General features: G+C 70.4%; 40 protein-coding genes and 1 pseudogene (1 of these 41 running past the window's edge). 17 read left to right on the forward strand and 24 right to left on the reverse strand.

Annotated features, from left to right (window positions below; all coding sequences use genetic code 11):
• The 3 genes from treS to AOK01_RS23685 form a co-directional block, all read right to left on the reverse strand.
• Positions 1-1139: maltose alpha-D-glucosyltransferase (gene treS / locus AOK01_RS23675; RefSeq protein WP_055514956.1), on the reverse strand; the 1139-nt coding region annotated here is incomplete at its 3' end.
• Complete coding sequence (locus AOK01_RS23680; protein ID WP_055515056.1) at positions 1136-3139, reverse strand: alpha-1,4-glucan--maltose-1-phosphate maltosyltransferase; 2004 nt, start codon at positions 3137-3139, stop codon at positions 1136-1138. The genes AOK01_RS23680 and treS, both read right to left, overlap by 4 nt.
• A gap of 205 nt (positions 3140-3344) precedes the next feature.
• On the reverse strand, positions 3345-3635 hold the full coding sequence (locus AOK01_RS23685; RefSeq protein ID WP_055514958.1) for a DUF5133 domain-containing protein: 291 nt from the start codon (positions 3633-3635) through the stop codon (positions 3345-3347).
• 301 nt (positions 3636-3936) lie between these two features.
• Here AOK01_RS23685 and AOK01_RS23690 point away from each other — a divergent pair.
• Positions 3937-4407: pseudogene (locus tag AOK01_RS23690) on the forward strand (pep a2); the annotation flags it as partial.
• Positions 4408-4740: 333 nt separating this feature from the next.
• Here the strand turns inward: AOK01_RS23690 and AOK01_RS23695 are convergent.
• Positions 4741-7752, reverse strand: a complete 3012-nt coding sequence (locus AOK01_RS23695; RefSeq protein ID WP_055514960.1) for a glycosyl hydrolase — start codon at positions 7750-7752, stop codon at positions 4741-4743.
• A 290-nt stretch (positions 7753-8042) separates the two neighbouring features.
• Positions 8043-9947, reverse strand: a complete 1905-nt coding sequence (locus tag AOK01_RS23700) for an AMP-dependent synthetase/ligase (protein ID WP_055514962.1) — start codon at positions 9945-9947, stop codon at positions 8043-8045.
• 425 nt (positions 9948-10372) lie between these two features.
• Here AOK01_RS23700 and AOK01_RS23705 point away from each other — a divergent pair, with 425 nt between their 5' ends.
• The gene (locus AOK01_RS23705; RefSeq protein ID WP_157871464.1) at positions 10373-11257 is read left to right on the forward strand and encodes an alpha/beta fold hydrolase; all 885 of its coding nucleotides are present in this window, start codon (positions 10373-10375) and stop codon (positions 11255-11257) included.
• Between the two features lie 31 nt (positions 11258-11288).
• On the opposite strand, the gene AOK01_RS23710 is transcribed toward AOK01_RS23705, so the two are convergent.
• Positions 11289-12083, reverse strand: coding sequence for an NPP1 family protein (locus tag AOK01_RS23710; RefSeq protein ID WP_382033400.1), 795 nt, complete (start codon positions 12081-12083; stop codon positions 11289-11291).
• A gap of 400 nt (positions 12084-12483) precedes the next feature.
• Here AOK01_RS23710 and AOK01_RS23715 point away from each other — a divergent pair, with 400 nt between their 5' ends.
• From AOK01_RS23715 to AOK01_RS23725, 3 genes are all read left to right on the forward strand, one after another.
• Positions 12484-14061: a phospholipid carrier-dependent glycosyltransferase gene (locus tag AOK01_RS23715; RefSeq protein WP_245702388.1), complete on the forward strand. Its 1578-nt coding sequence runs from the start codon at positions 12484-12486 to the stop codon at positions 14059-14061.
• A 94-nt stretch (positions 14062-14155) separates the two neighbouring features.
• On the forward strand, positions 14156-15112 hold the full coding sequence (locus AOK01_RS23720) for an endonuclease/exonuclease/phosphatase family protein (protein ID WP_107099899.1): 957 nt from the start codon (positions 14156-14158) through the stop codon (positions 15110-15112).
• A gap of 139 nt (positions 15113-15251) precedes the next feature.
• Entirely contained in the window at positions 15252-15896 is a 645-nt protein-coding gene (locus AOK01_RS23725; protein ID WP_055514969.1) for a DUF6629 family protein, read from the forward strand.
• Positions 15897-16030: 134 nt separating this feature from the next.
• On the opposite strand, the gene AOK01_RS23730 is transcribed toward AOK01_RS23725, so the two are convergent.
• The 6 genes from AOK01_RS23730 to AOK01_RS23755 all read right to left on the reverse strand — a co-directional run bounded on the left by AOK01_RS23730 (position 16031) and on the right by AOK01_RS23755 (position 23827).
• Complete coding sequence (locus AOK01_RS23730) at positions 16031-17035, reverse strand: helix-turn-helix transcriptional regulator (protein ID WP_055514971.1); 1005 nt, start codon at positions 17033-17035, stop codon at positions 16031-16033.
• Positions 17036-17183: 148 nt separating this feature from the next.
• Positions 17184-20999 (reverse strand): S8 family serine peptidase, encoded by a 3816-nt coding sequence (locus AOK01_RS23735; protein ID WP_055515060.1) that lies wholly within the window; start codon positions 20997-20999, stop codon positions 17184-17186.
• Positions 21000-21139: 140 nt separating this feature from the next.
• Entirely contained in the window at positions 21140-22090 is a 951-nt protein-coding gene (locus AOK01_RS23740; protein WP_055514973.1) for a TauD/TfdA dioxygenase family protein, read from the reverse strand.
• A 102-nt stretch (positions 22091-22192) separates the two neighbouring features.
• A complete protein-coding gene (locus tag AOK01_RS23745; protein WP_055514974.1) occupies positions 22193-22666 on the reverse strand; it encodes a carboxymuconolactone decarboxylase family protein in 474 nt (157 codons plus the stop codon).
• 91 nt (positions 22667-22757) lie between these two features.
• Entirely contained in the window at positions 22758-23303 is a 546-nt protein-coding gene (locus AOK01_RS23750; protein WP_055514977.1) for a GNAT family N-acetyltransferase, read from the reverse strand.
• A 62-nt stretch (positions 23304-23365) separates the two neighbouring features.
• Positions 23366-23827 (reverse strand): transcriptional regulator, SarA/Rot family, encoded by a 462-nt coding sequence (locus AOK01_RS23755; protein WP_055515062.1) that lies wholly within the window; start codon positions 23825-23827, stop codon positions 23366-23368.
• Positions 23828-24098: 271 nt separating this feature from the next.
• On the opposite strand from AOK01_RS23755, the gene AOK01_RS23760 reads away from it, so the two are divergent.
• Entirely contained in the window at positions 24099-25067 is a 969-nt protein-coding gene (locus tag AOK01_RS23760; protein WP_055514979.1) for an alpha/beta hydrolase, read from the forward strand.
• 81 nt (positions 25068-25148) lie between these two features.
• Here AOK01_RS23760 and AOK01_RS23765 read toward each other — a convergent pair whose 3' ends face one another.
• The 3 genes from AOK01_RS23765 to AOK01_RS23775 all read right to left on the reverse strand — a co-directional run bounded on the left by AOK01_RS23765 (position 25149) and on the right by AOK01_RS23775 (position 33342).
• On the reverse strand, positions 25149-27656 hold the full coding sequence (locus AOK01_RS23765) for a SpoIIE family protein phosphatase (protein ID WP_055514981.1): 2508 nt from the start codon (positions 27654-27656) through the stop codon (positions 25149-25151).
• A gap of 91 nt (positions 27657-27747) precedes the next feature.
• Positions 27748-32025 (reverse strand): HAMP domain-containing protein, encoded by a 4278-nt coding sequence (locus tag AOK01_RS23770; protein ID WP_055514983.1) that lies wholly within the window; start codon positions 32023-32025, stop codon positions 27748-27750.
• Between the two features lie 438 nt (positions 32026-32463).
• Positions 32464-33342: a SigB/SigF/SigG family RNA polymerase sigma factor gene (locus AOK01_RS23775; protein ID WP_190854469.1), complete on the reverse strand. Its 879-nt coding sequence runs from the start codon at positions 33340-33342 to the stop codon at positions 32464-32466.
• Positions 33343-33693: 351 nt separating this feature from the next.
• Between AOK01_RS23775 and AOK01_RS23780 the strand changes: the two genes are divergently transcribed.
• Complete coding sequence (locus tag AOK01_RS23780; RefSeq protein WP_055514988.1) at positions 33694-34635, forward strand: SigB/SigF/SigG family RNA polymerase sigma factor; 942 nt, start codon at positions 33694-33696, stop codon at positions 34633-34635.
• Positions 34636-34937: 302 nt separating this feature from the next.
• Here the strand turns inward: AOK01_RS23780 and AOK01_RS23785 are convergent, their stop codons facing one another.
• Positions 34938-35510 carry a Dps family protein gene (locus AOK01_RS23785; protein ID WP_055514991.1) on the reverse strand — a complete coding sequence of 191 codons (573 nt, stop codon included), beginning with the start codon at positions 35508-35510 and terminating at the stop codon, positions 34938-34940.
• A gap of 47 nt (positions 35511-35557) precedes the next feature.
• Positions 35558-35728 (reverse strand): hypothetical protein, encoded by a 171-nt coding sequence (locus AOK01_RS23790; RefSeq protein WP_055514993.1) that lies wholly within the window; start codon positions 35726-35728, stop codon positions 35558-35560.
• A gap of 218 nt (positions 35729-35946) precedes the next feature.
• On the opposite strand from AOK01_RS23790, the gene AOK01_RS23795 reads away from it, so the two are divergent.
• Positions 35947-36318, forward strand: a complete 372-nt coding sequence (locus AOK01_RS23795; RefSeq protein ID WP_055514995.1) for a PRC-barrel domain-containing protein — start codon at positions 35947-35949, stop codon at positions 36316-36318.
• Positions 36319-36370: 52 nt separating this feature from the next.
• Here AOK01_RS23795 and AOK01_RS23800 read toward each other — a convergent pair whose 3' ends face one another.
• From AOK01_RS23800 to AOK01_RS23825, 6 genes are all read right to left on the reverse strand, one after another.
• Positions 36371-36805 (reverse strand): ATP-binding protein, encoded by a 435-nt coding sequence (locus tag AOK01_RS23800; protein WP_055514998.1) that lies wholly within the window; start codon positions 36803-36805, stop codon positions 36371-36373.
• Positions 36806-37157: 352 nt separating this feature from the next.
• The gene (locus AOK01_RS23805; RefSeq protein ID WP_055515000.1) at positions 37158-39212 is read right to left on the reverse strand and encodes an RICIN domain-containing protein; all 2055 of its coding nucleotides are present in this window, start codon (positions 39210-39212) and stop codon (positions 37158-37160) included.
• A gap of 136 nt (positions 39213-39348) precedes the next feature.
• Positions 39349-41391 carry a beta-galactosidase gene (locus tag AOK01_RS23810; RefSeq protein ID WP_055515002.1) on the reverse strand — a complete coding sequence of 681 codons (2043 nt, stop codon included), beginning with the start codon at positions 41389-41391 and terminating at the stop codon, positions 39349-39351.
• 53 nt (positions 41392-41444) lie between these two features.
• Entirely contained in the window at positions 41445-42782 is a 1338-nt protein-coding gene (locus AOK01_RS23815; protein ID WP_055515004.1) for an ABC transporter substrate-binding protein, read from the reverse strand.
• 82 nt (positions 42783-42864) lie between these two features.
• Complete coding sequence (locus AOK01_RS23820; RefSeq protein WP_055515007.1) at positions 42865-43821, reverse strand: carbohydrate ABC transporter permease; 957 nt, start codon at positions 43819-43821, stop codon at positions 42865-42867.
• Between the two features lie 3 nt (positions 43822-43824).
• Positions 43825-44751 carry a carbohydrate ABC transporter permease gene (locus AOK01_RS23825; protein ID WP_055515010.1) on the reverse strand — a complete coding sequence of 309 codons (927 nt, stop codon included), beginning with the start codon at positions 44749-44751 and terminating at the stop codon, positions 43825-43827.
• A gap of 283 nt (positions 44752-45034) precedes the next feature.
• Here AOK01_RS23825 and AOK01_RS23830 point away from each other — a divergent pair, with 283 nt between their 5' ends.
• From AOK01_RS23830 to AOK01_RS23865, 8 genes are all read left to right on the forward strand, one after another.
• Positions 45035-46024: a LacI family DNA-binding transcriptional regulator gene (locus tag AOK01_RS23830; RefSeq protein ID WP_055515013.1), complete on the forward strand. Its 990-nt coding sequence runs from the start codon at positions 45035-45037 to the stop codon at positions 46022-46024.
• A gap of 119 nt (positions 46025-46143) precedes the next feature.
• On the forward strand, positions 46144-46938 hold the full coding sequence (locus AOK01_RS23835; protein WP_055515015.1) for an aminotransferase class IV: 795 nt from the start codon (positions 46144-46146) through the stop codon (positions 46936-46938).
• A 216-nt stretch (positions 46939-47154) separates the two neighbouring features.
• Positions 47155-47622, forward strand: a complete 468-nt coding sequence (locus AOK01_RS23840; RefSeq protein WP_079103693.1) for a peptidoglycan-binding domain-containing protein — start codon at positions 47155-47157, stop codon at positions 47620-47622.
• Positions 47623-47944: 322 nt separating this feature from the next.
• Positions 47945-50167 (forward strand): hypothetical protein, encoded by a 2223-nt coding sequence (locus AOK01_RS23845; RefSeq protein ID WP_055515019.1) that lies wholly within the window; start codon positions 47945-47947, stop codon positions 50165-50167.
• Between the two features lie 479 nt (positions 50168-50646).
• Positions 50647-51837, forward strand: coding sequence for an aminotransferase class I/II-fold pyridoxal phosphate-dependent enzyme (locus AOK01_RS23850; RefSeq protein ID WP_245702385.1), 1191 nt, complete (start codon positions 50647-50649; stop codon positions 51835-51837).
• Positions 51834-52967, forward strand: a complete 1134-nt coding sequence (locus AOK01_RS23855) for a GNAT family N-acetyltransferase (protein WP_055515021.1) — start codon at positions 51834-51836, stop codon at positions 52965-52967. Before AOK01_RS23850 ends, AOK01_RS23855 begins: the two co-directional genes overlap by 4 nt.
• Positions 52964-53884 (forward strand): NAD-dependent epimerase/dehydratase family protein, encoded by a 921-nt coding sequence (locus AOK01_RS23860; protein WP_055515024.1) that lies wholly within the window; start codon positions 52964-52966, stop codon positions 53882-53884. The genes AOK01_RS23855 and AOK01_RS23860 overlap by 4 nt, the downstream gene beginning before the upstream one ends.
• Positions 53881-55095, forward strand: a complete 1215-nt coding sequence (locus AOK01_RS23865; protein WP_157871466.1) for a condensation domain-containing protein — start codon at positions 53881-53883, stop codon at positions 55093-55095. The genes AOK01_RS23860 and AOK01_RS23865 overlap by 4 nt, the downstream gene beginning before the upstream one ends.
• Positions 55096-55217: 122 nt before the next feature.
• Here the strand turns inward: AOK01_RS23865 and AOK01_RS23870 are convergent, their stop codons facing one another.
• A complete protein-coding gene (locus tag AOK01_RS23870) occupies positions 55218-56714 on the reverse strand; it encodes a hypothetical protein (protein ID WP_055515028.1) in 1497 nt (498 codons plus the stop codon).
• Between the two features lie 195 nt (positions 56715-56909).
• Between AOK01_RS23870 and AOK01_RS23875 the strand changes: the two genes are divergently transcribed.
• Positions 56910-57671: the 5' portion of an SAM-dependent methyltransferase gene (locus AOK01_RS23875; protein ID WP_055515029.1), read on the forward strand. Its footprint extends 54 nt past the window's final position; 762 of the gene's 816 nt are visible here — the first part of the coding sequence; the start codon lies at positions 56910-56912; its stop codon lies off the right edge, out of view.

The following is a 57671-nucleotide window of genomic DNA, read 5'->3' on the forward strand; positions in this document are numbered from 1 at the left end:
GTGAAGAGTTCGATCTGGTTGCGGTCGTTGTCCAGGAGGGTGGCCAGGCGGCGGCGGATGCCGATGTTGGCGCGCATGCGGGGGTCTTTGGCGTATTCGGCGTACATGTAGTCGCGTTCTTCGTCGGTGACCATTTCGAGGGTGAGCTCGTCGTGGTTGCGCAGGAAGATGCCCCATTGGCAGCCGGAGGGGATGGCGGGGGTTTTCGCGAGGATTTCGGAGACGGGGTAGCGGGATTCGCGGCGGACGGCCATGAAGATGCGGGGCATGACGGGGAAGTGGAAGGCCATGTGGCATTCGTCGCCGCCTGCGGTGTAGTCGCCGAAGTAGTCGACGACGTCTTCGGGCCATTGGTTGGCTTCGGCGAGGAGGACGGTGTCGGGGTAGTGGGCGTCGATTTCGGCGCGGACGCGTTTGAGGATGTGGTGGGTGGCGGGGAGGTTTTCGCAGTCGGTGCCTTCTTCGGCGAAGAGGTAGGGGACGGCGTCGAGGCGGAAGCCGTCGATGCCGAGGTCGAGCCAGAAGCGGAGGGCGGAGATGATTTCTTCGACGACGGCGGGGTTTTCGTAGTTGAGGTCGGGTTGGTGGGAGAAGAAGCGGTGGAAGTAGTACTGCTTGCGCTGGGGGTCGAAGGTCCAGTTGGAGGCTTCGGTGTCGACGAAGATGATGCGGGCGTCGGGGTATTGGTGGTCGTTGTCGGCCCACATGTAGTAGTTGCCGTAGGGGCCTTCGGGGTCGGTGCGGGAGGCTTGGAACCAGGGGTGTTGGTCGCTGGTGTGGTTCATGACGAAGTCGATGATGACGCGCATGCCGCGTTGGTGGGTGGCGTCGACGAATTCGACGAAGTCGGCGAGGTCGCCGAATTCGGGGAGGACGGCGGTGTAGTCGGAGACGTCGTAGCCGCCGTCGCGGAGGGGGGAGGTGAAGAAGGGAGGCAGCCAGAGGCAGTCGACGCCGAGCCATTGGAGGTAGTCGAGTTTGGCGGTGAGGCCTTTGAGGTCGCCGATGCCGTCGCCGTTGCTGTCCTGGAAGGAGCGGACGAGGACTTCGTAGAAGACGGCGCGTTTGAACCATTCGGGGTCGCGGTCCTTGGCGGGGGTGTCTTCGAAGGTGTCCGGGACGGGTTCGTTGACGATCATGTGGGTGACCCTCCGGTGGGCGGTGGGGACGGTCGCAGGACGGTCGTGACGTGCGCGGGCCGGTGTCCGGGGGTGAGGCGTACGTAGTTGGTCCTGCCCCAGTGGTAGACCTCGCCGGTGAGTTCGTCGCGTACCGGCACGGACGCGTGCTCGTCGAGGCCGAGGTGTGGCATGTCCAACGAGACCGTGGCCTCCTGGGTGTGATGGGGATCGAGATTCACCACCACCACAACCGTGTCCGAGCCGTCCCGTTTGCTGTACGCGAGCACGGCGTCGTTGTCGGTCTCGTGGAAATGGACGTTCCGCAGCAGGCGCAGCGCGCCGTGTTCCCGCCGGATTCTGTTCAGCGAACCGATGAGCGGCGCGATGGACGTTCCCGAACGCTCGGCGGATTCCCAGTCCCGGGGCCGCAGCTGGTATTTCTCCGAGTCGAGATAGTCCTCGGTACCGGCGCCGGCCGCGGCGTTCTCGCACAGCTCGTATCCCGCGTACATCCCCCAGGAGGGAGAGAGCGTCGCCGCCAGAACGGCCCGGATCTCGAAAGCGGGCCGGCCGCCGTGCTGGAGGAAGCCCGGAAGAATGTCGGGGGTGTTGACGAAGAAGTTGGGCCGCATATGGGCCGCCGCGTCACCGGAGAGTTCGGTGAGGTATTCGGTCAGCTCCTCCTTGGTATTGCGCCAGGTGAAATACGTGTACGACTGCTGGAAACCGGCACGTGCCAGAGCGTGCATGATCTGCGGGCGCGTGAACGCCTCGGCCAGGAAGATCACATCCGGGTCGGTGCGGTTGATCTCCGCGATGACCTGTTCCCAGAAAATGACCGGTTTCGTATGGGGGTTGTCGACGCGGAAGATCCGTACGCCGTGCCCCATCCAGAACCGCAGCACCCGGAGCGTCTCCCGCACCAGGCCCGGCATGTCCCGGTCGAAGGCGATCGGGTAGATGTCCTGGTACTTCTTCGGCGGGTTCTCGGCGTATGCGATCGTGCCGTCGGGGCGGTGATGGAACCACTCCGGGTGTTTCTCCACCCACGGGTGGTCGGGTGAGCACTGGAGCGCGAAGTCGACAGCGATCTCCAGGTCCAGCTCGGCGGCCCGGCGCACGAACGCGTCGAAGTCGTCGATCGTGCCGAGGTCGGGGTGGACGGCGTCGTGCCCGCCCTCCGGCGACCCGATCGCCCAGGGCACCCCGACATCCTCGCGACTGGCCGACAGGTTGTTGTTCGGGCCCTTGCGGAAGGTCGTGCCGATGGGGTGGACCGGAGGCAGGTACACCACGTCGAAGCCCATCTCGGCGATCGCCGGCAGCCGCCTCGCCGCGGTGCGGAACGTGCCGCTGACCGGTGGCCTGCCGGGTTCGACCACCGCGCCCTCCGAGCGCGGGAAGAACTCGTACCAGGAGCCGTACAGCGCCCGCTCCCGCTCCACCGACAGGGGGAGCGGGGCCGAGCGGGAGATCCGTTCCCGCAGCGGGTGCTCGGCGAACGCCGCGTCCACGTCAGGAGTCAGGGCGGCGGCGAGCCGGGCGGCCGGCGGCCGGGAATCGTCGCGCAGGGCGTCCGCGGCCGTCAGGACCGCCGCCCGCCCCGCCTCGTGCGGCACTCCGGCGGCGGCCCGCTCGTACAACTCGGCGCCCTCCTCCAGGACCAGGCCCACGTCGATGCCGGCCGGGACCTTGATGCGGGCGGACCGGCGCCAGGCGGACACGGGGTCCGACCACGCCTCCACCCAGTAGGTCCACTCGCCCACCGTCGTGGGTGTGACGTCGGCGCCCCAGCGGTCGGTGCCGGGAGCGAGTTCGTGCAGGGGGGTCCAGGGGCCGGCGCGGCCCTCGGGGTCGCGCAGGACGACGTTCGCGGCGACCGCGTCGTGGCCCTCGCGGAAGACCGTCGCGGAGATCTCGAAGGACTCTCCCGGAACCGCCTTCGCCGGGCGGTCGCCACGGTCGACGGCCGGACGGACATCGACGACGGGGACTCGGCCGAACGGGGCGACGGGCATACGGCCAACAGGGGGGACGCAGCCGTCGGCCGGGTTCTCGGTCATGCAATTCACCTCCGTCGTCGCTGTCGTTGCCGCTGTGGTTGTCCTTGTCCTGAACCAGAGCCGGAGCCTGCGCCCGAGCCCGGCTCCGGTCCTCGTCCTGCTCGTGGTCCGCGGTTCGCGGTTCGTCATCGTGTCGGGAGGCTTTCTTCTCTAGGTCGCGCTAGGTCGCGGGGCTCGTGGCGAGCCCGTCGGGACGCGCCGGAAGCGCGCCCTTCGGGGAGCGGCCGTTCGCCCGTTCGCGGCGACGGGCCGAACCGGCCGCCAGATAGCGCTCGGCGGCGTGCACGGCCTCGCGCGCACACCGTTTGCCCATGAGGACGCAGAGCGTGTAGCCCGTGTCCTCGAAATTGCCCCGCGCGGCACGGTCGGCGGGCGCCGCGAGCATCATGCGTTCCCAGGTCCGGTACAGCTTCAGATACCTGGCGACCTCATCTTTGGCGGGCAGCAGCATCGCACTGGTCACCTCCACTCCCTTGGGTGCGCACGGTTCGCCCGGATGTGCGTGAGGGCCGTGCACGCAGAGGCATCGACCGACTGCGGCGGCCGACACCTTCACTCATGGTGCATGCGAGTCCACTCAACGTCCTGTTGTCGCTTCAACGACATTCGGTCGTCTCTCGGGTTGCACGAATGGAGTACCACTCGCACCCTGGGAATGACTCAGAAGCGATCACTGCTCACGCTCTGCATTCAGAGCTCGGCCCACCGGGGCGAGGAGGAGCGAGAGCTTCGCCGGTGAGGAGCCAACGACGATGAAGACCGTAGTGCCCTGCTACTACCACCTCGACGTGGAAGTCAGTCCGGAGCGGGTCGATCAGGTCAGGCGCATTCTGGCCGCCCATCTCCGGTACTGGGACCTGGAGAACCTCGTCGAGCCCGTCTGCCACTGCGCCGAGAAGCTGCTGCGAACGATCGCGGCGCACGCGACGGACAAGAACACCACGCTTGAGATGTGGTGGAACGGCCAGCACCTCATCACCGCGATCGCGGACATCGACGGGGAGTCCCACCCGCAGTCCGCGACATGGGGCTGCCTGGCCCACATCGCCGCGCTGAGCGACGGCTGGGGGTGGTGTGCCACGGGCAGCGGCGGAAGGATCGTCTGGTTCTCCCGCCGGGTCCGCGCCATGGAACGCGCCCCGCTGGTCCCGCCCGTACCCGAGCCCAGCCTGCGGGAAGCCTTGCGGACGCCCCGCGAGCTGCCCGTACCGGTCCTGGCGGGCCCGGTGCCCGAGGACCCCCTCGTGGGTGCGGCGCTCGGCGGCGCCCCCTCCGGCGATCCCGGAGAGGGCGCGCTCAGAACCGTGGTGCGCCGGCCGGTCGTGGCCGGGACCGGGGCCAGGTGAGTCACGCGAACGCGTACGACGGAACCTCGCGCATTACGGCATCCGGGTAGGACCGCCCGTCGGCCCGCGACCACTTCGGTGGCCGCGGGCCGACGGCCGTCCTGCCCGTTGCCCGTGCCGGACGGGAAGGAACGGTCGTCCGGCACGGCGGTGGACCAGGTGGACCCGTGCGGTGGCCAGGGTCCACCGCGGACCCGGGCGCGGACCGGATCAGCCGATCCGGGCCTCCCCGTAGGGGACCAGCCGGACCGGCCCCAGCAGCCCGTACGCTCCCCGGGCCACGCCGCCGTACACCGCGGGGTCGCTGACCCGCAGCCGGTTGGCGAGCGGGGTGGCCACCTCGACCTCGATGACGTTCGCGCCGCGCCGGAGCAGACCGCCCAGATCCACCACAGGATGGATCTGGTCGACCGGGTCGAGCCGGTGGCCGTTGACCGTGACCCGGCAGGTGTCGGTGACCGCGCCCAGCTCCAGACGCGCGCCGTACCCGCCGGTCCAGCCGCGGCCGAGGGTGACCGTGGTGCGGTAGCGGCCGATGCCCGAGACGTCGGCGAGTTCGGGAATCTGCGACCAGGGCACCAGCGCGTCCAGCGTCAGGTCGTGCTCGACGACGGTGGTGCGGGTGGCCGAGGCGCCGGGCCGCCAGTCCTGGACGCTCAGACGCCACGAGGCCGGTGCGATCGGCTCCGGGATGTCCTTGAGCGAGGTGCTGACGGCGCGCCCCTTGGAGAGCACGGTCCGGTACGTGCCCGCGGCCGTGGCCCGCACGGTGAGGCCCGCGTCCGTGAAGCGCGCCTCGTCGGCCTCGCTGTCGACGACGTGCGGGCGGGCGCCGTTGCGGTCGCCGAAGAGGCCCGGCCGGCCGATCGCCACGATGAGGGTCTCCGCGGGCTCAAGGGTGACCCGCACGGTGACCGAGTCGCCGTCCTCGGTGTAGCGGGCGACGCGCTCGGCCTTCCCCGTCCAGGGGTCCAGTACGTACGGCACCCCCTTGGCCGTGGTGCGGTGGAGGGTGACCTCGTGGTCGACGGCGGCGACCGGCGGCTTGACGGTCTCGGCGTGCTTGCCGTTGCACAGGTAGTAGTAGTCGACGCCGTCGGCCGTCCGGTGGGCGTTGAGGAGGGTCGAGGCGCTCGCGTACCCGACGTCGGGCCGCACCCCGAGCGCGGTGAGCGCGTCGCCGACCGCGGCCTTGTCGGTGACCTTCCGGACCAGTGGCTGGGCCAGCAACTCCTTGACCACGGACAGCAGTTCGTCGCTCTCGCCGCTGTCGGGGACGCCGGACGGCACCACCGTGTCCCAGGCGCCGAGGAGGACGACCGGCAGTCCGGCGCGGGTGAGCCGCAGCAGGGCGCGCGCGTCCCGCAGGGCGAGGGTCACCGTGGAGCCGTAGAAGAAGTCGCCCTCGACGAACAGGGCCTTGTAGGCGGGCCCGTCGGGGGCGAGCCGTCCCTCGCGCACGGTGGCGGAGGGCAGGTCCAGGAGCGGGCCGCTGAGGAACTGGTGGGTCCAGCCGAGCGTGATGCCCGTGGCGGTGAACCAGGAGGCGCCGATGCCGGTGGCCGAGTAGCCGGTCTGCCGGAACACCGCCACGTCCGCCTTGGCCCGGCCGGTCTGCAGGACCTGGTGGACACGGCCGAGGTAGCCGGAGACGTCCGAGACGTGGGTCCAGGTGGGATGCCTGGGACCCCAGGACTCGCCGTAGCCGGCCACGCCCTTGTACGGGGTGAAGGCCGCGTATCCGGGCCAGTTGACGCCCGGGAACTCGGCGTAGGAGAAGCCGTGGACGACGGTCTGGTTGACTCCGGCGGCGTAGGCGCCGCCCATGGTGCGCAGGAACCTCTGCCATGTGGTGCTGTAGGCACTGCCCGTGTACGCGCCGGCCTCGCACGAGAGCACCGTGTGCCCGGCCATGTCACGGCCGCCGGCCAGGCACCGGTAGTCGTCGAGGTTTTTGAAGCCCAGCGACTCGCCCTCGGCGATGTCGAGGATCGCGGCCGTGGCGATGGCGTCGGTCTGCAGACCGTAGGGCTGGGAGCGCAGTTGCAGTCCCAGCGAGTGGGCCCAGGTGCGCAGCGCCGTGAAGTGGTGCTTGTTGACGAGGGTGGAGACCGTCTCCCAGAAGTCGTGGCGGATCTGGCGGGTGACGGCGGCCTCGAACGCGTACACCTGGTTGCTGTTGTCGAGGATCAGGGCGGGCAGGAGCGGCAGCAGGGAGCGGCCGGTGTGTTCGAGGAACGCGTCGGGCAGGCCCGGCGTCCACTGGAGTCCGTCGGTCTCCAGCTCGATGGAGTCCTCGAAGAGCGCCCCGCCGGAGACCTTCAGCAGCCGGCGGACGGCCGGCGTGAGGATGTGCGCCTCCCAGAAGTCGGTCACCGCGCGCGTGCCGGCGGCGCTGAAGTGGTCGACGACGTAGGCGGGCGGGTCGGTGTGCGGTCCGGCTTCCGGAGTCTGGCCGGAGCCGCGCACCCAGTACGCGATCACCACCCAGGTGCCGTCGTCGGGCGCGGTCCAGTTCAGGGCGCCGTCGGTGACGTCGGAGGTGAGATCGCGGACCGAGGCCAGGTCGAGGCCGGTCTCCTTGCGGGTGGAGTTCGCGGTGTTCACCCGGGCCGCCTGGACCAGCAGCAGCCGCTGCTCGCGCACGCCGGAAGCCGCCTCGTGGACGGGCTTCGGAGCGGGGCCGGTGAACGTGGCGCCGGGGGCGACGGTCGCCGCTCCGTGGGCGAGTTCCTTGACGGCGGCTTCGCTGTCGGGGGTGATGCCCGGAACGGCGGCGGGCCAACTGGGTCCGACGGTCAGGTCGATGGTGAGACCGCGACGCGCGGCCTGGCTCAGCGCGGCCTCGACTCCCGTGACCCAGGCGGCGGTTCCCCAGCCGTGGCGGGCCGTGTCCAGTGCGGCGGTGTCGGTGACGCTGTGGTGGACGGCGGCTATCTCGGCGCCGCCGAACCCCGCGTCGGCGATCTGGTCGATCTCCCGTCTGATCTCGTCGGGCCGTACGAGGCCGTCGGGCCACCACCAGCGGAACTTGGGGCGCACCGCCCGGCCGGGATCGGCGAAGGGCAGAGCGGGAGAGGCGCCGGTGGCACCCGCGGTGGCGGCCGAGGCGCGACCGGGCGCCGCCCAGTCGACGGCGCCGGCGGCGGCTGCGACGGCCGCGGCGGCGAGGAGGGTTCGGCGCGGGACACCCGTCCGGTGAACTGAGGTGAGGTCGTTCATGGTTCCTGTTCCACTGTCGGCGGGCAGCACAAAGAGGACCCCCTTGCGGGGCCCAGGGCGTTGAATCGTTTTAATCGCTGTGAAAGTAAGACGCTGGATCAAGGGGCGTCAAGAAGCGTGCACGACACAAATAAGCCGGCGGGCCGCGGTGGCGGTCGGCTGATACCGTCCTATGCCGGCTGCCTGGCCGGTGGAGGGCTGGTCGCGCAGTTCCCCGCGCCCCTGGGAGAGTGGGGCTGCGCCCCTACTCTCCGGCCCGCCCGGCGACCCTCACAACGGCACGGCGGTCTTCACCCGAAGACGTTGTCCGCCTCGTCCCAGTTGTAGGGATCGGCGGGTGCCAGGCTCCGGGGGGCTCGCGAGGACGACTGGTACATCGCCTCGATCTCGGCGGCGTACCGCTGCCCGATGGCGTCCCTGCGCAGCTTCATCGACGGGGTGAGCAACCCGTTGGCCAGGTCGAACGGCTCGGGCAGTACCCGGTACACACGAATGGACTCCACGTGCGGCACGGTGGAGTTGGCCGCGCCCACCACGCGGTTGATCTCCTCCCGCAGGGCGTTCTCCTCGCGCAGTACGCGGTCGTACGCCTCGCCCGGCACGGTGTGGACCGAGCGCCAGTACGCGAGGTACTCGGCGTCGAGGGTGATCAGGGCCCCCACGCAGGGCCGGTTGTCGCCCACGACCACCGCCTGGTGGATGAGCGGATGGACCCGCAGACGCTCTTCGAGCGCCGCGGGAGCGACACTCTTGCCGCCGCTCGTGACGACGATGTCCTTCTTGCGGCCGATGACGCTCAGATAGCCCTCGTCGTCGAGCCGGCCGAGGTCGCCCGTGGCGAGCCAGCCGTTGTGGAACGCGGCCTGGTTGCCCTCCTCGTCGTTGATGTAGCCCTGGAAGACCGAGGGCCCCCGCACGAGGATCTCCCCGTCCTCTGCCACCTGGATCTCCGTGTCGGGCAGGGCCTGCCCCACGGTGCCGAGTTTCTCCCGGCCGACGGGCTGGGCCGTGATGCCGCCGCTCGTCTCGGTGAGCCCGTAGCCGTCGTGGACCGGGATACCGATTCCCGAGTAGAAGAGGGCCAGTTCCCGGTTGAGGGGGGAGCCGCCGGACACGGCGCCGCACACCTTTCCGCCCAGTGCCGCGCGGAGCTTCCGGTACACCGTCTTGTCGTACAGAGCGTGTTGCAGGCGAAGATCGAGGCCGGGCCCCGGCCCTGCTCCCAGCCGTTGCCGCTCGGTGGCCGCGGCGAACTCCTGCGCGGTGCGCACGGCGCGCTCGAACACGGCTCCGCGGCCGGCCTCTTCGGCCTTGCGCAGGAAATTCTTGTAGAGCTTCTCGAAGACGAACGGTACGGCGTAGAGATAGGTCGGCCGGAAGGACAGCAGGGCGTCGGCCAGTGTCTCCGCGCGCAGGTCGGGTTCGTGGCCCATGAGCATGCCGCCGCGCATGCACAGCCCCTGGACCATCAGGCCGTAGACGTGCGAGAAGGGCAGGAGGGCCAGCACGGTCGGCTGCTGCCCCGACGGCGCCGTGGTGTGTCCCCACCCGGCCAGCAGCGTGTCGCAGGGGCTGCCCAGGCTGCTGTGGCTCAGTGCGCAGCCCCTGGGGTGCCCCGTCGTGCCGGAGGTGTAGGCGATGACGGCGGTCGAGTCGGGCAGCACGATCCGGCGCATGGACTCGACGGTGGTGACCGGTACCGACAGGCCCGACTCGGCCAGGTCCGCCAGGGCCCCGGCGTCGAGCTGCCAGACGTGCCGCAGGGCGGGCAGTGCGGCGCACACCGAGCCGACCGTCATGATGCCCTGCTCGTCCTCCACCACCACGGCGACGCAGCTCGCGTCCTGGAGGATCCACCCCACCTGTTCGTGCGAGGACGTCGGGTGGATCGGAACGATCTCGGCGCCCACCGTCCACAGCGCGTAGCTGAGCACGGTCCACTCGTAGCGGGTGCGGGCCATGACGGCCACGCGGTGGCCCGGGAAGATCCCGGCCGCGATGAAGCCGCGTGCGACGCCCACCACTTCGTCCCGCAACTCGATCGCGGTGACCGGCGACCAGACCGGGGGAGAGGTGTCGGAGCGGCGTGCCAACTGCTGGAGGAGCGGGTCGCGTTCCGCAGTCTCGAAGAGACTGTCGGCGAGCCCTCCCTGCATCAGTAAGGGGGCCTGTCTGGATATTTCCAAGGGGTGCATGTGCCGCTCCAGAATCTCAGAGCGCCCCTCCGATGGAGTCCGGAATCGAGGGCGTTCGAAATCTAGCCCACGACGGCGGGGGTTGGGTCACGAACGGTCGATCATCCTGACCTGATTGTCACCGAGCCACTGCGGTCCGTCGAGCAGGAAGTGGTTCTTCTGCCGGAGTGCCCCTTATCTGTACGCGGGCACCGGCATGGGCGGGCCGGAAGGGGCATGGGCGGGCGGTGCAGGGGGCATGGACGGGTATGGAGGGACCGGATGGGAGCGGAGAGGCCGGACGGGCTGGACGGGCGGTCCGCTCCGCCCCTCATTACGATGAAATTGCAGTAGTTGCAGTAGTTGCAGAAATTGCGATGAAGGAGACCGTCGGGCCGGCCGGCGGTCCGCGTGCGAGGGGGCCGACCGACGTCAGGAGGGCCGCCGTGAGCACGATCGCGGTGAAGGCCGCCCGGCTGAGGAGCGGGCTCGTCCTCCCGTACGCGGAGGCCGGCTACCCGGAAGGCGTTCCCGTCGTCTTCGTGCACGGCCTCGCGGACTCCTGGTGGACGTTCGAGCCCCTGCTCAGACAGCTGCCCGCCGCGCTGCACGGGTACGCCCCCACCCAGCGCGGCCACGGCGACGCCGAACGGCCCCCGGACGGCTACGCTCCGGAAGACTTCGCCGGCGACCTCGTGGAATTCCTCGACGCCGTGGGCGTCCGCCGTGCCGTCCTGGTCGGTGCGTCGAGCGGCGGGGTGGCCGCGCGGCTGGTCGCGGGCAGCCACCCGGACCGGGTGGCGGGCCTCGTCCTGGCGGGCGTTCCGGCCACCCTCGCCGACAAGCCAGGGGCGGCGGCCCTGGGGGAGAAGGCCAAGAAGCTCGCCGACCCCGTGCCGCGCGCCTTCGTCGAGGAACTGCTCGGCGGCCTCACGGACCGGCCGCTGGGCCGCGGACTCCTCGCGACGATCACCGAGGAGAAGCTGAAAGTGCCCGCACGGGTCTGGCGGGACACCGTGCGCGGCCTGCTGGAGACGGACCTCGCGGCCACACTGAGGGGCATCCTCGTCCCCACGCTCGTGCTCTGGGGCGACGCCGACAGCGTCCTGCCGCGCGCCGATCAGCAGCGGATCGTCGACACGGTCTTCGACGCGCGGCTCGTCGTGTACGAGGGTGCCGGTCACGCCCTGTACTGGGAGGAGCCCGAACGGCTCGTCCAGGACATCGCCGCCTTCGCCGCCGCGGTCCTGCCGGACCGTCCCGACGGCGACGCTCCCGGCAGAGCCGGGACGCCGCCGCCCCCGGACGGTCGGGCAGGCTCACCGAAGTGACGGTGGCCAGGACCGCGGGTGTGACGCCCGATCAGGCGTTGGGGTCGAACGCGATCCCCGACGGCTTGGCCGACGCCAGGTGCGAGTTGAACGTGCTGTCCTTGATGCCGAGCGTCGCACTGCCGAAGTTGTACGACGTCAGGGTGTCACGTATCCCGGCCGGATAGCCGTTCCAGCCGACCAGCGGCGGGTACTGCCAGGTCCCCTTGTGGTTCTCCGGCGGCTCGTCGTTCGCGGTCGCGGAGCGGAAGCAGTGCGTGCTGATCCCGTCCTTGTGGTACACGATCTTGGCGTGTGTCCCGTCCCAGCGGATCGCCGAACGGTTGTGGATCACGAACGAGCCGTGCTCGGACGTCGAGACGTACTCGGCCTGGTTGTTCTGCACCCAGACCACGACGTGCTCCCAGTCGTGCCGATGCCCGCCGAGCCCGCTGCCGGCCACGGCCTGGTCCTTCTCGAAGTAGGAGGCGTAGACGATCGCGCACCAGCCGTTGTTGCACTTGGAGCGCGAGTAACCGTTGGTGTTGTCCAGGTCCGAGGCGTCCCGGCACTGGCCGTTGAGGGCGCCGCTCGGGTTCAGTCCGCCGTTGACGGCCCCGCCCGGGCCGATGGCCGGCGTGGCGTAGCAGCCGTCCGTGTCGTAGTCGTAGGCGGGCTGGTACGTCTGGTCCAGTGCCTCGGCGTTGGCGGGCAGGGCGCCGGGTGGCGCCGCCAGGGCGGTGGCCGGGAAAGCGAGGACCAGAGCGGCGGCGCCCGCGAGGACGCCGAGCGACCTCCGTCCCAGGCGCCGTGATCCGAAGAGCTTCGATACCGGTCTGCCGTTCACAAGCGTCCTCCTCATCGGCCTTGTGCAGGCCAACGCCCTGTATGACATGTCCAGCTCAGGGTTGCTGGTTTTCCCGCCCGTGCCAAGAGGACCCAGGAGGCGCAACGGTTACGGAGTGCCGAACAGTTGTGGCTCGTCCGGCCCAAGAACGTCACGGACGACGGGGGTTGATGGAAAGCTGTGCGGCATGAGCGCGCCGCGGACCACCCGGCCCGAGGGTGGCCGGCACACCGCCCTCCACCCGCCCGAACCGACGGACACGGCCGAACGACCCGCCGCGTCCGCGGAGTTGACGCGGCACGCGCTGCACTCATGGCACGGGTGGCACGGCTGGCACGAGTGGTACGTGCGGCACCGGCGGTGGTGGTACGCGCTGGCCGTCGTCGCTCTCCTCGCCGAGATGGCGGTCGCGATGGTCACCACCGCCGTCGAGCAGACCCCCACCATCGACGAACCGGTGTACGTGGCCACGGCCGAGGTGTACCTCAAGGAACACAGCTTCCGTTACAACCCCGAACACCCGCCGCTCGGCAAGCTGATCATCGCGTCCGGCCTGGTGTTCACCGACGCGCGCCTCGACTCCGGCTTCGTCGGCAGCCAGACGGCGCTCGGTCGGCACGTGCTGTACGAGTCGGGCAACGACCCCGGGCACCTCATGCTGTACGCGCGCCTCCCGGTGATCGTCCTGACGCTGCTGTTCGGTCTCGTGGTCCTCGCGTTCGCCCGCGACCTCACCGGCCCGGCAGGCGGGCTCGTGGCCCTCGCCCTGTACGCGTTCTCCCCGGACGTCATCGCGAACGGTTCGCTGGCCACACTCGACGTGCCCGCGGCCGGATTCCTGCTCACCTGCGTATGGCTGCTGTGGCGGGCCCGGCGGCGACCGTACTTCTACCTGCCGCTCGCCGGAGTGGCCCTGGGCGCGGCGACGGCCACGAAGATGAGCGTGCTGCCGGTGATCCCGGTGCTGATGCTGCTGGCGGTCCTGTCGTTCCAGCACGCCGGCCGCACTCAGAACTCCGACGCCCGTGCCCGTGTTCGTGCCCGGATGCACCTCGTCGCGTACGGGGTGGCCGCCGCCGTCGGTATGGCGCTGGTCGCGGTCGCCGTCGTGTGGGTCACGTACCTCGTCGTCGACCCACGGCTGCGCTGGACGGCGCCCGAGAACGTGCCGGACATCCGCGGGATGCGCGGCCGGGTCGCGGCATGGCTGCCGTTCCCCGAGGCCTACCGGGACGGCATGCGCGTCCAGTTCGGCTTCGAGTACGACATCTGGCAGGGCTTCCTCTTCGGACGGCTGTACGAGGGCTCGCTCTGGTACTACCTGCCGGCCGCGCTCCTGGTGAAGACACCGCTCGGCATGCTCGCGCTGTGGACGGCGGGCGCCGTAGCGCTCCTGGCCGTGCGCCGGCTGCGCCCCGCCGTTCCGTACGTGCTCGTCCCCGCGGCCCTGCTGCTGGGCGTCTCCATGAACGGTGCCCGGGATCTCGGCGTACGGTACGCCGTGTTCATGCCGATGTTCCTGGCCGTCGGCGCCTCGGCGGTGACGCTCTTCCGCCGTCGCCCCGCCCACTGGGCGACGGTGGCACTGGTCTGCTTCGTGGCGGTCAGCTCGCTGCGCACGTACCCGTACTACCTGCCGTACTCCAACGAGGCGTTCGGTGGTCCTTCGAAGACCCATCTGCGGCTGCACGACTCGAACGTCGACTGGGGTCAGGATCTGGGCCGCCTCGCGGACCACCTCCGGCGGCACCATCCCGGCGAGCGGGTCTGGCTCGTCCACAAGGGCGCGGGCGTGCCCTCCTCCTACGGCATCGACGCGTCCGATCCGCTCAAGGCCCCCCTCGGCGAGGTGCACGGGCTGCTCGTGGTGTCCGACTCCTCGGCGGCGAAGGCCGACGGGCGGCTCGCCGCCCTGCTCGACACCAGTACGCCGATCGACGAGGTCGGCCACTCGATCACGCTCTACAGGCGCCGCTGATGGCGAGAGCCACGGGCGAACGGCCCCATCGCATCCGCCACTTCGACCACTTCGACCCGACCGGTTCGGCGCGTCCGCCGGTATCGTCGGATCCATGACAATGCGTCGGACGGGTCTCAAGAGGAGACGCGGCGCGGTCAGGGCGATGGTGACGGCCCTCCTGTGCGTACTGGTGGCACTCCCCGCGAGAAGCGGCGCCGCGTCCGGGGCGGCCGCCGTACCGGACACCTCACGGGGCCACTACGCCGGCCATGTCGGCTACGTCGGCACGTTCAACATCTACGGGAACATCGGCCACCGGGGCGACGCGGGCGACTGGATCAGGGACGAGGCCGACGCCATCTCGGAACTCACCCTCGGCGACATGGACCGGTGGCTGTTCATCGGCCTCCAGGAGGTCTGCCAGGCCCAAGGAGAGCGGTTGGCGCGGGAGTTGGGCATGCGCAGCGCCTTCGTCGACACCGGCACGGACTGCGCCGACGGCCAGCCGTACGGGAACGCCCTCCTGTTCCACGAGGCCGTGCGGATCCTGCCACCGGCACTGCTGCCCAACACGGACGGCAGGGGCGGGGAGCGGGGCATCATCTGTGCCGTCGTCCGTGCTCCGGAGAGTCCGGATGGGGCGTACAGGTCGGACGGGTCGGGCCGGTCGGGGCCACCCGTCACGGCATGCAGTACGCATCTGAGCGTCGGCCGCACGCGGGACCGGGAACGGCAGGAGCAGACCGAGTTCATCCATGACGACTGGAAGCCGGACGGCACGCACCCGCTCGGCGCCGACGGCCCGGTCGTCCTGGCGGGCGACCTGAACGCGCCGCCCGACGCGCGCGAGCTGGACGTGTTGTACGGCGGCGACGGCAGCGAGGCGAGCGGCCCCCCGGAGAGCGGACCGCCGTACACCCGGCCGACCTACGACGACGGCCGCAAGATCGACTACTTGTTCACGTGGGGTGAGCGGAGTGCCGGGCGATGGCACCGCACCGGCACGCGCCGGACCGTCAACTCGGATCACAGCTTCTACTACAGCGAGTTGTCGACAGGGACCGGATGAAGCGACCGGACACCGGATGAAGCGACCGGACAGGGGCCCGAACGGCCGTATCAGCCGGGGCCTGCGGTGGCCCGGCCCGTAGCGTGACCACGGCAGGTGCGGATCCCGTGACACGAACCCCTGACCTCCTGGTGGCGCGATGTGCTGGAGTGCGACGGCCGACCTCGTGGCGGGCTGCGGCATCGCGGCCGTCGGAGTGGCCTGCGTGGCGCGGACCCGCAGAGCGGCCGATCTGCCCATGGCCGGACTGCCCCTGCTCCTGGGCTTCCACCAGATCGTCGAGTCGCTGGTCTGGCGTTCCGGTGGTGGCACGGGACCCGCCACCGTGACCTGGGCGGCGATCGCCCTTCCCCTGCTCGCGGTGTGGGTGCCGGTGAGCGTGCTGTGCGTGGCGCCGCCGGGTGCCGTGCGGCGGCTGATGCTCCCGCTCGTCGTCGGACTCGCCACCGCGGCCGTGCTCTCGTACCGACTCGCCACCCATTCCGTGCGGGCCGAGATCCGCGGCCACACCGTCGGCTACGCCGTCTCCCTGCCCGGCGCGGAGGTACTCGTGGCGGGCTATCTGCTGGCCACGATCGGCTCGCTGCTGCTCTGCGGCGACCGGCTCCTGCGGGCCCTGGGCGTCCTGGTGGCGGTGGGCGCGGTGACCTGCTGGGCGCTGTGGCGGGCGGAGTTCGTCTCGACGTGGTGCGCGTTCGCGGCGGTGTGCTCGCTGGTCGTGTACGGCTGGGTGCGCGAGCGGTCCGGGCCGGCGAGCGTTCCCCGGGTGCCCGCCGGACCGTGACGGCGAGCGATGGCCGCGACACCTACCCTGCCTCGTCGACGGGCCTCGTCAACGGGCCTCGTCGACGGGTCCTGTCGACGGGCCCCGTGGAGAAGGCTCGCCACCGTGCTCGGCCGGCTCCGGCGGAACGCCGGTCAGAGCCATCCGCGGCGCGCGGCCTGCCAGGCCAGTTGCATACGGGTCGCCGCGCCGGCGAGCTCCATCATGCGCTGGATGTGACGCTGCACCGTGCGGCGGCTCAGGCCCAGTTGGGTGGCCACCGCCTTGTCGGTGACCCCCGCCACCAGGAGCGCCAGCAGCCGCCGGTCGATCGCGGACAGCGGGTCGGGTCCGCCGACCCCGTCCGTCCCGGCGACCGCGCCCGAGTCGTCGACGCCCAACGGGACGGCGTCCTCCCAGTAGCGCTCGAACAGGGCGATGAGCGCGGCGAGCAGATTGCTGTCCCGTACGAGCGCGGCGGTGGGCTCGTCCGGACTGCCCTGGGGGCCGCCGGGCACCAGCGGGCAGACCGCGATGGCACGGTCCGCGACCGCCAGCCGCAGCGGCAGATGCGGAACGGCGCGGGCCACCTCTCCGGCGCGCACCCCCGCAACAACGTTGTCAACGGCTCCCTCGTCGTCGAAGAAGGCCTTCTCGTACAGCACCCGGTAGCGCACGCCGCGCGTCAGCGCCTCGAACTCCGAGTCGTTGCTGCCCGACGGCATCGCCACGTACTGGGCCTTGCAGAACCAGAGCATCTCGTCCTGGGCGCTCGCCTGGATCTGGCGCAGGTGCTGGCGCAGCGCCTCGGCGCCCGTGATGACCTCGATCAGTTCGCTGGCGTCCCGCCGGCGCATCGTGTCGCGGTGCACCTGCAGCAGACGGGCGGCCTCGGCCCGGGCGAGGTCGAGCGCGTCGGCGTTCCGCTTCAGCCGAGGCATCAGCGCCACGTCCGGGGGAGTGGCCCGGAAGTGCCGGGGCAGCACGTCGGTGTGGCTCGCCATGCCCTTGACGGCCAGCGCGTCGAGTACCCGCTCGGCCTCCGCCGGGCTCAGCCCGGTGCGTTCGGCGACGTCACGGGCCGAGGCCCGACCCGCTGTCACCAGGTGCCGGTAGACGGACTCCTCGGCCTCCGACACCCCTGCCGCCTCCAGCGCCAAAGCGCCCCTCCCCGAGACCGACCGGCTTCAATGATCGAACACGGTACTGCACGGGTGTTTCGGGCACGGAGGGTGAGTGGGCGATCCTCGGCCCACTCACCCTCCGCCGTACGCGGAGCGCCTGTCCGTGATGCCTGTCCGCGGAGGGCTATCCGTGGTGCAGGTAGGCCCGCCGCACGGTCTGCCGTACGGAGTTGCCCGCGGCGTCCCGTGCCGTGACCCTCAGCGTCACGTACGCGTCGCCACGTATCCGCGACGGCTTCTTGACGGCTGCCTCGAACGCGTTGTGCCCGCGGTTGTCCACCTCGGCCCGGCTCCAGCTCCCGCCGTCGTCGTACGAGGCCTCGACCTGGACGCTCACCCCGCGCGGTGCGGCCAGGGCGTCCTGGGCCCGGACCGACAGTGTGACGGAGTGGGTGCGCCCGGGGCCGACGGCGTTGTACGCGTCGACCGGTACGTCGTAGTCGAGCTGGAGCAGCGGCAGGGCCGTCGCCGCGGGGGTGCTGCCCGAGCGGAACGACCAGGACGTCTCGGTGCCCGTCCCGTACGCCCACTCCTGCGACACGCGTGAGGTGCTGAGGTCGAGCCGGTAGTCGGCCGCACCGGACGGGACCTCGAAGTCCGTCCACGCGGTGCCGGCCTCCGCCGCCTTGCGGCCGTTGCGGTACAGCACGGCGGCGGCCGAGTCGCCCTCCGCCGCCTCCGCCGACTTCGCCGACTTCGCCCCGCCCGAGCCGCCGACACCGATGCCGCCGCCGCCCGCGAGCAGTCGTGAGCGGTGGCCTGCCCCCGAGTCGGTGAACTCCGGTATCCGCAGGTTCAGTACGTCACCCGTGCGCACGGACGGTGTGGTGGTGCCGCGCGGGATCGACGGCCGGACGACGGCCCCCTGCCAGGTGTCGCTCGTCCGCTCGCCGGCCTTGTACGTGCGCGGTGCGTCCGCCATGCCGACGAGCAGCGGCTGATCCACGTCGAACGTGGTCCGGTGGTGCACGAGATGCTGCCACGTGGTGTCGCCGGAGCTCACGTACTCGGTCCGCTCGAAGCCCGTCGGCACATAGCGGGTGTACTGCAGCCACGCGGTGTCCTGGTACGGCCGCCGGCCGAAGCGCTGCTCGGCGGCCCACGGGGCGCCGCCGTTGTCGGCGTACCTGGCCCGTACGACCGCGCTGTTGCGCTCGGACACCGTGTGCACGACCTTGTCCGGGATGCGCTGGGACGACACCTGCATGACGTCGTACAGGTACGGGCTGCGGGCCGTGCCGGTGAACTTCACCGCGGTGTGCCCCTTGCCGATCCGCTTCAGCAGCGCGGCTCCCGCGCTCGCGCCGATCCTGACGGTCGGTACGCCCCAGCGGTCGCCCTCGGCGTGCCAGCGGGTCCACGCGATGTCGTTGAAGTGGATCATCACGATGCCGCGCACACCGGCCGCCGCCGCCTGTGCGGCGACCTCCCGCCCGCTGCCGGCCTGTTCGAAGGTGAGGACCGCGAGCTTCCCGCGGGCCCTGCTGAAGTCGGGCTCGGCGCCGTCCCCCGCGGAGACCGCGGTCAGGCGGGTCCCCTTCTCGTCGAACAGGGGCGAGGCGGGCATGTAGTAGGGGTCCAGCGGGTCCTTGTCGCCCGACACCGTCATGTCGAGGAGCGGTGCGACGTACTGCCAGCGCGAGGCGAACTCGAAGGTGCCGTCGGTGACGGCGGAGGTGGGACTCACGTACAGACGCTTGCCGACGTCGAAGTACATCGTCCCCTGGGTCAGGCTGTGCCCGTCGATCTTCCGGTACGTCTGGTAGCTGAGGATGCCGCGCTGCTCGGCGGGCCGGGGCGTACGGATGTCGACCAGGGTGGTCCTGCGCGCGTCGAGGGTGACGGACATGTCCTTGGTGACCTTCACCTCCGGCAGGACCACATGCCGCAGTTCCTGTCCGTCGGCGGCCGTGTCCAGGAACGATTCGTTCACCTGGTAGGTGCCCTCCTCGACTTCGGCGACGGCCGGGTCGGTACCGGTGTAGCCCACGAAGCCGTCGGCACCCCAGATGACCGGCAGCGCCCGGACCTGTTTGCCCGCGAGGTCAAGGGTCTTGACGGTGAGCCGGTGTACGGGCCCCTCCACGGCCAGGCTGACCGTGGTGTGCACGGTGACCTTGCCGTCCGCGGAGGCCGCGGTCACGTACCCGTAGTAGTCGCCCTGCTGGGCCCGGGCCGGATCGACCGTCAGCGCGACCTCGGCGGTGGCGCCGGCCGGCACGCGTACCGAGCCGGAGCCGAGCCGTACCGCGCCTTCGGCCGGCGTGCGGCCTCCCGTCGTGGCCAGCCGGGCGGTGAGCGCCAGCGTGACGTCGGCGTCCGAGGTGTTCGTGTACCGCAGCGGCGTCGTACGCGGGTCGCCGCCGCCGGTCTCGAACGGACCCAGGGCGACGGTGCCCGTGGCGGTGACCGGGCCCAGGGCGGCCGCGGCCACGTCGACGAGGCCGCCGCCCTGCTCGGTGACCTCCTGGCCGGCTGCCGTACGGGCCGTGCTGACCAGCGCGTCCTTCAGCCGGTCCGCGTGCCAGTCGGGATGCCGCTGGGCGAGCAGCGCGGCGGCGCCCGCCACGTGCGGTGCCGCCATCGACGTACCCGAGGCCGCCACATGGTGTGCGTCGACCGGGTCGCCCATCGTCGTCCCGGCCGCGCGGGCCGCGACGATGCCGACGCCCGGCGCCGTCAGATCGGGCTTGACCGCGTCGTCGCCGGTGCGTGGACCGCGGCTGGAGAACGGGGCGAGGGTGCCGTCCCGGTCGACCGCGCCGACCGTGAGGGCGGCGTCCGCGGCGCCGGGGGAGCCGATGGTGCCGGTGCCCTGTTCGCCGTTGTTGCCCGCCGCGACGACGAACAACGTGCCGGTGCGCTCGGTGAGTTCGTTCAGCGCGAGGCTCATCGGGTCCGTGCCGTCGCTCGGGCTGTCCGAGCCCAGGCTCATGTTGACGACCTTGGCGCCCGAGTCCGCCGCCCACTCCATGCCGGCGATCACCTGGGACTCGCTGCCGAAGCCGTCGTCGCCGAGAACCTTGCCGACGAGCAGGTCGGCGGCGGGCGCCACGCCCTTGCCTCCCTTGCCGCCGCCGTCGGAGGCGGCTCCGCTGCCGCCGACGATGGACGCGACGTGGGTGCCGTGCCCGAAGACGTCCTCGGTCCCGGAGCTGCCGGAGAAGTCCTTGACCTCGGAGATCCGTCCGGCCAGATCCGGATGGGACCGGTCGGCGCCGGTGTCCAGGACGGCGACCTTCACGGACTCGCCCTGCTGGCCTGCCTGCCACACGGCGGGCGCGCCGATCTGCGGGACACTGCGGTCCAGCGAGGCGTTCACCCGGCCGTCGAGCCACACCCGGGGCGTGCCGGCGGCCCGCGCGGAGGTCACCGCGCCGTCGGCCGGCGCCAGTTCCTTCCAGAACCGGCCCAGGTCCTCCTCGGCGACCCGCACCGACCGCGCGCCGATGCTGTCGAGTCGACGGACCGGCGAACCGTCCTCGGCGAGGCCGGTCAGCCGCTGCACGGCGGACTTCGCCGCGCCGTCGGCGCCCGCGACGATCAGCGGGAGCGCGTCGCTGTGCGCCTCGTCGTACCGCTGGTCGAGGAGCGCGCTCACGTCGAACAGCCCGCGGTCCAGGCGTCCCGCCGAGACCAGTTCCCCGGCGTCGGAGGGCAGGACCGTCAGACGCCCGTCCTGCTCGTAGGTCCTGAAGAGGATGTGCCGCCGCCCGGGGCCGGGCGTGACCGCGGCGGTCGGCCGCCCTTCGTCATCGGTGCCCACGGTCACCCGGTCGCCCGTGATCAGGCGCAGGGTGCCGAGATTCTTCGGTGCGGGGGCGTCCGCCGCCGCTGTCGCGGTGGGCCCCGTACCGGTGCGGGCGGCCACCGGCGCCGCGGCGCCGGCTGTCAGGGCGAGTCCTGTCGATATCGCCGCCACCAGGCGGATCCGTCTCATCAGTGCCGTGCCTTCCGTCGTACGCACGAAGAAGTTCATGCGCTGGACAGAATCCGGTGGCACTCGATGTCATGTCACTCGATTCCGGTGGCACAGGTGGGACATGTCGCAACCGCGACACGAGGGCGACCCTCCGCTTCTCACCAGTGCCCCGGTTCGCTTCCCACGATCGGGGCCGACGGTTCGCCGTCCACGCCGACCGGGACGTCGCCCGCGAGCATCACCCGGTGCATGATCCGCGGGTGGTCGAGCTGGGCCGTGTCGCCGGGAGCCAGGTGGATGGTGGCCCTGTTGTCCCAGAAGGCCACACTCCCCGGCTCCCAGCGGAACCGCACCGTGTACTCGGGCCGGGTCGCCTGGCCCAGCAGCATCTCAAGGAGCGGCGCGCTCTCCGTGCGGGAGAGCCCCACGATCTGCTCGACGTAGTAGCCGTTGACGAACAGCAGCCGCTCACCCGTCTCGGGGTGCACCCGCACCAGCGGATGCTCGGAGGCGATCTGCCGGTCCAGCAGACGGCGTACGTACGCGTCCTCGCCGGGCCGTGCCTGGTAGCCGACCCCCAGCCGGTGCTCGGCGCGCAGCCCGTCGACGAAGTCCCGCAGGGGTGCCGAGAGTCCCGCGTAGGCCGCCGCCAGGTTCGACCAGGTGGTGTCGCCGCCGTACGGGGGCACGGTCTCGGCACGCAGGACCGTCGCGGCCGGTGGGTCGACGCGGGCGCCGTGGTCGCAGTGCCAGCCGCGCAGCAGCGAGTGGCGGCGTCTGCGCAGCCACTCGTCGTGGTCCATGCCGTACCGCCCGCCGAGTTCCAGCCGGTCGGCCGTCGTCTCGATCTCCGGGACGTCGGCGGGTGACGCGGTGCCGCGTCCGCGCAGGCGGACCGGTTCGCCGAACCGCCGTGCGAACGCGACGTGCGAGGCGTGGTCCAGGCGCTGCTCGCGGAAGAACACCACCTTCCAGCGCAGCACCGCCGCCCGGATCTCGGCGACCACCGGGTCGGGCAGGTCCCCGGCCAGGTCGACGCCCGTGATCTCGGCGCCGATGTGACCGGCGGCCGGCCTGACCTCGATCGATGTGCCTCTGCCCGTCGTCATGCCTGCTCCGTCGGTCGTGCGCGGCGACTCGTCGGAGCAAGCATGACCCCCGCGTCCGGAGTGCGACAGTGGGCCTCGGGGCGGGGGCTTTCGGCCTGCCGGTTATCCGAGCCGGCCGACCCGGTAGTCCCCGGCGGGCTGCCGGACGATGACGTTCGCCCGGTTGAAGGCGTTGATGAGGGAGATCAGGAACACCAGGGCGGCCAACTGGTCCTCGTCGTAGTGCTTGGCGGCGTCCGCCCATGCCTCGTCGGTGACCCCGCCGGCCGCGTCGGCGATGCGGGTGCCCTGCTCCGCCAGTTCCAGCGCGGCACGCTCGGCCTCGGTGAAGACCTTGGCCTCCCGCCAGGCCGCGACGAGGTTGAGCCGGGTCTGGGTCTCCCCGGCGGCGGTGGCCTCCTTGGTGTGCATGTCGGTGCAGGCTCCGCAGCCGTTGATCTGGCTCGCGCGGATCTTCACCAGCTCCTGGGTCGCGGCCGGCAGCGCCGAGTCCGCGACGACCTTGTTCGCCGAGACGAGATGCTTGACGAACGTCGCCGTGGCCGGGTTGCCCATGAGGTTCAGACGCGCTTCCATGGTGTGCTCCTCTGCCGTTGTAAGGGCTTACACATCCAGGACGGAAACGGCTCGCGCGGTGTGACATGACCGCGTGTGACGTGCGTCTCCCTCATCCCGCGGGGGAGGGCTGCCGATCGGAGGACAGCAGGCCGAACAGCAGGTCGTCCGTCCACTCGCCCTTGATCCAGGTGGCCTGCCGGAGAAGACCCTCCTGGACGAATCCGAGCCGCAGCAGCAGCCGCGCCGAGCGGGTGTTGCGCGCGTCGCACTCGGCGGAGACCCGGTGCACCCCGCGGCGCCCGAACAGGTCGTCGAGCACCACTCCCACCGCTTCCGCGGCATAGCCGTGCCCCTGCCGGTCGCCGGCCAGCGTGAAGCCGATTTCGGCCTGCGTCAGGTTCTCGTGCAGACAGACCCCGACGTCCCCCACCAGACAACGGCCGGCCTTCAGCTCGATGGCGTACTGGAACCATCCCGGGTCCTCCGCGGACCCTTCGGCGAAAGCCCGCACCGTCCGCGCGGCCGTGTCGGCGGACACGGGCGCGGTCCAGCTCTGGTAGCGGGCCACCGAGGGATCGGAGCGGTACGAGGCCAGCGGCGCCGCGTCCTCGGTACGGAAGCGGCGCAGGACGAGTCTCGGCGTTTCCAGCAGCATGGTCCGATCGTCCCACGGCCGCGGTGGGGTGGCTCAGGACGCGTACGAGGCGGCGTGCCGGCTCAGCGGGTGACGTTCGCGGTGAGCAGGCGGAGCAACTGCTTGGCGGTGGCGTCCTGTTCGGGGGTCAGGCCCATCGCCTCGCCCATGGCGAGGGGGACCGTCTCCGCCCGGTCCCGGAGCCGCACTCCGGCGTCGGTGAGCCGCAGGGCGACGGAACGCTCGTCCTCCGCCCTGCGCTCACGCCGCAGCAGGCCGTTCGCCTCAAGGCGCTTGAGGAGCGGCGAGAGGGTGCTGGACTCCAGCTGGAGGGCGGTGCCCAGGTCCCGTACGGAGATCGAGTCCTGCTCCCACAGCGCGAGCATGACCAGGTACTGGGGGTAGGTCAGGTCCAGCGCGTCCAGCAGGGGGCGGTAGCGGGCGGTGACGGCCCGGGAGGCCGCGTAGAGGGCGAAGCAGAGCTGGTCCTCCAGCAGGAGTGAGCCGTGCTGCGTCGGCGGGGGTGAACCCTCTCGCGCCGGCAGGGCTGCATCCTCCTGTGCCGGTCCGGCTCCGGGAGTGCTCACGGCGTACCTCCTTGTGTCCGCGCTCCGAGTCCGGGCGGCCACGTCTTCTGGTCCGTGACGTGGTCGCTCCATGCTCAGTGATCTTCATCTTAGCGTCGCGTCCCCTCGATCATATCGTGCCCTAATAAGTTGCGCACGACTTAATCGCGAGCTACTGTCATGGCTGTGCCGCCGCTCCCGGCGAGGCCCGCGAGGAGCCTGCCACGGCACCAGATCCGAGGAGATCGCCATGACCGACACGACCGGCACCCGTCCCGTCCTGGAGCCCGCCGCCGCGGCCTTCGCCGAGGCGACCGCCAACCCGCCCTACCTCTTCGACCTCGCCCCCGCCGAAGGCCGCAAGGCCGTCGACGAGGTGCAGTCGGGCGAGGTCACCAAGCCGGACGTCGACGAGGAGTGGATCACCGTCCCCGGCGGGCCCACCGGAGAGGTCCGCACGCGGATCGTCCGCCCCGCCGGAGCGACCGGCACCCTTCCGGTGCTCCTCTACATCCACGGCGCGGGCTGGGTCTTCGGCAACGCCCACACCCACGACCGCCTGGTGCGCGAACTGGCCGTCGGCACGGGCGCCGCGGTCGTCTTCCCCGAGTACGACCTCTCGCCCGAGGCGCGCTACCCCGTGGCCATCGAGCAGAACTACACCGTCGCCCAGTGGGTCGTGACCGCGGGCGCCGACCACGGCCTCGACGCCTCCCGCGTCGCGGTGGCGGGCGACTCCGTCGGCGGCAACATGGCCGCGGCCCTGACCCTCATGGCCAAGGAGCGCGGCGACGTCACACTCGTCCAGCAGGTCCTCTTCTACCCGGTCACCGACGCCTCCTTCGACACCGGCTCCTACCACCAGTTCGCCGAGGGGTACTTCCTGCGCCGCGACGGCATGCAGTGGTTCTGGGACCAGTACACGACCGACGAGAAGCAGCGCGCCGAGATCACCGCGTCCCCGCTGCGCGCCACCACCGAGCAGCTCACCGGTCTGCCGGCGGCCCTCGTCATCACCGGCGAGGCCGACGTCCTGCGCGACGAGGGCGAGGCCTACGCCAACAAGCTGCGCGAGGCCGGCGTCCCGGTCACCGCGGTCCGCTACCAGGGCATCATCCACGACTTCGTGATGCTCAACGCCCTGTCCGACACCCACGCGGCCCGTGCCGCCATCAGCCAGGCGATCACCGTGCTGAGGAGCGCCCTCGCCACCGGCTGACCCCGGCCGACCGTCCGGTCGCCCGGCTTCCGGGCGCGCCCGGGCCGCCTCCAGAGGGACAGTGGGGGCGGCCCGGGGCTCCTACGACACGCGGATCCCGACGATGCAGGTGTCGTCGTCGGTGTCCGACCTGCTGTAGGTGAGGAGCCGGTCCAGCTGCTGGTCGAGCGTGCACGGTGACGTACGGACCGTGGTGAGCAGCTGGGTCATGGACTCCTGCATCGTGCGGTCCCGCCGCTCGATCAGACCGTCCGTGTACATCAACAGCGTGTCGTCGACCGCCAGTTGCACCTCGTCCTCGGCGTACGTCACCTCGGGCACCGCGCCCAGCAACAGACCCTTGAGCAGGGGCAGGGACACCGCCTCCGCGGCCCGCACCAGCACGGGTGGCAGATGACCTGCCCTGGCCCAGCGCAGCGTACGGCTGTCCGGGTCGTAGATGCCGCAGACCGCGGTGGCGGTGATGGACCCCGTCAGATGGTGCGCCACGCTGTTGAGCCAGGTCAGCAGCTGGCCGGGGCCCGCACCCGTCACGGCAAGTCCCCGCAGCGCGTTCCGCAGCACGACCATGCTCGTCGCGGCCTCCATACCGTGACCGGCCACGTCGCCCACGCACAGGAGCACGAGTCCGGACGGCAGGACCACCGCGTCGTACCAGTCGCCGCCCACCAGCTGTTCGGTCTCGGCGGGCCGGTAGCGGACGGCCACGTCGAGCCGGGGAGCCCGCAGCGGCGCCTGGGTCGGGGGCATGATGGCGTGCTGCAACTGCAGCGTCAGCCGGTTGCGTTCGGTCGCCTGCTGCTCGGAGTGCGCGAGCTGGTCCCGCGTGGCGGCCAGCGCGACCTCCGTCCAGTGGTGGGCCGAGATGTCCTGGTAGGCCCCGCGCACGACGAACGGCCGGCCGTCGGCGTCGAGCACCGGCTCCGCCACCACCCGGATGTGGCGGGTCACGTCGTCGGGGCCCCGGAGCCGGAACGCCGCGGACGCCGGACGCCGGTGATGGAGCAGCGTGCGCAGGAACCGGCCGATGACGACGGCGTCGTCCGGGTGCGCGTGCAGGGCCAGTTCCTCCAGCGGCACCGGCGCGCTCGCCGGTGACCTGCCGTACAGGCTGAAGAGCTGGCTGTTCCAGGTGATGTCACCCGTGAGCAGGTTCTCCTCGAAGCCGCCGATGCGGCCCAGCCGCTGTGCGTGCTGCAGCAGGCTCGCGAGCCGTGCCGTCTCGTCCTCTATGCGCCAGATGAGCAGCACACTGTTGCCGTGGCGGCTGATGCTGATGTCGGCCACCGACGCCAGTGTCACCTGGTCCACGAGAGAGGTGAGGCTCATGCGTTGCGCGCGGAACGGCTCCCCGGTGGCGTAGACGCGCTCGACCCGCTGGAAGAGTTCGCTCTCCCCGGCGGCCATCGGGTAGGCCTCAAGGAGCAGAGCGCCGTTGATCAGGCCGTGCGGGCGGCCGGCCGGGTCGAGGAAGCGGCTGTTGACGTGGTGGACGCGGAAGTCGACGAGGTGCCCGCCGTCGACGTACGGGACGAGGACCAGCGCGGGGTCGTGCAGCCCGTCGGCCAGATCGACCAGTTCGGCGGCGTCCGGGAGGACCCGGGGCTCGCTGCCGGTGTCACCGCCGTGCACGAACGCGTACGTCTCCAGTGTGTGGGCGCACAGCTCCGCCAGTGCCTCGACCTGGCGGACCACCTGGGGCGGCTGCGGTTCCAGGGGAGAGGGCCAGACGACTTCGAGGACCCCGTGGACGCGCCCCCCGGTGCCGGCGGGCAGGGCGGCCCTTCCCCCGTCGGGGTGGTCGTGCTGACCGATGGAGGGGAGGCCGGTCGCGGAGAGGGAGCGGATCCACTGCCCCGCGCGCTCGGTGAGACTCGTGCGGGCCACCGTCACCACCCCGGGGGGTACGTAGTGCCAGCGCCCGGCCTCCGCCGGTGAGAAGCCGGCACTGCCCGACAGCGTGAGGGAGCCGTCGGACCGCGCGGTCCAGATGGCCACGGCCACCGCGCCGAGCGGGGTCAGCGCGTGATGGAACAGGGAGTCGGCGACGGCCTGTGTGTCGGGGGCCGCCAGCGCGCCGCTCTCGGCCTCCCGCAGCCGCACGGCGGCGGAGCGCTGCGTCTGCTCGGGATCGGCGGCCGTCTTCTCGCGATCGCCTGCCGTGCCCACGGCACCCTTCGCACCGGCCAGGAAGGCACCGGCCACGTCCGAAAGGCGGTCGCGGGCGGACTGGTTGATGACGTCGACGGCGAGTTCGAGCGGTGTGACCCCGGCCTGGTCGGCGAGCTCGGCGAGCTGGCGGGCGGCCTGGGCCGGTCCGCAGCCCAGCCGCTCGACCAGGATGCCCTTGGCGAGTTCGATCAGGGCACGCCCGTCGGCCTGTGCCTGGGCCGCCCGCACCTCGCGGCGCAGGCGTTCGACCGTGGCGGCCAGCTTCCCCACCGGGTAGTCGGTGGTGAGGGAGGCGAGGGCGGACTGCTCGTCCGCGGGCGTCCCGGCCGTGTCGTCGGTGCCGGCGGCGTCGGCCGTGTCGTCAGTGTCAGCCGCGTCGTCCTCGGTCGGATCAGGGCGCTGTTCAGGAAGGCTCACGATGCCATTTGCTCCTCGGCGGGGGTGCCCATGGGGGCAGGGCGCGGGGCCGGCGCCCGGCCGGCGCGCACGCACGGCCGGGCGCCGTCACTCACGCGGGCAGCCAACGACGGACACAGGCGATGAGGTCCTCCGTGTCGACCGGCTTGGTGACGTAGTCACTGGCCCCCGAGGCGAGGCTCTTCTCCCGGTCGCCGGGCATCGCCTTCGCCGTGACGGCGATGATGGGAAGCCCCGCGTACCGAGGCATCTTGCGGATCTCGGCCGTGGCGGCGTAGCCGTCCATCTCCGGCATCATCACGTCCATCAGGACGAGCGCGACGTCGGGATGGGCGACCAGCTTCTCGATGCCCTTGCGGCCGTTGTCCGCGTGCAGCACCCGGAACCCCTGCAGCTCCAGGATCCCGCTCAGCGCGAAGAGGTTGCGCGCGTCGTCGTCGACCACCAGCACCGTACGGCCGGCGAAGGCGTCCTCGACGGTGTGCGGCGTGTCGGACCGCGGCTCCTCCACGCGGGCCAGGGAGGGCACGTCCCCCAGCTCCTCGGCGGAGAGGTGCAGCGCGATGCGCTCACGCAGTTCGTCCAGGCTGGACAGGAACTCCAGGGCACGCGTGCCGGAGCGGTTCTGGAGCGCCTGTTCCTGTGCCAGGTCCGCGCGGTGACCGCTGTGGACGAGCACCGGCACGTTCGCGAGCGCCGAGTCGCCCTGCATGGCCTCCAGGAAACGGGGCGCCTCGCCACCGGGCATGCCGAGTTCGAGCACGACGCAGTGGCAGGGGCCCGCGGCCAGCGCGCTCGCCGCCTCGTGCGCGCCGGAAGCGGTGACGACGTCGACCGTGCCGCGCGGGTCGCCCGCGTCCTGGCCACGCGTCACGTCCGACACCGCGCTCTCCGCGACAAGGGTCAGCAGTCCGCGTTGGCGCTCCTCGACGACCAGCAGCCGACGCCTTCGGCGCCTGGCCGGGGCGGCCGGGCCCGAGCCCTGAGCGTCCGCCGCCGATTGCCCGGCAGGGGCCGCGCCCGTCGCCCGCTCCAGGACGCGGTCGGCGATCACCAGGTTCTCGTAGTCGGGGCGTGCCACGGGCAGGAACAGCGTGAACGTACTGCCCTGTCCCGGCGTGCTGTCGACGGTGACGGCACCGCCGAGCAGGTGTGCGATCTCCCGGGTGATGGACAGACCGAGACCGGTGCCGCCGTACTTGCGGCTCGTCGTCCCGTCCGCCTGCTGGAAGGCTCCGAAGATCGTCTCCAGATGCTGTTCCGGAATGCCGATCCCCGTGTCCTGCACGCGGAAGGCGACGATGGTGCCGCCGCGGAACACACCGGTGGGCACCTCGTGGTCGGCCGCGGGTTCGATACGCAGCTCGACGCCGCCGTGCTCGGTGAACTTGACCGCGTTCGACAGCAGGTTGCGCAGCACCTGACGCAGCCGGGAGTCGTCGGTGAGCAGGTCGGCGGGTGCGCCGGGTGCCGTACGCACGGTGAAGTCCAGGTTCTTCTGCGTCGTCATCGGCCGGAAGGTGGCCTCGACGTACTCCAGGAGCTGGCGCAGCGGGACGACCTCGGGGCTGACGTCCATCTTCCCCGCCTCGACCTTCGAAAGATCGAGGATGTCATTGATCAACTGCAGCAGGTCGGAGCCCGCCGAGTGGATGATGCCCGCGTACTCGACCTGCTTCGGGGTGAGGTTGCGGGCCGGGTTCTGCGCCAGGAGCTGGGCGAGGATCAGCAGGCTGTTCAGGGGTGTGCGCAGCTCGTGGCTCATGTTCGCCAGGAACTCCGACTTGTACTTGGAGGCCAGCGACAACTGCTGGGCCCGCGTCTCCAGCTCCTGCCGCGCCTGCTCGATCTGCAGGTTCTTCGCCTCGATGTCGCTGTTCTGGGCGGCCAGCAGGGTGGCCTTGTCCTCCAGCTCCTCGTTCGAGCGCCGCAGTTCGTCCTGCTGGACCTGCAACTCCTCGGAACGGGCCTGCAGTTCGGCGGTCAGCCGCTGGGACTCGTCGAGCAGTTCGTCGGTCCGGGCGTTGGCCACGATGGTGTTGACGTTGACGCCGATGGTCTCCATCAGCTGTTCCAGGAAGTCCAGATGGACCTGGGTGAAGCGGGTGACCGAGGCCAGCTCGATGACTCCGAGCACCTGGTCCTCCACCACGATGGGCAGCACCACCAGGGCGGTCGGCACCGTCCGGCCGAGCCCCGAGGAGATGGCCACGTACCCGGGCGGCAGTTCGTCGACGGTGATGGCGCGCCGGCTGCGCGCGGCCTGCCCGACCAGCGAGCGGCCGAACGGGATGCGCTGGGGCCGGTCGTCCTCGGCGGGATAGCCGTACGAGCCGACGAGCCGCAGTTCGCTGCCGTTGCCGGTCTCCTCCGCGAGGTAGAACGCCCCGTACTGGGCCGAGGCGAGGGGCGTGAGCTCGTCCATGATGAGCTCGGCCACCACGGACAGGTCCCGGTGGCCCTGCATCAGGCCCGACGCCCGCGCGAGGTTGGACTTGAGCCAGTCCTGCTCCTGGTTGGCCCGGGTGGTCTCGCGCAGGGACTCCACCATGGAGTTGATGTTGTCCTTGAGTTCGGAGACCTCGCCCGACGCCTCGACGGTGATCGAGCGGGTCAGGTCGCCCTCGGCGACGGCGCTGGCGACCTCGGCGATCGCACGCACCTGCCGTGTCAGGTTGCCCGCGAGCTCGTTGACGTTCTCCGTCAGGCGCTTCCAGGTTCCGGACACGCCCTCCACCTCGGCCTGTCCGCCGAGCCGGCCCTCGCTGCCGACCTCGCGGGCGACGCGGGTGACCTCGGCGGCGAAGGCGGAGAGCTGGTCGACCATGGTGTTGATGGTGGTCTTGAGTTCGAGGATCTCGCCGCGGGCGTCGACGTCGATCTTCTTGGACAGGTCGCCCCTGGCCACCGCCGTCGTCACCAGGGCGATGTTGCGCACCTGACCGGTGAGGTTGCCCGCCATCGAGTTGACGTTGTCGGTCAGGTCCTTCCAGGTGCCCGCCACGTTCGGCACCTGGGCCTGGCCGCCGAGGCGTCCCTCGGTGCCGACCTCGCGGGCGACGCGGGTGACCTCGTCGGCGAACGCGGACAGGGTGTCGACCATGGTGTTGATGACGTCCGCCAGGGCGGCGACCTCGCCCTTGGCCTCCACGGTGATCCGCTGGGAGAGGTCCCCGCGGGCGACGGCCGCGGCGACCTGGGCGATCGAGCGGACCTGGCCCGTCAGGTTCGACGCCATCACGTTGACGTTGTCGGTGAGGTCCTTCCAGGTGCCCGAGACCCCGCGGACGGTGGCCTGCCCGCCCAGGTTGCCGGCGGTGCCGACCTCCCGGGCGACGCGTGTCACCTCGTCGGCGAAGGCGGACAACTGGTCCACCATCGTGTTGAGGGTCTCCTTCAGCGCGAGCATCTCGCCGCGGGCGTCCACGGTGATCTTCTGGGACAGGTCGCCCCTGGCGACCGCGGTCGCCACCTGGGCGACGTTGCGGACCTGTGCGGTGAGGTTGCCGGCCATGAAGTTCACGGAGTCGGTCAGGTCACGCCAGGTGCCCTTGACTCCCTTGACGTCCGCCTGTCCGCCGAGGCGCCCCTCGGTGCCGACCTCGCGGGCGACGCGGGTCACTTCGTCGGCGAAGGCGGACAGCTGGTCGACCATCGTGTTGATGGTGTTCTTCAGTTCGAGGATCTCGCCGCGGGCGTCCACGGTGATCTTCTGGGACAGGTCGCCCCTGGCGACCGCGGTCGTCACCTGGGCGACGTTGCGGACCTGCGCGGTGAGGTTGCCCGCCATCAGGTTGACCGAGTCGGTGAGATCGCGCCACACACCACCGACGGCGGGCACCTGGGCCTGTCCGCCGAGCCGGCCCTCGCTGCCGACCTCGCGGGCGACGCGGGTGACCTCGTCGGCGAAGGCGGACAGCTGGTCGACCATCGTGTTGACGGTCTCCTTCAGCTGGAGGATCTCGCCGCGCGCCGGAACGTCGATCTTCTGGGAGAGGTCGCCCTTGGCCACCGCCGTCGCCACCTGTGCGATGTCGCGGACCTGGGTCGTCAGGTTGCCCGACATGGCGTTGACCGAGTCGGTGAGATCGGCCCAGGTCCCGGAGACCCCCGGTACCTCCGCCTGTCCGCCCAGGGTGCCCTCGGTGCCCACCTCGCGGGCGACACGGGTCACTTCGGAGGTGAACACCGACAACTGGTCGACCATGCCGTTGAAGACGGTGGCGATGTCGCCCAGGAGCCCGTCCCCGTCGTCCGGCAGACGTGTGCCGAAGTCGCCGTCCCGTACCGCGGTCAGGCCGGCCAGCAGCTGCCGCAGCTCCTGCTCGCCCGGCGTACGCCCGACGGCATCAGTCCTCTGGCTGGTCATGCGCACCCTCGTTCCATGCCTCATGGGTCCCTCGGGAAAAGGGACTCGGAACTTCAGGCCCACTGCCGGACCAAACCCTCGTGGGATGTCCCGTCGTACGGGTCCGCCCACGAGGAAAATACGCCGCAGGTTATCCCGTAAGCGAGTTGTGAACAAAGTGTGGTGCCGAAATCGCCGGGCCGAGGACAGAAGGTGAGCAAGTCGAGGCCGGAGTGGGGGCAGCCGCGGCCCGTATGTGGGCGAGTCGCTGCCAGTACGTGCGCAAGTCGAGACCCATGGAACGCGGAACGACGTCACCCGGCCGCCGGGGAGCACGCATCTCCACCACCGACCGAGCCCGTCGTCACGGCCCGGCGAGCAGAGGCTCGGGGGACCGCGGCGACGGGCTCGGCCACCGGCGTAGGGGGGAGCGCCGGTCGGGTGGGGTTCTGAGGAGCGTCAGGCCACCGAGGGATCGAGCAGGCCGACGCGGAGCCGCTTGATGATGCGGCTGATCAGACGCGACACATGCATCTGGGAGATGCCGAGGAGCTCGCCGATCTCGGCCTGTGTGCGCTCCTCGACGAACCGCAGATGGATGATGTGGCGCTGGCGCTCGTCGAGCTCGGCGACGAGGGGCGCCAGGGAGTGGAGGTCCTCCACGAGCTCCAGCGACCGGTCGTTCTCGCCGATGAAGTCGGCCAGGACGGACTCGCCGTGCGAGCCGTTGTCGGGAGCCAGGGCCGCGTCGAGCGACGAGGAGTTGTAGCAGTTCGCCGCCTTGCGGGCCTCGATGACCTCCGCCTCGGGCAGCGACATGAGCTGTGACAGTTCGAGGGTCGTGGGAGTACGCCCCAGGCGGGTCCGCAGTTCCTCCGTGGCCTTCGCCAGCTCGACCCGGGCCTCCTGCAGCCGGCGCGGCACATGGACGGCCCAGCTCGTGTCACGGAAGAACCGCTTGATCTCGCCGACGATGTAGGGAACGGCGAAGGAGGTGAACTCCACCTCGCGCGACAGCTCGAACCGGTCGATGGCCTTGATGAGCCCGATGGTGCCGACCTGGACGATGTCCTCCATCGAGTCGCCCCGGCCCCGGAACCGGGAGGCCGCGTACCGCACGAGGGACACGTTCATCTCGATCAGGGTGTTGCGCGCGTACTGGTATTCGTGGGTGCCTTCCTCCAGCACGGCCAGGCGGTCGAAGAACTGCCGGGACAGATCCCGGGCGTCCTTGGGCTTGATGCGTGACGGGTCCTCGATGAGAGGCAGTTCCGTCTCGTCCATCATCCGGGTCCGCTGCGCCGTGGCCGTTGCTCCGACTGCCGTCACGGCTGCCATGCCGTCCACCCCACTCACCGTCGCCGTTACTGACACACGCCGTCTGCCCTCCTTCACACGGCTCATGCCCACGAGTTCCGAAGGAGCGCGGATCCGCGGAGGATCTGGCCTGAAGTCGACGCCCAAGCCCTTCTCCCTCCGGTTCCCGTGCAGGGACATCAGGACGCCGCGCCGTCGATTTCGAGACGCGGTGTTTCTCCCCGGGAAGTCAGGGAAAGCGGAATTTCGTGCTTCGGACCGGAGGCACGCCCGCAGGAACGGTTCAGCCGGCTGCGGTGGCGCTCCGGTGTATCCGGACGTCACCGCCCTGCGGCATCCCCTCGCAAGCCACTTGTTCAGGAGCGAATCCGCATGCGTATCGACTTGTCGACAAGCCGCCTTGAGGAACCCGTGTCCGCCGAGGAGAAGCCCGAGTCCGCGGAGACGGCAGAGGTGACAGGCCCGCCCGCCCGGTCCGCCACAGTGCGGCATTCGCACGACGACGCCCCTGACTCGGCGACCGACTTCGCCCGGCTGACCGCGTTGGAGGACGGACCCGAGCGGGACGCCGTCCGCGACGAGTTGGCGACGGCATGGCTGCCCATGGCCCACCGCATCGCCGGCCGGTTCCGCGACCGGGGCGAGAACATCGAGGACCTGCGCCAGGTCGCGGCGGTCGGTCTGGTGAAGGCCATAGACCGGTTCGACCCCTCCCGCGGGGCGTTCGAGAGCTATGCCGTGCCCACCATCACGGGTGAGGTGAAGCGGCACTTCCGTGACCGCATGTGGGCGCTGAGGGTGCCCCGCCGGGTACAGGAGCTGCGCAACAAGGTGCGGCTCGCCCGCCGTGACCTCACGCTCAACCCGGGGGCGCCCGAGCCGACGACGGCCGAGATAGCGGCGCACGCGGGGCTGACGGAGGACGAGGTCGCCGCGGGGATGGAGGCGATGGAGAGCTTTAGCACGCTGTCCCTGGACGCCGAACTGTCGTCCACGGACGACAACTACAGCCTCGCGGACACCCTGGGCGACCCCGACTCCTCCTACGACGTGGTCGTGGACCGCGAAGCGGCGAAGGAAGGACTCCGCCGGCTGCCGGAACGGGAGCGGGACATCCTGTACATGCGCTTCTTCGAGGACATGACGCAGAACCGCATAGCCGACCGGCTCGGCATCTCCCAGATGCACGTCTCGCGACTCATCACGCGCAGCTGCGCACGGGTGAGGGACGAGGCACTGGGCGGACCGTCCCGCTCCGGCCGCGGCGCCGCCGACGGCCGTACGGAGGGCAACGGCCGTACGGAGGGCAAGTGACGCGACCCGCGGTCCCCGGCCCGCCCGCGCCGTCCCGCCAGGATCTCCCCCTGGCGGACACCCATGACGCCGGAGACGCTGTCGCGCGGTGAACTGTCCGGGCCGGCCGCACACAGGTGCGGCCGGCCCGGACCGACGTACGACACCGACGTACGACCGCGGCACACATGACACACATGCGGCACACGTCACGACACACATCACGACACACATGTGGGGCCCGGATCCATTACGCGTAATGGATCCGGGCCCCACATGTGACAGGCCTTTCTGCTGGGCCCTTTCTACTGCTGCTACTGCTGCTACTGCGCGCCGTCCCGCTCGGCCGCGTGCGCGGCCTGGCTCTCGGTCCGGGCGCCTGCCGTGGTGAGGACTCCGCCGGAGCTTTCGAGATGCGCGCGCACGAACCACTGGAACTGTTCGAGGGAGCGCAGCTGCTCCAGGAGGAGGTCCTCCGTCACCGGGTCGAACTTGCCGACCTCGGCCAGTGCGGCACGGTGACTCTCGACGATGCCCGTGTACACCAGGTCGAGGGCACCGAGATGGGCGATCGCGTCGGCCCGCCCGACCTTGTAGTCGTCCCAGGTCCGCTCGGCGACGAGGGTTCCTGGCGTGCCCACGGGCACACCGCCCAGCGCGGAGACGCGCTCGGCGATGTCGTCGGCCATGCCCCGGACTCGATCCACCTGTGGGTCGAGCATTTCGTGGATGGCGATGAAATGCGGGCCGACCACATTCCAGTGAATGTGCTTCAGCGTGAGCGAGAGGTCATTGAGTGCGTGCAGCCGCAGCCTGAGCAGATCGATTACCTTCCCGCCGTCCTGGGTGCTGAGTCCGGGAACGGTGTACTTGGGCTCGGTTCGAGACGACGTCATTCCTCATTCCTCCCTGAGAGATCTCGCTGTTCGGGGCCCATGCCCTTTTACCAGCGGTACCACCGTCCACGGCGGCCACCGGCGGCGGTCGGACGCACGACGAAGCCGAGCAGCCAGACGACCAGCACGACAACCGCGATCCACCACAGCACCTTGAGTGCGAAACCCGCGCCGAAAAGGATCAGGGCGAGCAGAAGGACAAGAAGAGTGGGAACCATCGATATCAACCTCCAGCACTCCAAGTTCCCCTGTTTCCGGGTGGTACGCCTCCCGCTTGGATTCCTGAAGGACCGCGGGCCGTATGCGGCCGCCATGAGGAAATCGTTGGGAATGCCGATCGGGCAGCAGGGTATTTGCTGCCCGAGGAGAACGGCGGGCGGCGCACACCGGCCGCGGTACTCCGCTCGGAACTCGACCACGCGAGGAGGGGAGCGACGTGACCACCGACAGAATCTGGTCGTACGCATCGGTCAGCGGGCACGCGGAGGGAGTGCTGCTCAAGGGGTTCACGGTCGTCGCGGCCGACGGAACGATCGGGTACGTGGACCGGCAGGTGGACGCGTCAGGGATGCGGCACCTGATCGTCGACACCGGAGGCTGGCTGTTCGGCAGGAGTGTGCTGATCCCTGTGGGCGTTGTCACCGCCATAGACCCGGAGGCCCGGGAGATCCGGGTGGAGTGCACCGAGGAGGAGATCAAGGCCGCGCCCCGGTTCCGGACCGACCGCGAGACGCTGGATCCCGCATATCTCGCCGGAGTGGGCGACTACTACCGGAGCCTGCCTCCACGACAGGCGCCCACGACCTGATCCGGTCCGCAGGGCGGCCCGCCACTGCCGGGGCGGTCCGCCGGGGGGGACCTCACCAGGGCAGGAACACGTGGATGTCCTTGCCCTCGTCGGTCACCACCACACTCACCTGTTCACACAGCGTGTGGATCAGGTGCCACCCGACGCCCCCGTCGCCCCCGCCGGGATGGAAGGGGCGCGGGGCGGGAGGTGTGGTGCTGGTGTCGTGCACGGTCACATGCACGCCGTCGTACGTGCGCCGCAGCCGCAGCTCGAACGGGCCCGGCGCGTACTGCACCACATTGGCCGCCAGCTCCGTGACGACCAGCAGGATGTCGTCCCAGTGCTCGGGGGCCGCCGGTGGTGACCTGCGGGTGAGCGCAAGCAGAAACTCCTCCGCGGCGAGGCGTGCACCCGTCACATTGGGCAGCTCGCCGGTGAAGGTGGTCGTCCAGGTGTACATCTCGTCAGAAGGCAGTTTGTCGTCCCAACGCGGCTCGGTCGCCATTACGCCTTCCCCAGCCCGTTCCCCGCAGGGCTGTGCTGATTCCGTGCTTCCACCGCTGCTGCTTCCCGACGGGGAGAGGCTTACTCCTCGTCCGGGTCCGGCGGGGATGGTGGGCAAACCGGAATGCGGTGGTCCCGCGTACGTGATTTCCCTTGTGGCCGGCGAGTACCACGAACGAATGGAGTCATGAGTGCCACGGACGGGTGATGCCCGAACGGGGTCCGGGACCGAGAACGGACTGCACAGTGACTGTGTGTCACTGTGTCGTCCGTTCTCGATCCCGGAGCGGGTACGGCCCAGCGGAGGCGGGGGCGACCGCCCGACGCGACCGCCACCCGCTGCCGCGCGGCCGCTAGGAAACAGGGTCGGGCACCTCCGCGACCTTCCAGCGCTGGTTGGCACCGGAGTTGGGCGTCCACAGGGTCACCGAGGCACCCTCGTGCGTGGCCTGCCCGCCGACCTCCAGGAGTCGTCCGGTGGCCGCGTTGACGAGGGTCCAGGTGCCGTCGCCGGTCGACGACATGATCCACTGGGTGGCCCGGTCGCGCGGGCCCGTGTCGCTCTCCAGTACGGGGGCGCCGTCACGGACGGCCAGCCGCTTGCCCTCCACCGGGTTGGAGAACACGTACCGCTGTCGGTTGCCGGTGTCACCGGAGATCTTGCGCAGCTTCCACTGCTGACCGGCCGCCTGCGCCGTCGCGCTCCTGATGACGAGGTCCGTGCCGTTGCCGGCGACGGTGAGCGCCTTGCCGCTCTGCACGCCGGTCAGCTCGTAGGTGTGGCCCTTGCGCAGTTCGGCGGCGTCCTTCGCGACACCCGAGACACCCTTGACGACGAAGGAGGTCACGGACTGCGCGGGCACCGTGAAGGTGGCCTCACGGTCACTGACCTCGATGGCCCTGTGGCGGTCCAGCTTGCCGTCGGCGCTGGTCACGACGGGGGTGACGGTGGCGTCGCGGCCCACCTTGCCGAACTTCGACAGGTCGACCGTGACCGCGCGGGCCTCGGTGGTGCTGTTGACGTGGACGACCGTCGCCCCGTCGCCCTTCTTGGTGACGGCGGCGGCGCTGGACGTGTCGTCCGTCTTGATCAGCCGGTCACCGGGCTTGATGTAGTGCGTGAAGTTGCGGGCGGTGTCGAACTTCGTGTTGGTGTGGACGGGGCACGACGCGAGGGTGTCCTTCGACGTGCAGCTGAACGAGAGCTGGATCGTGCCCCAGTTGCCGCCCTTGGCGGACTCGCCGCCCGGCTTCATGTTGTCGTAGTCCTCGACGGGCTGCCAGAACACCCAGGCCTTCGGCTCCAGTTCACGCAGGTCGTCGACGATGCGCTGGGCGAGGCCCAGGCCCGGCCGCATGTCCGTGAAGCTCTGGCCGTCACCCCAGTCGCCGTCGACCTCGCTCATCCACAGCGGTTTGCCGGCCGCCTTGGCCAGGTCCCGTACGGTGGTGCGCTGCCCGGTGCCGTAGGTGTGGACGTTCATCTGCCCGACGAGGTCCCGCACTTCCTGCGGGTAGGTGTTCCAGTTCTGCGCGAAGGTGGACGGGTTGGTCTCGTCCATCGCGGAGATGTCCGCCCCGGCCTTCGCCTTCCGCAGCGCGGGAGCCAGGGCGGCGATGACCTTCTGCTGGAGCTCGGGCCCGATGTGGGCGCCTTCCTGCCGGCCGCCGACGGGCTCGCCGTCGGCGCCCAGGCGGGTGCTCCAGTAGTTGGTGTTGGGCTCGTTGAAGGGGTCGACGGTGTCGACGTCGATGCCCTCCGCCTTCTCCAGCCGCTTGGTCGCGCCCGCCAGATAGGCGGCGAAGTCGTCGACGGACTCCGGCTTGAGCTGGTCCTCGGTGGCGTTGAACCCGCCGGAGACGTAGCCGCTCTTCGTCATGAACCACGGCGGGGAGTTGCTGAAGGTCTCCCAGTGGTCGATGTCGTCCTTGATGCGGCCGACCCACCAGCGCTGTGTGGCGTCGGCGTCCTTGTTCCAGGCGGCCGGGTCGTCGGCGTGCCACCAGTCGGTGTCCTCGCGGGTGGTGCCGGCCGGCGCCTTCCACCAGCCCTGCACCGCTCCACCGGCGCGCAGATAGTCCTTGACGTCCGGGGCGTTGCCACCGCCGATGTTGTAGCGGGCGATGTTCAACGCGAGGCCGTCGTCCCCGAAGAGGAGCTTCGCGAGCTTCTCGCGTATCTCCTTGGGGTAGCCGCCGGTCGCGTTGGCGAACCAGACCAGGCTGGTGCCCCAGCCCTCGAACTTCTCCTGCTCGTACGAGGGATCGGGCCGGACGGTGACCGAGGCCGTGCCCGCCGCCGCACCCTGCGCGGTGGACGACGGGGCCGGGACCAGTGCGGCCCCGGTGACCAGTGCGGTGAGGCCTGCTGCTCCGAGGAGGCGTCTGCTGCGGGTACGACGTGCCATCGTGTGCTCCCAACTGCCGAGTGGTCGCTGCGCGGTGGACCTCCCGTCCGCCGGGCGGGAGGGGTCGCCCTCGAACGGGTGCGGAGCCGTTCGAGGAGCCGGTGATGCGGGCAGGGCTGTGCGTTCGGGTGGTTGCTCAGGTGGCCGGCCGGCGCAGTACGGCGACGTCCCTGGGCCCCAGGACGAGACCGCCCCCGGCGTCCGTGTCGCCGACCAGGACCTCTCCGGCGAGGCCGGTCAGGGCCACGCTCTCGTCGGTCCGGTTGACCAGGAACAGGAAGCGTCCGTCCGGTCCGCGGCGTACGGTCAGCTCGACCGATCCCCGCGCGCCCTCGGGCAGTTCGCTCGCCACGCCGGCCGGGCCGAGCAGCGCCGGCAGCAGACCGGCGAGACCCTCGGCGCCGAGCCGGGTGGAGACGTACGCGGCCGAGCCCCGCCCCACCGCACGGCGGGTGACGGCGGGCCGCCCCGCGTACGCGCCGGTGCGGTAGTGGGCCAGCACGTCCACCGCGGGATCGGTGACGGTGATCCGGTCGGTCCACAGGGTGCCCGTGGCGGCGCCGTCCAGCTCGACCGCGTCACCTTCGAGCAGCGGGCCGAACTCCTCGATGCGAATGCCGAGCACATCGCGCAGGGCGCCCGGGTGGCCGCCCAGCCAGATGTGGTCGTTCTCGTCGACGACTCCGGAGAAGTACGTGCTGACCAGGTGCCCGCCGGACTCGACGTACCGCGTGAGCTCCTTGGCCAGCGGCGCCGGGACCACGTGCAGCACCGGGGTGATCAGGACGTCGTACCGGTCGAGGTCGGTCGTGGTGGTCACCACGTCGGCCCGGATGCCCAGGGTGTGCAGCGCCGCGTACCAGTCCAGGGCCTCCTGGCGGTAGTCGAGGAGGGCGCTGGGGTGCGAGTCCTGCTCGCTCGCCCACCACGACTCCCAGTCGTAGACGATCCCCACCCGGGCCGGTTCGCGCTCGGAGCCGGCGACCGGTGCCAGTGCCTTGAGGGTCTGCCCCAGTTCGACGACCGCGCGGAAGACCTCGCTGTCGGCGCCGGCGTGCGGCACCATCGCGGAGTGGTACTTCTCGGCGCCCGCGGCCGACTGGCGCCACTGGAAGAAGCACACGGCGTCGGCGCCGTGCGCGACATGCAGCAGCGAGTCGCGGGCCAGGTCGCCGGGGCGCTTGGCCACGTTGACGGGCTGCCAGTTGACCGCGCTGGTGGAGTGTTCCATCAGGAACCACGGCCGGCCGGCCGCGATACCGCTGGTGAGGTTGGCCGAGAAGGACAGCTCGGCCCGGTCCTGCGGGCCCGGGTGGACGTAGTGGTCGTTGGAGACGAAGTCGATCTCGCCCGCCCAGTCCGGGTAGTTCATGCCCTTGGTGCCGCCCATCACCATGAAGTTGGTGGTGACCGGCACGTCCGGCGTGATCTCCCGCAGCACGTCCCGCTCCGCGACCAGGTACTCCTTCAGCGCGTCGGACGAGAAGCGCTTGAAGTCCAGCTGCTGCGTGGGGTTCGGGTGGGAGGCGGCCAGCCGGGGCGGCAGGATCTGCTCCCAGCCGCTGTAGCGCTGCGACCAGAAGGCCGTGCCCCAGGCGTGGTTGAGGGCGTCGAGGGTGGTGTAGCGGGCGCGCAGCCAGTCGCGGAAGGCACGGGCCGCGTCGTCCGAGTAGTCGTAGACGTTGTGGCAGCCCAGCTCATTGGAGACGTGCCAGGCCACCAGCGCGGGATGGCCCGCGTACCGCTCGGCCATCGTCCGCACCAGGCGCAGCGCGTGCTCGCGGAAGACCGGCGAGGTGGGCCGCCAGTGCTGCCGCGCCCCCGGCCACACCGTCTCACCGGCGGCGGTCACCGGAAGGATCTCCGGGTGCGCCGTGGTGAGCCAGGGCGGCGGGGACGCGGTGGCGGTGGCCAGGTCGACCCCGATGCCGCCCGCGTGCAGCAGGTCCATGACCTCGTCGAGCCAGCCGAAGTCCCACCGGTCCCGGTCCGGCTGGATGCGGGCCCAGGAGAAGATCCCCACGGAGACCAGGTTGACGCCGGCCTCACGCATCAGCCGGACGTCCTCCTCCCACACCTCGCGAGGCCACTGCTCGGGGTTGTAGTCGGCGCCGTACGCGAGGCGTGGGGTGCGGTCACCGTCCGGCCCGTCCAGCTGGGACAGGAGGGTGGAGATCATCGTGGTCCTTCCGGGGTTCAACGGCGGGCGGCGCGGGGGAGGGCTCGTCTCGTCTACTCGACGGTGAAGCCCTGCTCCTTGCCGTACTTGACGGAGGCGTCCTGCCAGGACTTCAGGCCGTCGGCGAGCTTGGTGTTGCCCACGTAGGCCTTGCCGACGGTGTCGTTGAAGATCGAGTTGGCGTACTGCTGGAAGGGCAGGTACGACCAGTCGTCGGCGACGTTGGCGGCGGAGTCGGCGAAGACGGTGTTGGCCTTCTGGCCGCCGAAGTACTTGAACTCGGTGTCGAGGAACGCGTCGTTCTTGAGCTCGGCGGTGGTCGCCGGGAAGGCGCCCTCCTTCACACGGCTCTGCACGCCTGCACCGGAGTTGGCGTACTCGACGAAGGCGTAGGCGAGTTCCTTGTTCTTGCCGAGCGCGGGCAGGGCCAGGGAGCTGCCGCCGTTCTCCGCGCTCGCCTTGTCGCCCTTGGTCCAGGCCGGCATGGGCGCCGCGCGCCAGTCACCGGAGGCGTTCGGGACGCCGGTGGTGAAGTTGGCGGGCATCCAGGCACCGCTGGCGAGGGTGGCGATGGTGCCGTCGCCCAGGCCCTTGTACCAGTCGTCGGTCCAGCCGTTGATCGGCGAGACGAGCTTCTCGTCGATCAGCTGCTGCCAGGTGTCGGTGTACTTCTTGGCGCCCGCGTCGGAGAAGTCGACGCTCACCTTCGTGCCGTCGACCTTGTAGGGACGCGAACCGGCCTGCCACAGCATGCTGGTGGTGAAGCCCGCGTCACCGGCGTCGTTGGCGATGTAGACCTTGGGGTCGGCCTTGTGCAGCTTGCGGGCCGCGTCGACGTACTCGTCCCAGGTGGTCGGCACCGCGATCTTGTACTTGTCGAAGACCTTCTTGTTGTAGAACAGCGCCATGGGGCCGGAGTCCATCGGCAGGCCGTAGACCTTGTCACCCTCGCTCACCGCGTTCCACGGACCGGGGGTGTACTTGTCCTTGAGCTTGTCGGCGCCGAAGGAGGCCAGGTCGGTCAGGCCCTTGGTGAGGGAGTACTGGCCGAGCGCGAAGTACTCGACCTGCGAGACGTCGGGGACGCCCTTCTTGGCCGAGATGGCGTTCGACAGCGCGGTGTAGTGCTTGTCGCCGGACCGCTCGCCGACCAGGTTGATCTTGACCTTGGGGTACTTCTTCTGGAAGTCGGCGGCGACCGTCTTGAGCGTGGGCTCCCAGGCCCAGACCGTGACCGAGCCGCCCTTCTTGAGGGCCGCCTGGACGTCGTCGGCGGAGACCGGCTTCTGGCCGGAGCTGTCGTCGTCGGAGCCGCCGCAGGCGGTGGCGCCCAGGGCGAGGACGGAGAGGACGGCGAGGCCGCGCATCAGGCGGCTGGTCTTTCTGCGCATGAAGGTGCTTCCACTTCTTCGTGGGCGGGACGGATCGAGGGTGAAGGAGGTGAAACCGAGGGGGTGGTGGCCCGAGGGCGGGTCATTCCTTGACGCTTCCGGCGGCGAGGCCGGACTGCCAGTACTTCTGCAGCAGCAGGAAGGCGGCGATCAGGGGCACGATGGTGAGCAGCGAGCCGGTGATCACCAGGTTGAAGATCACGTCGCCGCCGATCGTCTGGGCCTGGTTGTTCCAGGCGTCCAGACCCAGGGTCAGGGGATACCAGTCCGGGTCCTTGAGCATGATCAGCGGCAGGAAGTAGTTGTTCCAGGTGGCGACCGTGGTGAAGAGCAGCACGGTCACGGTGCCGGGGGCGAGCAGCGGCAGGGCCACCTGGAAGAAGGTACGGATCTCGCCCGCTCCGTCGATGCGGGCGGCCTCCATCAGCTCGTTCGGGATCGCCTCGGTGGCGAAGACCCACATCAGATACAGGCCGAACGGCGAGACCAGCGAGGGGATGATCACCGCCCACGGGGTGTCGGTGAGCCCCATCTTGCTGAACATCAGGAAGGTGGGCACGGCCAGGGCGGTGCCCGGGACGGCGACGGCACCGATGACCACGGCGAAGACACCGCGCTTGCCGGGGAAGTTGAACTTGGCGAGCGCGTAGCCGCCGAGGATCGCCAGGAGGGTGGCACCGCCGGCGCCGACCACGACGTACAGCAGGGTGTTCAGCAGCCAGCGGACGAAGATGCCGTCGTTGTACGAGAACGTCTCGCTGATGTTGTCCCAGAGGGCGAAGTCGTCGGCGAACCACAGTCCGGACGAGTCGGCGAGCCCTTCCTGGGTCTTCGTGGCGCTGATGACCAGCCACAGCAGCGGCACCACGGTGTAGAGCAGGACCAGACCGGTGAGGACGGTCAGCAGAACGCTGCGCCTGGGCCGTCCGGGGACGCGCCCCCGGCGCGTACGCAGCCGGGGCGCGCGCCGGGCACCGCCGGTGTCCGGAGCGGGCGCCGGCCGGGCGGCGGTGGGGAGGGAGCTGCTCGTGTCGCTCATCGGTCAGGCTCCCTTGCGCATGCCGCGCAGCTGCACGACATAGGCGATGACCATGGTGATCAGGCCCATGATGATGGCGACCGCCGCGGAGTAGTTGTGCTGCTGGCCGTTGAAGGACAGCGAGTACGTGTAGAAGTTCGGGGTGAAGTCCGTCGTGATGGCGTTGCGCGCCAGCGGCCGCAGGATGCTCGGCTCGTTGAAGAGCTGGAAGCTGCCGATGATCGAGAAGATCGTCGCGATCACGAGGGCGCCGCGGATGGCGGGGAGCTTGATGGCGGTGACGATGCGGACCTGCCCGGCGCCGTCGATCTCCGCGGCCTCGTAGAGCGACTGCGGGATGACGCGTAGCGCGGAGTAGAAGATCAGCATGTTGTAGCCGATGAACTCCCACGTGACGATGTTGCCGATCGACGCCAGGACCAGGTCGCTGGAGAGCGGGTCGGGCAGTGTGACGCCGAACGCGTCGTTGATGTCACCCACCAGCCCGTACTTGGTGCCGTACATGAAGCCCCACATCAGGGTGGCGACCACGGCGGGCACGGCGTACGGCAGGAAGATCGCGATGCGGAAGAAGTCCTTGCCGAAGAGGCGCCCGCTGTCCAGGGCGAGGGCGATCAGCAGGGCGATGCCGAGCATGATCGGCACCTGTACGGCCAGGAAGAGCGAGACCCGTGCGAGCGACTCCCAGAACCGCTCGTCCTTGAGTGCCTGGGTGTAGTTGTCCATGCCGACGAACTGGGTGCCGCCGATCAACTGGTCCCGGAACAGGCTGAGATAGATCGAGTACGCGATCGGCGCCAGGAAGACGAGGGCGAACACGGCCACGAAGGGACCGATGAAACCCCACCCCGTCCAGGAGCGGCGGTCCCCTTGTGCCGGAGGTCGGGCCTTGCGCGGCTTGGCAGCCACCGGCGGTTGCAGCGTCGTCATGTCGTTCCTCGCTCGTCCCTCTCGCGAAAACCCGGCGCCGTGCGCCGATGATGTTTGCGTAAACACGAAGGCCCACGAGAAGCCGGGGCCTGTTATGTTTACGTAAACATCTGATGGCGGCATGTCTACACTGCCCCGTTGACGGTGGTCAAGGGTCATTTGGGGAAACTACGGTTCCGGACGACGAGGGAGACGGGTGGACACAGCGGACAGCGCCTCGCCGAGCAGATCGCAGGCGGCGCCTACCAGGAAACGGGCGTCCCGCCGGACCCCGAGCGCGTCCATGGCGGACGTCGCCCGGCTGGCGGGCGTCTCCTCACAGACCGTCTCGCGTGTCTCCAACGGTTACGCGGGTGTGAACGAGGAGACGCGGCAGCAGGTGCTGGCGGCCATGCGTGAGCTGGGCTACCGGCCCAACAGCGCCGCCCGCGCGCTCAAGCGGGGCGAGTTCCGCACCATAGGGGTGATCACCTTCGGCCTGTCGACCACCGGCAACGTCCGCACCCTGGAGGCGATCGCGACCTCGGCGGCGCACGAGGGCTACGCCGTGACGCTGCTGCCCGTCGCCGTGCCCACCCAGGACGAGGTGCGTGGCGCGTTCTCCCGGCTCGGCGAACTGGCCGTCGACGCCGTCATCGTGATCCTGGAGGTGCATCTCCTCGACGCGGCGGCCCTCTCCCTGCCGCCCCACATCAAGGTGGTGGTGGCCGACTCGGACGCCGGTGACCGCTACACCGTGGTCGACACCGACCAGGCGGGCGGCAGCCGCGACGCCGTACGGTATCTGCTCGGCCTCGGCCACGACACGGTCTGGCACCTGGCCGGCCCCGAGGAGTCCTTCGCGGCGCAGCGCCGGGCCGGCGCCTGGCGCGCCGAACTCACCGGGGCGGGCCGCCCGACGCCCCCTCTGGTACGCGGCGACTGGTCGGCCGAGTCCGGGTACCGGGCCGGCCTCGAACTGGCCGAACTGCCGGAGTGCACCGCGGTGTTCGCGGCCAACGACCAGATGGCGCTCGGCCTGCTGCGGGCGCTGCACGAGCGCGGGCGGTACGTACCCGAGGACGTCAGTGTCATCGGCTTCGACGACATCCCCGAGGCCGGCTCCTTCCTGCCGCCCCTGACCACCGTCCACCAGGACTTCGCCGAAGTGGGGCGGCGCTGCGTCGAGGGCGTACTGCGGCAGATGGACCAGGACACGCCGGAGCACGGGACGACGCTCGTGCCGACACGGCTCGTGGTGCGGGACAGCACGGGGGCGCCGCGGTCGCGGTAGGTCCGCGGTCGCCGTGGCCACCGGCCGAAGTACCGCCCGTGGCACCGAAAGCCCTGGTGGATGAATCCAGCGGCGTCGGCGGACGTACTGACGGGTGTACTGAGAGGAGAGGTTCTTTGATGACACAACCGGCGACCGCAGAAGGACTCCTGGCATGGGTGCCCGGCCACGGACTGATCGCAGGGCTCGCGGCCGACACACAGCTGCTGGTCGCGGACTCCTGGCTGCTCAAGGACGGACAGGTGCGCGGCCTCGACCGCCACAGGGAGCGCTTCCTGCGGGCCTGCGGCGACTGCGGCGGGCCGACTCTCCACCAGCTCACCGAGTTCTGGCGGGACATGACGGCCGCGCTGCCCCGCACGGGAGCGTGGTTCCCGCGCGTCGAGCTGGTGGCGGGCTCGCTCCAGCTGAGACTCCTCCTGCGGCACGCCCCGCCGCTCACCCCGGATATACGGGTGTGGGCGGCGGGGCAGCTCGATCCCCGTACCGTGCCGCGCCGCAAGGGCCCCGACCTGGACACCCTGGCCCGGGTCCGGCAGCGGGCGGCCGGGCAGGGCGCGGAGGAGGCGGTGCTGATCGCGCCGTCGGGCCTGGTGCTGGAGGCGGCGACCGCCAGCCTGGTGTGGTGGGAGGACGACACGCTGTGCGTGCCGGCGCCGCACCTGCCGGTCCTGGCCGGGGTCACCACGGGCCTCCTCCAGGAACAGGCCCTGCGCGCCGGAGTGGGGCCTGAGCACCGCGAACGCACCCTGGACCAGCTGGCGGACCGGGAGGTGTGGCTGGTGAACGCCCTGCACGGCATTCGTCCGGTGGTCGGGTGGGAGGGGCGGCCGATGCGCGCGGGTTCGGCTGCGCGGGCGAAGGAATGGCAGGAGTGGCTGGAGGGGTTGATGGAGCCGCTGCCGGTGGAGTGAGGCTGTGGGTCGGGCGCGGGTGGGTTGTGGCTGGTCGCGCAGTTCCCCGCGCCCCTAAGAGACCAAAAGATTGCGCCGTTCTCCGCGCCCCTGAAGACAACAGGCCGCGCCGTTCGCCGTGCGCCTGAAGGCATCAGGCCGCGCTCTTCCCCGTGGTCCCAAGTAAACGCGCCTCACAACGTAAGGGCCGACTCCCCGTCCACGAGAGGACTTCCCATGAGTATCCGCTCGATCCGACGAGTCAAGGGTGCTATGACAATCGGCGCCCTCACCGCCGGCCTCCTCGGAGGTGCCGCAGTCTTCGCTTCCCCAGCAGCTGCTGCCTATGCCGGGCACTGCAATGTCAATCAGGTGACCTCGGTCGGTGTCACCCCCGGCTACTCCATCACTCGGCCGGCTTACATGAGTGAGAGCGGCAGCAGAACGGCCAACTGCTGGATGGATTACGGCAGCAGGGGATTCGGGGTGGAGTGGCTCCAGTTCACGCTCAACTCCTGCTACGGGTTCGACCTCGCGACGGACGGCGAGTTCGGGTCGAAAACTCGCACTGCCCTTGCGTCCGCCCAGCAGCAAGAGAGAATCACCGCCGACGGCATATACGGCACTCAAAGTCGTCAGTACTTGAAGTTTCCGCGATACCGGGAGATCACACGTGACCGCAGCGGCTGCGAGTCGGTCGACTGACGCGTAGGAACTTGGGGAGCCGGCCTCTTGCCGATCTCCGAGTGTGCGGCCGGGGTGGTGCTGCGGGGCGGCCGGAGCTGGTGTAGACGGCCGCCCCGCAGACTTCAGCGTCGGCCGGTGAAGATCGCCAGCTGTTCGTGGACGTAGCTGTCGACCGCGCTGGACTTCCGCACCCTGAGCGTTCGGGGGTCGACGATGGCAGCCGACCTCCGGGCATCGCATCCGTCCCCTACGATGCGAGCGCACGTGTGGTCACGGGAGGTAATTTCCCGGTCAAGTGCGGGAAGGGGAGGGGTTTATGGGACACAGAAGGCACAGGGGTGTGCTGCGAAGATGTACGGCGGTCCTGCTCGGCATCATCGGACTCCTGGCGAGCCTGCTGGTGGCGCCGGCGGCGGCCCGAGCCGCCTCGACGCTCCCGGGTGGCAAGGCGAACTGGGTCGTCTCCGTCGGTGGCCTCGACATCCCGGGCAACAACAACTACCGGAACTGGGTGCGGCTGGGGTACTACACCTTCCAGGAGAACGGCACGGTCACGACCGACTTCTGGACCTGGAACCAGCGGGATTCGCCGGTCCGCGTCCCCGCCGTCACCGACGCGGACTGCGGTGCTCCCGTTCCCACCTGCGACGTCCGGACCGTCAAGGGCTTCGGCAGCGGCCCCGGCCAGGGCTTCAAGGGAACGTACGCGCACGCGCCCGGGGGCCGTGTGGTGGTGACGTGGACCAAGGACAAGTCCGGGGCCGCCCTCGACAGTGCGCTGACCGAGTCCTGGATCCTGGAGCCGGCGCAGCTGGCCGGCGGGGGCGTGGCCCGGATGCGTAGCTCGAACTACTACGCCGAGCAGTTCGATGCCACCGTCCCCGGGCCCATCGACCCGTTCTCCGACTACGGAGCCACCTTCGGGATCGCGTACGGCTCCAACGCCAGCACGTCGAGCCGTGTGCCCATGGAGCAGCTGCTCACCGACGACGAGTACAGCACGGAGAAGTACAAGGGTTCCTTCATCACCGCCAACGGCGGTGTGGTGCGCCGTGAGGGAACGGGCGGCGACTGGACGTTCAGTGGCCAGGGCGCCGGCGCCACCAACGCGGGGAAGCCGTGGCAGGCTTGCGCGGGCGCCGCTCAGTGCATGGGCTATCTCCAGCCGGGCACCAGCTGCAAGCCGCAGGGCGGCAACAACTCCAAGAACCGGGTCCGTTACTTGGCCGAGATGGGCACCGGTCGGCAGAATACCGAGGAGTACTGGTGCGAATCGCTCCTCGGTAGCAGCGGCGACACGTGCTACACGCACAACTCGCATCCCCGGCCCATGCTCCAGGTCATCGACGATGCCGGACGTTTCCAGGGCTGGGTGGGCGTGGAGGCCTTCACGCACGTGGAGACCGAAGATCCGCAGAAAGCCACGGAAGACTGGAGCGGCTACTACTGGGGCGTCTTCGACATGGTGTCGGAATCCCAGTTGCAGCCCGACCTCTCCGAGCCCGGCACGGTGCGGAAGTTCAAGCTGGCCCACGGCAACAGCGGCGTCGACGACGGCACGCTGAACTGGGGATCCCGCAGCGTCACCTTCGCGGGGACCAACCATGTCGTCAGCGGCTGCCGCAAGGTCGAGATCATCGCGATGACGCCGAACGGGCTCACGGACGCCGCAACGACATCCAAGCTGTGCGCCGGAACGGCAGACAGACCCTTCTCCGGCACTGTGACCATCGACGTGCCCGGCGGCCCCAGCCGTGTCCAAGTGGCCTATCTGGCGTCGGACGACGGATCGGAGCCCACGACGCCGAAGTACACCATGCTCTGCAGCCGCAACGGTTGTGCCTACACCAGCTACCAGGAGCCCACCCCGAACTTCCGGGTCGCCCACGGCCAGAGTTACGCGGTCGGCGAGCTGAACTGGTCGGAGCGCAGCGCGGTCTTCTCGGGCAACAACCATGTCGCCAGCGGCTGCCGGTACGTCGAAGTGATCGCCTCGGCTCCGAACGGGACCAGCGACCGGCGCACCTCCAGCCCGCTGTGCGTCGGCACGGAGGCCGACAACACCCGGCCGTTCAACGGCACCGTCACCATCGACCTGCCGGGCGGTCCGAGCAGTGTGCAGGTGACGTACTGGGTATCCGAGGACGGCGGTCTCACCTACTCGACCAAGGAGACGGCGACCTGCACCCGGGTGCGGTGCTACACCACCGAGGACCGTGACCCGATCACCGAGTTCCGGGTCGCCTACGGCAACAGTGTCTCCACCGGCAGGGTGACCTGGCTCGAACGGTCCGTCAGTTTCTCGGGCAACAACCATGTCGCCACGGGCTGCCGCTACGTCGGACTCGCTGCCATCGCGTCCGGGGTCGACCGGCGCGCCTATTCCAGTCCGCTGTGCGTCGGAATGGAGGCGGACAACACCCGGCCCTTCGCCGGCACGATCGACCTCTCGGACGTGGAGGGCGGCGCCGGGTACGTCGACATCACCTACCTGGAACCAGTCACTGGTGGGGACCCCCGCATCCTGGGCACAGCGAGGTGCACGCGCGACGGCTGTGCCTAGGAGCGGGCTCAGTAACGGGGCAATTGGCCGGGCGGCCGTGATCGGGGTGATCGATCACGGCCGCCCGGTTGCCTGCGCCTGACACCGGCCTGGCCCGCCGCCCTCGCGGCACCGCCCCGGACGGGACCCGCATCCTGGTGCCAGGCACCCGGCAGCGCCGCGCCCGTCATGCAGCGGCACCTCGCAGGAGGGATCCGTTGCACGGACCTGGCTCCGCGGTGCCGGTTGGGCCGCCAGGGCCGGCGGGGCGGCGGCGGCCGCCGGCTGACCCGCGGTCCGTGTGCACCGCGCCCGGTGACCATTCCTTCATCCGGCCGTTAGCCAATCATGGCCGTCCGAGTGACCAGTCGCTGCGCCACGACCGAGATCCCCGCGGTCAGGGAGAGCGGGTGCTGCGGTGAGGCGCGGGCCCGTCAGCCACGCGTCGGCACGCGGAACGAGTGCCGGGCGCAGGGGAACCAACGTTGAGGAGACAACCAGTGGCGGACATTTTCGCCAAGCAACTGTCGCCGGTCATGCGGACAATGACAGGCCCAGGGCCCCGGCCGCTGTACCAGGCGGTGGAGGGCAGGAACGGGGAGGCCCTGACCGGCGGCGCACGCGTGGTGATGGCGGCGTGCAACGACTACCTGGGGCTGGCGGATGATCCGCGGGTCTCTGAGGCGGCGGTGCGGGCGGTGCAGCGGTACGGCACGTCGTGTTCCGGGAGCCGGCTGATCGGCGGGACGCTGCCGCTGCACGAGGAACTGGAACGTGCGGTGGCCGCGTTCCTCGGTCAGGAGGCGGCGATCGTGACCACGACCGGCTGCCAGGCGAACCTGGCACTGAGCCCGTTGTTCGGCAGGGGAGACGTCGTCTTCGGCGATATGGCCAACCATGCCTCTCTGGTCGATGCCGTCCAGGCCGGACGGGCCGGGAGCCGCAGGTACCGGCACTGCGACATGGGGCACCTGGAGAGGCAGCTTGCCGCCGCCGACGGCGAAGCCGCGAAAGTGATCATCACGGACGGGCTCTTCTCCGCCGAGGGCGACCTGTGCCCGCTGCCAGAACTGGTCGGCCTCGCCCGGAGGCATGATGCCCGGTTGATGATCGACGGCGCCCATGACATCGGGCTGCTGGGCGCCGGCGGGCGCGGGGTCGCCGAGCACTTCGGTCTGATGGACGAGGTGGACCTCTATACCGGAACCTTCTCCAAGTGCTTCGGGTCGATCGGTGGCTTCCTCGCCGGACCTGCCGAGGTGATCCACTTCCTCCGCTACACGGCCCGGTCGGTGCTCTTCACCGCGTCCATGCCACCTGCCTCCGCCGCGGCAGCGGTCGCGGCCCTGGAGATCATCGCGAGCGAGCCCGAGCGCCGTATGCGCGTGTTCGAGGTGGCGCGGCGGGTCAGGAACGGGCTGCGGGAACTCGGCTTCGACACGGGGGAGTCGCTGACTCCGATCGTTCCGGTTCACATCGGTGATACCGGGCTGTGCGGGCGGATGTGGCAGGCGGTCCTGGACGAGGGGGTGTTCACCAGCGTGATGGTCGCCCCCGGGGTGGCGGAGGGGCACGCGCTGATCCGCTTGGCTTTGCAGGCCACCCACACCGATGATCACATCGCCCGGATCCTTGAGGCGTTCGCCACCGCGGGCCGGCGCCTGGGCGCCGCCACGGCCGGTGCGCGATGACCGTTACCGTCACGCCCGTCGAAGGCCGCGCCGACACCACCGCCTTCATCCGTCTCCCGTACGCCGTCTACCGTGATGACCCGCTGTGGGTGGCCCCGCTGGAGCGCGAGCAGCGCGCCTTCCTGGACCCGCACCGCAATCCCTTTCACACGGTGGGCACGGTCCGCCTGTTCCTCGCCCGTCGCAGCGGCACGGTCATCGGCCGGATCGCCGCGATCGTCGATCCCCGCTACCAGGAACGGCACGACCTCAAGTGCGGCCAGTTCGGCCTCTTCGAATGCGTGGACGACACCGAAGCCGCCGCTGCCCTCTTCAACGCGGCAGCCGACTGGCTCGGCGAACAGGGCCTGACCCGGATCCTCGGCCCGCTCAGCTTCTCCACGAACCACGAGTGCGGGGTCCTCGTCGACGGCTTCGACCGTCCCCCGACCATGCTCATGCCGCACAACCCCGCCTACTACCCCCAGCTCTTCACCGACTGCGGATTCACCAAGGCCAAGGACCTGCTGTCCTGGCGTGTTCCCATGCCTGCCGACGGGGAGCCCCCCGCCGTCATCCGCCGGGCCGCCGAACGCGCCCTGAGCGCACCCGAAGTCCGGATCCGTCCGATGAACCGCCGGCGCTTCGACACCGACATGGCCGCCATCCGGGACATCTACAACGACGCCTGGTCCGAGAACTACGCCTCCGTCCCCATGACCGAGCCCGAATTCGCCCACACCATCCGGCAGATGAAGCCCATGCTGCGCCCGGAGCTGGTCCAGATCGCCGAGGTCCACGGCGAGCCCGTCGCCTTCACCCTCGTCCTCCCGGACACCAACCAGGCGCTGCGCGCCGCCCGCGGCCGCCTGACCACCTACGGTCTGCCCCTCGGGCTCCTCCGTGTCCAGCACGCCGCCCGCTCCATCAACCGCATCCGGGTCGTCGCCGCCGGGGTCAAGAAGGAACACCGGGTCCGTGGACTCGCCGTGGCCCTCTTCACCCAGGCCCAGCGCACCGCGTTCCGCCTCGGCTACACCGAGACCGAATGTTCCTGGATCCTGGAGGACAACCGCGACGCCAACAGATCCACCAAGGCCCTGGGCGGCATTCACTTCCGCACCCACCGCCTCTACGAGCGCGCCGCATGAGGTACCTCGTCACCGGCGCCACCGGCTTCATCGGCACCCACCTGGTCGCCCGGCTCACCGCCAACGGCCACCACGTCACGGCCCTCGTCCGCAACGCCCGGCACGTCCCCCGCGCCCGGACAGTGAGAGGCGACCTGGCCACCGGAGCCGGCCTGGCAGCGGCCGTCGAGGACACCGACCACGTCATCCACCTCGCCGGACTCACCAAAACCCGCACCCCGCAGCACTATGCCGAGGTCAACACCGAGGGAACCCGCCGCCTCTGCGCCGCCATCGCCGCCCTCCCCCGACCGCCGCGCCTGATCTACTGCTCCTCCCTCGCCGCAGCCGGCCCAGGACGACTGCGCCACGAAGACGACCCGCCCCACCCCGTCTCCGCGTACGGTCGCAGCAAGCTCGGCGGCGAGCATGTCCTGCGCGCCGCCGCCGACCGGGTTCCAGGCCTGATCGTCCGCCCGCCGATCGTCTACGGTCCCGGCGACCGCGAGTTCCTGCCCCGCCTGCTCACGGCCGTCCGGACCGGCCTGTTGCCCGCTGTCGGCGGCCGGGGACCACGCCACTACTCCCTCATCCACGTCGACGATCTGTGCCGTGCCCTGCTGCTGGCCGCCGACTCCGGCACCCCAGGGGCGACCTACCACGTCAGCGACGGCACGGAACATCTCTGGCAGGACATCGGTGCCGCCGTCGCCGCCGTCATCGGGCGACCGCCACCCCGCCTCGTCCACATCCCCGCCCCCCTGGCGATGGCCACGGCCCGCACCCTGGGCCGAAGCTCCACCCTCAACCAGGACAAGATCACCGAACTCGGCCACCCCGACTGGACCTGCGCACCGGGCCGACTCCCGTTCACCCCGCACATCCTGCTCCGCGAGGGCCTGAAGAGCGCCGTGCGGCACCGAAAGGGCACACCGTGAGGCAACCAGCGACCGGCCGACGCCTCTGCGCGTACGAACGGTTCGTGTGGGCCGCGGGCCGGACCCTGCCCTTCAACGTCGCCGTCATCGCCCAACTCCACGGCCGCGCCGAGCCCAGGCGACTCCGTGCAGCCCTCGCCGCCGTACGGCGACGCCACCCACTGCTCGCCGTACGTGTCGCCGGCCCAGGGCGATGGCGGGCATGGCTCACCACCGAGAACGTCGCCGACCTGGAACTCCGCCTCGTCAAGGCGACAGCACCCGACAGCTGGGCCCGCGTGGTCGAAGAGGAACTCCAGCGCCCCTTCGACACCGCCGCCGGCCCCCTCGCCCGCTTCGTCCTGGTGGACGCCGGGGACTCCTTCGGCCTCATCAGCGTCTACCACCACCTGGTCGCCGACGCGAGCTCAGCGGCCATCGTCATCCACGACATCCTCCGCGGCCCCGCCGAAGACCCGAGTGAGCCCGCCGTCCTGCCTCCACCCGCCGACGCACTGCTGCCACACCCCCGACCACGACTCTCCGACCTCCGCAAACTCGCCCGCTCACTCAGCGGCGCCACCCGCCGGCACCACCACAGCGGCCCCCTCACCTTCACCACCTGGTCCCTGGACGAAGATGAGACCTCCACCCTCCTCGCCCGCTGCCGCACCGAAGGCACCACCCTGCAGGCGGCACTCTGCACCGCCTTCGCCCGTGCCTTCGCCCGACCCGTACACATCGCCGTCGCGGCAGACCTACGCCGCATCCTCGCGTCGGCCGCCCGCTCGGCCGTCGGCCTCTACGCCGTCGGCTTCCTCCAGCCCATCGGCACCGCCACCTGCGATTTCTGGACCCAGGCCCGCGACGTCAAAGCCGACATCCACCGCCGCCTGACCCCGGACGAACTCGCCCCACTCGTCCGCGCCCACCGCCTTCTGTCCTTCATCCCTCACCAGGCGATGGCATCCCTGCTCCACCGCAGCGAATCCCAAGGCGCCCGCTTCGACGTATCGATCAGCAACGCCCGCCTCCCGATCCCCACCGGCTACGGCCCCCTGCGCCTGACCGCGCTGTACGGCGCCGCACACACCAGCCTCTCCGGTGCGCCCCTGGTCATCGCCCTCGGCATCGACGGCCGCCTGTGCCTCAGCATCACCTCGACCGACGCCACCGGTTCCCAGGCCCTGTACGAGCGAGCAATGTCCCACCTGACGGCGGCACTCAACTGAATCGCGCCCCCGTACCCGGACCATCCCGAAGGAGCCACAGCACGCAACCACCGACGGCGATGACCATGGGCGGCAGGTCTACGAGGGCGTCCATCGTGGCGTTGTTCCGTGCTGCGCGGCTCTCAGGGCGCGATGCCCACGCCGTCGATCCGGCTCCAGGACCTTTCCTGGCCGGACGTCATGGCCGGCCAGCGCAGGCCGCCCGGGCGAGGGTTGACCTTCGAGGCGTACGCACCGGGGTGGAAGTCCGGGTCGTAGAAGCAGCCGGTGCCGTAGTCGGCGTCGAACGCGGGGCAGGAGGCCGCGAGGGACTTCGGAGTCGGTTTGTGGCCCGTGCGCACCCATGAGTCCAGCGCCGCGATCGAGTTGGCGTACTCGGAGTCGCTCAGCCCGCTGTGCTCGCTCTCCCGGGAGAAGCTCTGCACGAGGTTCCGCTCCCGGCCGGCGCCCCGGAGGCTGTCCCGGTACGCCGACTCGTGCTCGACGAACGCCGTCGGATCGTCGATGGCGTGGAGCGTGAGCACCGGAATGCCGACCTTGCCCGTGAGATCGCTGTCGTACGAGAGGTCGCGTACGGCGGTGGGGTCGGCGGAGAACCGCTCGACGCCCGCGTTGAGCGCCTTGTCGTCATGGGACCCGGAGTAGCGCACGCCCTGGTTGCTGAACGGATTGCGCCCGCCGAGCCGGTTGTGCACGATGTCGCGGAAGGTGAAGGTCGCGAACCGCAGATGCGACTCCAGGGTGCGCTCGGGCACTCCCGTGACGGCGAGGATGTCGTCCAGATTGCGCTGCTGCACGGCGGTCCGCTCCTGCGGCGAGGACTCGGACCCCGTGCACTCCTGCAGCCGGGCGCCGAGCCCGGCGGACGTCATGGCCGAGGTCGCCCGCAGCCCCTCCCACAGCGGGTACTGCGGCTCGGTCGGACGCGGGTGGTTGCCGCAGTAGTACTGGTAGACCACGCGCAGGTCCACGCGGTAGTCGTAGCCGCGCGACCCACCGCCGAGGACCCCGTTGGTGAGCAGCGCCCCGTCGTACGGGCCGTGCTTCCCCGCGCCGTACGTCTCCACCACCTTCGCGGCGACGTCACCGCCCCAGGACTGGCCGTGCACATACGTCCGCTTCGGTGTGCCGAACTCCTCGACAAACAGCCGGCGCAGGTTCTCCGTGTCGGCGGCGGCCATCCTGGTTCCGTAGCCACCGCGACGGTACGACGAGCCGGCCCAGGCGTAGCCCTCCTCGACCATCACCGACCAGCGCTCCAGATCGCCGGTGCTGCGGTACGGATCGGACTCCGCACCGAGGTCGGGGCCGCCGTGCGCGTGCACGACGAGCGACCTGTTCCAGTTCTTCGGGACGGCGATCGCGTAGTAGGCGCCGTCGGCACTCCGGCCGGTGTGACACGTGGCCTTCCCCACGAGGTTCGCCGGGCACGCCACGGCCGCCGGTTCACTCGCGGTCGCGGAAGCGGAGTCGGTGGCAGATGCGGTCGCCGTGGCAGCAGGTCCGGAGAGTGTGGCGAGGAGGATTCCCGCGACGCCCGCGGCCACCGCCGTACGGCGGCGTCGCGGCAGACCGGGCCCGTTGCGGATCCCTGATGCGCTCGGCCTGGTCCTGTCCATGGCGTGTTCTCCCTGTCCTCGTCCGCGCACCGTCGCGCGGCGGGGCCGATGTTAGGGAGCGGCGGGGCGAAAACCCATGGCTTGATCATTACGTTCATTGAGTTCGCCGCTCCTCGACCGCACCGGCACTTCGAGGACCGATGGCCCTAGGTTGTACCGCACGGCCAACGATGGTTTTCCACAAGGAGGTTGCCGGTGACGCAGGACTCGTCCGCCCCCGACACAGCGGCGTCAGCGAAGATCGACTCGTCCGTGCCGCATTCGGCCCGGATCTGGAACTACTGGCTCGGCGGCAAGGACAACTACCCTGTCGACCACGAGGCGGGCGACGCGTTCCGCGCGATCTTCCCCGGCATCACCGATCTCGCCCGCGGCTCGCGGGCGTTCCTCGGCCGGGCCGTGCGCCATCTGGCCGGCGAGGCCGGAATCCGGCAGTTCCTCGACATCGGCACCGGACTGCCGACGGTCGACAACACCCACGAGATCGCCCAGGCCGTGGCACCCGAGGCCCGCATCGTCTACGTGGACAACGACCCCCTGGTCCTGACCCACGCCCGGGTGCTGCTGACCAGTACCCCCGAAGGGGCGACGGACTACATCGACGCCGACCTGCACGACCCCGGGACCGTCCTGCGCGAGGCGTCGCGAACGCTGGACCTCACGCAGCCGGTCGCGCTGACACTGATGCAGGTCAGCGGACACATAGCCGAGTACGACGCGGCACGGCGCATCGTCGACGCGCTGATGGCGGGACTTCCTTCCGGCAGCTACCTCGCGTTCAACGACAGTGTGGACACCCACAAGGCCAACGCCGCAGCCACCCGCCTCTACAACGAGAGCGGCGCGGCCCCGTACCACCTGCGCAGCCCGCAGCAACTGGCCGGCTTCTTCGAGGGTCTGGAACTGCTCGATCCCGGCGTCGTTCCGCTCGACGACTGGCGGCCCGACCCCACGGAC

Source organism: Streptomyces aurantiacus (assembly GCF_001418335.1).
Taxonomy (GTDB): Bacteria; Actinomycetota; Actinomycetes; order Streptomycetales; family Streptomycetaceae; genus Streptomyces; species Streptomyces aurantiacus.

Bases quoted from the DNA above. Each gene is read 5' to 3' on its own strand.
- AOK01_RS23855 (WP_055515021.1), top strand. From the start codon at position 51,834: ATGACCGTTACCGTCACGCCCGTCGAAGGCCGCGCCGACACCACCGCC.
- AOK01_RS23720 (WP_107099899.1), top strand. From the start codon at position 14,156: ATGACAATGCGTCGGACGGGTCTCAAGAGGAGACGCGGCGCGGTCAGG.
- AOK01_RS23750 (WP_055514977.1), bottom strand. From the start codon at position 23,303: ATGCTGCTGGAAACGCCGAGACTCGTCCTGCGCCGCTTCCGTACCGAG.
- AOK01_RS23760 (WP_055514979.1), top strand. From the start codon at position 24,099: ATGACCGACACGACCGGCACCCGTCCCGTCCTGGAGCCCGCCGCCGCG.
- AOK01_RS23735 (WP_055515060.1), bottom strand. From the start codon at position 20,999: ATGAGACGGATCCGCCTGGTGGCGGCGATATCGACAGGACTCGCCCTG.
- AOK01_RS23695 (WP_055514960.1), bottom strand. From the start codon at position 7,752: ATGAACGACCTCACCTCAGTTCACCGGACGGGTGTCCCGCGCCGAACC.
- AOK01_RS23805 (WP_055515000.1), bottom strand. From the start codon at position 39,212: ATGGCACGTCGTACCCGCAGCAGACGCCTCCTCGGAGCAGCAGGCCTC.
- AOK01_RS23800 (WP_055514998.1), bottom strand. From the start codon at position 36,805: ATGGCGACCGAGCCGCGTTGGGACGACAAACTGCCTTCTGACGAGATG.
- AOK01_RS23700 (WP_055514962.1), bottom strand. From the start codon at position 9,947: ATGCACCCCTTGGAAATATCCAGACAGGCCCCCTTACTGATGCAGGGA.
- AOK01_RS23820 (WP_055515007.1), bottom strand. From the start codon at position 43,821: ATGAGCGACACGAGCAGCTCCCTCCCCACCGCCGCCCGGCCGGCGCCC.
- AOK01_RS23860 (WP_055515024.1), top strand. From the start codon at position 52,964: ATGAGGTACCTCGTCACCGGCGCCACCGGCTTCATCGGCACCCACCTG.
- AOK01_RS23810 (WP_055515002.1), bottom strand. From the start codon at position 41,391: ATGATCTCCACCCTCCTGTCCCAGCTGGACGGGCCGGACGGTGACCGC.
- AOK01_RS23725 (WP_055514969.1), top strand. From the start codon at position 15,252: ATGTGCTGGAGTGCGACGGCCGACCTCGTGGCGGGCTGCGGCATCGCG.
- AOK01_RS23835 (WP_055515015.1), top strand. From the start codon at position 46,144: ATGACACAACCGGCGACCGCAGAAGGACTCCTGGCATGGGTGCCCGGC.
- AOK01_RS23745 (WP_055514974.1), bottom strand. From the start codon at position 22,666: ATGGAAGCGCGTCTGAACCTCATGGGCAACCCGGCCACGGCGACGTTC.
- AOK01_RS23775 (WP_190854469.1), bottom strand. From the start codon at position 33,342: ATGGCAGCCGTGACGGCAGTCGGAGCAACGGCCACGGCGCAGCGGACC.
- AOK01_RS23840 (WP_079103693.1), top strand. From the start codon at position 47,155: ATGAGTATCCGCTCGATCCGACGAGTCAAGGGTGCTATGACAATCGGC.
- AOK01_RS23790 (WP_055514993.1), bottom strand. From the start codon at position 35,728: ATGGTTCCCACTCTTCTTGTCCTTCTGCTCGCCCTGATCCTTTTCGGC.
- AOK01_RS23830 (WP_055515013.1), top strand. From the start codon at position 45,035: ATGGCGGACGTCGCCCGGCTGGCGGGCGTCTCCTCACAGACCGTCTCG.
- AOK01_RS23715 (WP_245702388.1), top strand. From the start codon at position 12,484: ATGGCGGTCGCGATGGTCACCACCGCCGTCGAGCAGACCCCCACCATC.
- AOK01_RS23770 (WP_055514983.1), bottom strand. From the start codon at position 32,025: ATGACCAGCCAGAGGACTGATGCCGTCGGGCGTACGCCGGGCGAGCAG.
- AOK01_RS23870 (WP_055515028.1), bottom strand. From the start codon at position 56,714: ATGGACAGGACCAGGCCGAGCGCATCAGGGATCCGCAACGGGCCCGGT.
- AOK01_RS23825 (WP_055515010.1), bottom strand. From the start codon at position 44,751: ATGACGACGCTGCAACCGCCGGTGGCTGCCAAGCCGCGCAAGGCCCGA.
- AOK01_RS23785 (WP_055514991.1), bottom strand. From the start codon at position 35,510: ATGACGTCGTCTCGAACCGAGCCCAAGTACACCGTTCCCGGACTCAGC.
- AOK01_RS23685 (WP_055514958.1), bottom strand. From the start codon at position 3,635: ATGCTGCTGCCCGCCAAAGATGAGGTCGCCAGGTATCTGAAGCTGTAC.
- AOK01_RS23740 (WP_055514973.1), bottom strand. From the start codon at position 22,090: ATGACGACGGGCAGAGGCACATCGATCGAGGTCAGGCCGGCCGCCGGT.
- AOK01_RS23680 (WP_055515056.1), bottom strand. From the start codon at position 3,139: ATGCCCGTCGCCCCGTTCGGCCGAGTCCCCGTCGTCGATGTCCGTCCG.
- AOK01_RS23815 (WP_055515004.1), bottom strand. From the start codon at position 42,782: ATGCGCAGAAAGACCAGCCGCCTGATGCGCGGCCTCGCCGTCCTCTCC.
- AOK01_RS23780 (WP_055514988.1), top strand. From the start codon at position 33,694: ATGCGTATCGACTTGTCGACAAGCCGCCTTGAGGAACCCGTGTCCGCC.